The 57671-nt window shown below is 71.4% G+C and carries 45 protein-coding genes, 1 tRNA gene and 1 riboswitch; of the genes, 13 read left to right on the top strand and 33 right to left on the bottom strand.

Annotated features, from left to right (window positions below):
* Positions 1–16: 16 nt before the first annotated feature.
* The 9 genes from tpiA to uvrA form a co-directional block, all read right to left on the bottom strand.
* Entirely contained in the window at positions 17–826 is an 810-nt protein-coding gene (gene tpiA / locus ACI3EY_RS15565) for a triose-phosphate isomerase (protein WP_405041032.1), read from the bottom strand.
* Positions 823–2046: a phosphoglycerate kinase gene (locus ACI3EY_RS15560; protein WP_405041031.1), complete on the bottom strand. Its 1224-nt coding sequence runs from the start codon at positions 2044–2046 to the stop codon at positions 823–825. Before ACI3EY_RS15560 ends, tpiA begins: the two co-directional genes overlap by 4 nt.
* Positions 2046–3050 (bottom strand): type I glyceraldehyde-3-phosphate dehydrogenase, encoded by a 1005-nt coding sequence (gene gap / locus ACI3EY_RS15555; protein WP_405037345.1) that lies wholly within the window; start codon positions 3048–3050, stop codon positions 2046–2048. Before gap ends, ACI3EY_RS15560 begins: the two co-directional genes overlap by 1 nt.
* A 123-nt stretch (positions 3051–3173) precedes the next feature.
* Entirely contained in the window at positions 3174–4154 is a 981-nt protein-coding gene (gene whiA, locus ACI3EY_RS15550; RefSeq protein ID WP_405037346.1) for a DNA-binding protein WhiA, read from the bottom strand.
* Between the two features lie 92 nt (positions 4155–4246).
* Positions 4247–5215, bottom strand: coding sequence for a gluconeogenesis factor YvcK family protein (locus ACI3EY_RS15545; protein WP_405041030.1), 969 nt, complete (start codon positions 5213–5215; stop codon positions 4247–4249).
* On the bottom strand, positions 5212–6168 hold the full coding sequence (gene rapZ, locus ACI3EY_RS15540) for an RNase adapter RapZ (protein ID WP_405041029.1): 957 nt from the start codon (positions 6166–6168) through the stop codon (positions 5212–5214). The genes ACI3EY_RS15545 and rapZ overlap by 4 nt, the downstream gene beginning before the upstream one ends.
* Positions 6169–6216: 48 nt before the next feature.
* Positions 6217–8124 (bottom strand): excinuclease ABC subunit UvrC, encoded by a 1908-nt coding sequence (gene uvrC, locus ACI3EY_RS15535; protein WP_405037349.1) that lies wholly within the window; start codon positions 8122–8124, stop codon positions 6217–6219.
* Positions 8117–8557 (bottom strand): Rieske (2Fe-2S) protein, encoded by a 441-nt coding sequence (locus ACI3EY_RS15530; protein ID WP_405037350.1) that lies wholly within the window; start codon positions 8555–8557, stop codon positions 8117–8119. Before ACI3EY_RS15530 ends, uvrC begins: the two co-directional genes overlap by 8 nt.
* Positions 8554–11529 (bottom strand): excinuclease ABC subunit UvrA, encoded by a 2976-nt coding sequence (gene uvrA, locus ACI3EY_RS15525; protein ID WP_405041028.1) that lies wholly within the window; start codon positions 11527–11529, stop codon positions 8554–8556. The genes ACI3EY_RS15530 and uvrA overlap by 4 nt, the downstream gene beginning before the upstream one ends.
* A 168-nt stretch (positions 11530–11697) precedes the next feature.
* On the opposite strand from uvrA, the gene gltB reads away from it, so the two are divergent.
* Genes gltB through ACI3EY_RS15505 form a run of 4 tightly spaced genes read left to right on the top strand, consistent with a single transcriptional unit; the run spans position 11698 to position 19361 of the window.
* Positions 11698–16284, top strand: coding sequence for a glutamate synthase large subunit (gltB, locus tag ACI3EY_RS15520; protein WP_405037352.1), 4587 nt, complete (start codon positions 11698–11700; stop codon positions 16282–16284).
* A complete protein-coding gene (locus ACI3EY_RS15515) occupies positions 16277–17737 on the top strand; it encodes a glutamate synthase subunit beta (RefSeq protein ID WP_405037353.1) in 1461 nt (486 codons plus the stop codon). Before gltB ends, ACI3EY_RS15515 begins: the two co-directional genes overlap by 8 nt.
* A gap of 29 nt (positions 17738–17766) precedes the next feature.
* Entirely contained in the window at positions 17767–18456 is a 690-nt protein-coding gene (locus tag ACI3EY_RS15510) for an MBL fold metallo-hydrolase (RefSeq protein WP_405041027.1), read from the top strand.
* Positions 18450–19361 (top strand): EamA family transporter, encoded by a 912-nt coding sequence (locus tag ACI3EY_RS15505; RefSeq protein WP_405037386.1) that lies wholly within the window; start codon positions 18450–18452, stop codon positions 19359–19361. Before ACI3EY_RS15510 ends, ACI3EY_RS15505 begins: the two co-directional genes overlap by 7 nt.
* 37 nt (positions 19362–19398) lie before the next feature.
* Here ACI3EY_RS15505 and uvrB read toward each other — a convergent pair whose 3' ends face one another.
* The 3 genes from uvrB to rpsA form a co-directional block, all read right to left on the bottom strand.
* Positions 19399–21504, bottom strand: a complete 2106-nt coding sequence (gene uvrB / locus ACI3EY_RS15500; RefSeq protein ID WP_405041026.1) for an excinuclease ABC subunit UvrB — start codon at positions 21502–21504, stop codon at positions 19399–19401.
* A 102-nt stretch (positions 21505–21606) separates the two neighbouring features.
* On the bottom strand, positions 21607–23307 hold the full coding sequence (locus tag ACI3EY_RS15495; RefSeq protein ID WP_405037356.1) for a BCCT family transporter: 1701 nt from the start codon (positions 23305–23307) through the stop codon (positions 21607–21609).
* 158 nt (positions 23308–23465) lie between these two features.
* A complete protein-coding gene (gene rpsA / locus ACI3EY_RS15490; protein WP_405037357.1) occupies positions 23466–24938 on the bottom strand; it encodes a 30S ribosomal protein S1 in 1473 nt (490 codons plus the stop codon).
* A gap of 189 nt (positions 24939–25127) precedes the next feature.
* On the opposite strand from rpsA, the gene ACI3EY_RS15485 reads away from it, so the two are divergent.
* The 5 genes from ACI3EY_RS15485 to ACI3EY_RS15465 all read left to right on the top strand — a co-directional run bounded on the left by ACI3EY_RS15485 (position 25128) and on the right by ACI3EY_RS15465 (position 30155).
* A complete protein-coding gene (locus ACI3EY_RS15485) occupies positions 25128–25982 on the top strand; it encodes a class I SAM-dependent methyltransferase (protein WP_405041025.1) in 855 nt (284 codons plus the stop codon).
* Between the two features lie 162 nt (positions 25983–26144).
* Positions 26145–27464 (top strand): branched-chain amino acid ABC transporter permease, encoded by a 1320-nt coding sequence (locus ACI3EY_RS15480; protein ID WP_405041024.1) that lies wholly within the window; start codon positions 26145–26147, stop codon positions 27462–27464.
* Positions 27465–27482: 18 nt separating this feature from the next.
* Positions 27483–28460, top strand: a complete 978-nt coding sequence (locus ACI3EY_RS15475) for a branched-chain amino acid ABC transporter permease (RefSeq protein ID WP_405037360.1) — start codon at positions 27483–27485, stop codon at positions 28458–28460.
* Between the two features lie 31 nt (positions 28461–28491).
* Complete coding sequence (locus ACI3EY_RS15470; protein ID WP_405041023.1) at positions 28492–29364, top strand: ABC transporter ATP-binding protein; 873 nt, start codon at positions 28492–28494, stop codon at positions 29362–29364.
* Positions 29361–30155: an ABC transporter ATP-binding protein gene (locus ACI3EY_RS15465; RefSeq protein ID WP_405037362.1), complete on the top strand. Its 795-nt coding sequence runs from the start codon at positions 29361–29363 to the stop codon at positions 30153–30155. The genes ACI3EY_RS15470 and ACI3EY_RS15465 overlap by 4 nt, the downstream gene beginning before the upstream one ends.
* A 94-nt stretch (positions 30156–30249) precedes the next feature.
* On the opposite strand, the gene ACI3EY_RS15460 is transcribed toward ACI3EY_RS15465, so the two are convergent.
* Complete coding sequence (locus ACI3EY_RS15460; RefSeq protein WP_405037363.1) at positions 30250–31548, bottom strand: ABC transporter substrate-binding protein; 1299 nt, start codon at positions 31546–31548, stop codon at positions 30250–30252.
* Positions 31549–31700: 152 nt separating this feature from the next.
* A complete protein-coding gene (polA, locus tag ACI3EY_RS15455) occupies positions 31701–34418 on the bottom strand; it encodes a DNA polymerase I (protein WP_405041022.1) in 2718 nt (905 codons plus the stop codon).
* Between the two features lie 19 nt (positions 34419–34437).
* Here polA and ACI3EY_RS15450 point away from each other — a divergent pair, with 19 nt between their 5' ends.
* On the top strand, positions 34438–34860 hold the full coding sequence (locus ACI3EY_RS15450; protein WP_405041021.1) for a PaaI family thioesterase: 423 nt from the start codon (positions 34438–34440) through the stop codon (positions 34858–34860).
* A 12-nt stretch (positions 34861–34872) separates the two neighbouring features.
* Positions 34873–35643 carry a DUF554 domain-containing protein gene (locus tag ACI3EY_RS15445; protein WP_405041020.1) on the top strand — a complete coding sequence of 257 codons (771 nt, stop codon included), beginning with the start codon at positions 34873–34875 and terminating at the stop codon, positions 35641–35643.
* A 21-nt stretch (positions 35644–35664) separates the two neighbouring features.
* Here ACI3EY_RS15445 and ACI3EY_RS15440 read toward each other — a convergent pair whose 3' ends face one another.
* The 11 genes from ACI3EY_RS15440 to ACI3EY_RS15390 all read right to left on the bottom strand — a co-directional run bounded on the left by ACI3EY_RS15440 (position 35665) and on the right by ACI3EY_RS15390 (position 46289).
* Positions 35665–36198 (bottom strand): ANTAR domain-containing response regulator, encoded by a 534-nt coding sequence (locus ACI3EY_RS15440; protein ID WP_405037387.1) that lies wholly within the window; start codon positions 36196–36198, stop codon positions 35665–35667.
* Positions 36199–36430: 232 nt separating this feature from the next.
* A tRNA-Leu gene (locus ACI3EY_RS15435) sits at positions 36431–36513 on the bottom strand.
* A 79-nt stretch (positions 36514–36592) separates the two neighbouring features.
* On the bottom strand, positions 36593–38053 hold the full coding sequence (pyk, locus tag ACI3EY_RS15430; protein WP_405041019.1) for a pyruvate kinase: 1461 nt from the start codon (positions 38051–38053) through the stop codon (positions 36593–36595).
* A 62-nt stretch (positions 38054–38115) separates the two neighbouring features.
* The gene (locus ACI3EY_RS15425; protein ID WP_405041018.1) at positions 38116–38889 is read right to left on the bottom strand and encodes a DsbA family protein; all 774 of its coding nucleotides are present in this window, start codon (positions 38887–38889) and stop codon (positions 38116–38118) included.
* Entirely contained in the window at positions 38886–39674 is a 789-nt protein-coding gene (gene trpA, locus ACI3EY_RS15420) for a tryptophan synthase subunit alpha (protein WP_405041017.1), read from the bottom strand. Before trpA ends, ACI3EY_RS15425 begins: the two co-directional genes overlap by 4 nt.
* On the bottom strand, positions 39671–40909 hold the full coding sequence (gene trpB, locus ACI3EY_RS15415) for a tryptophan synthase subunit beta (RefSeq protein ID WP_405041016.1): 1239 nt from the start codon (positions 40907–40909) through the stop codon (positions 39671–39673). The genes trpA and trpB overlap by 4 nt, the downstream gene beginning before the upstream one ends.
* The gene (gene trpC, locus ACI3EY_RS15410; RefSeq protein ID WP_405041038.1) at positions 40906–41739 is read right to left on the bottom strand and encodes an indole-3-glycerol phosphate synthase TrpC; all 834 of its coding nucleotides are present in this window, start codon (positions 41737–41739) and stop codon (positions 40906–40908) included. Before trpC ends, trpB begins: the two co-directional genes overlap by 4 nt.
* A gap of 85 nt (positions 41740–41824) precedes the next feature.
* Positions 41825–42037: an HGxxPAAW family protein gene (locus ACI3EY_RS15405; protein ID WP_405037371.1), complete on the bottom strand. Its 213-nt coding sequence runs from the start codon at positions 42035–42037 to the stop codon at positions 41825–41827.
* Between the two features lie 19 nt (positions 42038–42056).
* Complete coding sequence (locus tag ACI3EY_RS15400; RefSeq protein ID WP_405037372.1) at positions 42057–42620, bottom strand: hypothetical protein; 564 nt, start codon at positions 42618–42620, stop codon at positions 42057–42059.
* Between the two features lie 34 nt (positions 42621–42654).
* The gene (locus ACI3EY_RS15395; protein WP_405037373.1) at positions 42655–44457 is read right to left on the bottom strand and encodes an ABC transporter ATP-binding protein; all 1803 of its coding nucleotides are present in this window, start codon (positions 44455–44457) and stop codon (positions 42655–42657) included.
* Positions 44454–46289, bottom strand: a complete 1836-nt coding sequence (locus ACI3EY_RS15390; protein ID WP_405041015.1) for an ABC transporter ATP-binding protein — start codon at positions 46287–46289, stop codon at positions 44454–44456. Before ACI3EY_RS15390 ends, ACI3EY_RS15395 begins: the two co-directional genes overlap by 4 nt.
* 99 nt (positions 46290–46388) lie before the next feature.
* Here ACI3EY_RS15390 and ACI3EY_RS15385 point away from each other — a divergent pair, with 99 nt between their 5' ends.
* Together ACI3EY_RS15385 and ACI3EY_RS15380 are read left to right on the top strand one after the other, a co-directional pair.
* Positions 46389–47027, top strand: a complete 639-nt coding sequence (locus tag ACI3EY_RS15385) for a TIGR03085 family metal-binding protein (protein ID WP_405041014.1) — start codon at positions 46389–46391, stop codon at positions 47025–47027.
* Positions 47028–47041: 14 nt separating this feature from the next.
* Positions 47042–48205 carry an FUSC family protein gene (locus ACI3EY_RS15380; RefSeq protein ID WP_405041013.1) on the top strand — a complete coding sequence of 388 codons (1164 nt, stop codon included), beginning with the start codon at positions 47042–47044 and terminating at the stop codon, positions 48203–48205.
* A gap of 25 nt (positions 48206–48230) precedes the next feature.
* Here the strand turns inward: ACI3EY_RS15380 and ACI3EY_RS15375 are convergent, their stop codons facing one another.
* The 8 genes from ACI3EY_RS15375 to ACI3EY_RS15340 all read right to left on the bottom strand — a co-directional run bounded on the left by ACI3EY_RS15375 (position 48231) and on the right by ACI3EY_RS15340 (position 57309).
* Positions 48231–48695: a PH domain-containing protein gene (locus ACI3EY_RS15375; protein ID WP_405041012.1), complete on the bottom strand. Its 465-nt coding sequence runs from the start codon at positions 48693–48695 to the stop codon at positions 48231–48233.
* Positions 48692–49417, bottom strand: coding sequence for a nicotinamide mononucleotide transporter family protein (locus ACI3EY_RS15370; RefSeq protein ID WP_405041037.1), 726 nt, complete (start codon positions 49415–49417; stop codon positions 48692–48694). Before ACI3EY_RS15370 ends, ACI3EY_RS15375 begins: the two co-directional genes overlap by 4 nt.
* Positions 49418–49554: 137 nt before the next feature.
* Positions 49555–49685, bottom strand: a riboswitch (FMN riboswitch).
* A gap of 55 nt (positions 49686–49740) precedes the next feature.
* Positions 49741–50415 carry a ribulose-phosphate 3-epimerase gene (gene rpe / locus ACI3EY_RS15365; RefSeq protein WP_405037379.1) on the bottom strand — a complete coding sequence of 225 codons (675 nt, stop codon included), beginning with the start codon at positions 50413–50415 and terminating at the stop codon, positions 49741–49743.
* 10 nt (positions 50416–50425) lie between these two features.
* Positions 50426–51901: an RsmB/NOP family class I SAM-dependent RNA methyltransferase gene (locus ACI3EY_RS15360; protein WP_405041011.1), complete on the bottom strand. Its 1476-nt coding sequence runs from the start codon at positions 51899–51901 to the stop codon at positions 50426–50428.
* A complete protein-coding gene (gene fmt, locus ACI3EY_RS15355) occupies positions 51894–52859 on the bottom strand; it encodes a methionyl-tRNA formyltransferase (protein WP_405041010.1) in 966 nt (321 codons plus the stop codon). The genes ACI3EY_RS15360 and fmt overlap by 8 nt, the downstream gene beginning before the upstream one ends.
* A gap of 10 nt (positions 52860–52869) precedes the next feature.
* Positions 52870–54726, bottom strand: coding sequence for an ABC transporter ATP-binding protein (locus ACI3EY_RS15350; RefSeq protein WP_405041009.1), 1857 nt, complete (start codon positions 54724–54726; stop codon positions 52870–52872).
* Positions 54726–55721 carry an ABC transporter permease gene (locus tag ACI3EY_RS15345; RefSeq protein WP_405037383.1) on the bottom strand — a complete coding sequence of 332 codons (996 nt, stop codon included), beginning with the start codon at positions 55719–55721 and terminating at the stop codon, positions 54726–54728. The genes ACI3EY_RS15350 and ACI3EY_RS15345 overlap by 1 nt, the downstream gene beginning before the upstream one ends.
* A gap of 55 nt (positions 55722–55776) precedes the next feature.
* Complete coding sequence (locus tag ACI3EY_RS15340) at positions 55777–57309, bottom strand: ABC transporter permease (protein ID WP_405041008.1); 1533 nt, start codon at positions 57307–57309, stop codon at positions 55777–55779.
* Between the last annotated feature and the right edge of the window lie 362 nt (positions 57310–57671).

Genomic DNA, 57671 nt, shown 5'->3' with positions numbered 1-57671 from the left:
TGAGCCGAACAGTGACTCACCCGGTGCCACCGGCGTGCTGCTGATAGCGGCAGATCGACGCGAAGTCCTCGACCGAGAGCGACGCCCCACCGACCAGGGCGCCGTCGACGTCCGGCCGGGCCATGATCTCGGCGACGTTCCCCGGCTTGACCGAGCCGCCGTAGAGCACCCGCACCGCGTCCGCGACATCCTGGCCGACGAGCTCGGCGACCGTGCCGCGCACGGCGGCGCATACCTCCTGCGCGTCGTCCGGGGTGGCGACCTCACCGGTGCCGATCGCCCAGACCGGCTCGTAGGCGATGACGACCCGGGACACCTGGTCGCCCTCGAGCCCGGCCAGCGCGGCTCGCAGCTGGGCGACCACGTGCTCGACCTGTGCACCGGCCTGGCGCACGTCCAGCGGCTCGCCCACGCACAGGATCGGGGCCAGCCCGTGCCGGAGCGCGGCGCGCACCTTGGCGGCGACCGTCTCGTCACCCTCCTGGTGGTGCTCCCGCCGTTCGCTGTGCCCCACCGCCACGTAGCTGCAGCCGAGCTTGGCCAGGAAGGCACCAGAGATTTCCCCGGTGTAGGCGCCCTCGTCGTGCTCGCTGAGGTCCTGCGCGCCGTAGCCCAGGGTGAGCGTGTCCCCCTGCACGAGCGTCTGGACCGAGCGCAGGTCCGTGAACGGGGGCAGCACCACCACCTCCACCGCGGCGTGGTCGTGCTTGGCGTCACGCAGCGTCCAGTCCAGCTTCTGCACCAGGTGGGTCGCCTGCAGGTGGTCCAGGTTCATCTTCCAGTTGCCCGCCATCAGCGGGGTCCGGGTCCGTGCTCGTGCGCTCATGCTCGCTCCTCCAGGACCTGCAACCCGGGGAGCTCCTTGCCCTCCAGGTACTCCAGGCTGGCCCCACCGCCGGTGGAGATGTGCCCGAAGTCGTCGTCCGCGTGCCCGAACTCCCGGACCGCGGCAGCGGAGTCGCCCCCGCCCACGACGGTCATCGCGCCGTCCCGAGTGCGCTCCACCAGGCACCGGGCGACCGCCCGGGTGCCGCTGGCATAGGGCGCCATCTCGAAGGCGCCCATCGGGCCGTTCCAGAAGATGGTACGTGCGTCGGCGAGGGCACGGGCGAAGACCTCCTCGGACTCGGGCCCGATGTCGAGCCCCATCCGGTCCGCCGGTATGGCGTCGGCCGCGACCACCTCGTGCGCCGCGTCGGCGCTGAAGGAGTCGGCGACCACGATGTCGGTGGGCAGCACGATCTCCACCCCCCGCTCGGCCGCCGTCTCGAGGTACCCACGGACGGTGTCCACCTGGTCCTCCTCGAGCAGGCTGGTCCCGACCTCGTGGCCCTGGGCCTTGAGGAAGGTGAAGACCATGCCGCCACCGACGAGCACGCGGTCGGCGACCGTGATGAGGGACTCGATGACGCCCAGCTTGTCGCTCACCTTGGCACCGCCGAGGATGACCGCGTACGGGCGCTGCGGGTCCTCCCGCAGCCGGCGCATCACCTCGACCTCGGATCGGACGAGCTCGCCCGCCGCGTGCGGCAGCAGGCGGGCCACGTCGTAGACGGAGGCCTGCGCCCGGTGCACGACGCCGAAGCCGTCGGAGACGAAGGCGTCGGCCAGGTCGGCCAGGGCATGGGCGAAGTCGGCCCGCTCCTCGTCCGCCTTCGCGGTCTCCCCCGGGTTGAAGCGGAGGTTCTCGAGCACCAGCACGTCGCCGTCGGCGAGCGCCGCGACGGCCGCCGCGGCACGCGCGCCCACCGTCTCCTCGACGAAGGTGACGCTGGTCCCGTCCCCCACCAGCTCGCCGAGGCGGCGGGCGACCGGAGCCAGGGAGTACTTCGCCTCGGGCGCGCCCTTGGGCCGTCCCAGGTGGGCGCAGACCACGACCCGGGCACCTGCCTCGGTGAGGTGGGTGATGGTCGGGACGGACGCCCGCACCCGACCGTCGTCGGTGATGGTGGAACCGTCCAGCGGGACGTTCAGGTCGCTGCGGACCAGGACGGTCCGACCGGCCAGCCCGCCCAGCTCCTGGCTCAGCTTGTCGATCGTGCGCATCAGAGCTTGCTGCCCACCAGGGCCACGAGGTCCACCAGACGGTTGGAGTAGCCCCACTCGTTGTCGTACCAGCCGACGACCTTGACCTGGTCGCCGATCACCTTGGTCAGACCGGAGTCGAAGATGCAGGAGGCGGGGTCGGTCTCGATGTCCTTGGACACGATCGGGTCCTCGGTGTAGCTGAGGATGCCCTTGAGCTCGCCCTCGGCGGCCTTCTTGACGGCGGCGTTCACCTCGTCCACGGTCACCTCGCGACCGGCCTGGAAGGTGAGGTCGGTGGCCGAGCCGGTGGGGACCGGGACGCGCAGCGCATACCCGTCGAAGCGGCCCTTGAGCTCGGGCAGCACCAGGGCCACGGCCTGCGCGGCCCCCGTCTTGGTGGGCACGATGTTGAGGGCGGCGGCGCGGGCGCGGCGCAGGTCGGAGTGCGGCCCGTCCTGCAGGTTCTGGTCCGCGGTGTACGCGTGGATCGTGGTCATCAGACCCTTGACGATGCCGAACTCCTCGTGCAGCACCTTGGCCATCGGGGCCAGGCAGTTCGTGGTGCAGCTGGCGTTGGAGATGATGGTGTGCGCGGCCGGGTCGTAGTCCTTCTCGTTGACGCCCATCACGACGGTGATGTCCTCGTTCTTCGCGGGCGCGGAGATGATGACCTTCTTGGCTCCGGCGTCCACGTGCGCCTTGGCCTTGGTGGCGTCGGTGAAGATGCCGGTGGACTCCACGACGACGTCGACGCCCAGGTCCCCCCAGGGCAGCGCGGAGGGGTCACGCTCGGCGAACGCCTTGAAGGACTTCCCGTCGATGCTGATCTCGTCCTCGGTGCTGGTGACCTCGCCGTCCAGGCGGCCCAGGATCGAGTCGTACTTCAGCAGGTGGGCCAGGGTCGCGTTGTCGGTGAGGTCGTTGACCCCGACCACCTCGATGTCGGCGCCGGAGGCCTGGACGGCCCGCATGAAGTTGCGGCCGATGCGGCCGAAGCCGTTGATACCTACGCGAACGGTCATGGGTGGAAACCTTCCTCGTTGAGTGGCTGCGGCGCACAGGTGCCGCACGTGCAGACGCCGTCGTCCTGCGACCAACCTAGCCGCATCCCGGGGGCGCTCACCACACCGGTGGTTGACGCTGCGTCAGTCATCCAGCATGTCGGGCGTGAGGTTCGCCTCGGTGCCCTCGATCCCCAGCTCCTCGGCCTTCTTGTCGGCCATCGCGAGCAGCCGTCGGATGCGACCGGCCACGGCGTCCTTGGTCATCGGGGGGTCGGCCAGCTGGCCGAGCTCCTCCAGGCTGGCCTGCTTGTGCTCCAGCCGCAGGGCGCCCGCCACCCGGAGGTGCTCGGGGACGTCCTCGGCGAGGATCTCCAGCGCCCGGTCGACGCGGGCGCCGGCGGCCACCGCGGCCCGCGCGGAGCGACGCAGGTTGGCGTCGTCGAAGTTCGCCAGCCGGTTGGCGGTGGCGCGCACCTCGCGCCGCATCCGGCGCTCCTCCCAGGTGAGGACCGCGTCGTGCGCACCGAGCCGGGTCAGCATGGCCCCGATCGCGTCCCCGTCACGGATCACCACCCGGTCCACACCGCGCACCTCGCGTGCCTTGGCCTGGATGCCCAGCCGGCGGGCGGCGCCGACCAGGGCGAGCGCGGCCTCGGGTCCGGGGCAGGTCACCTCCAGGGCCGAGGAGCGCCCGGGCTCGGTGATCGAGCCGTGAGCGAGGAAGGCCCCGCGCCAGGCCGCCTCGGCGTCGCACACCCCGGCCCCCACGACCCGGGGCGGCAGACCGCGCACCGGTCGGCCGCGGTGGTCGATGAGACCGGTCTGGCGGGCCAGGGACTCGCCGTCGGAGGTGGCCCGGACCACGTACCGGGTCTGCTTGCGCAGCCCGCCGGGGCTCATCACGACCATCTCGCTGCTGGAGCCGTAGACCTCGGCCATGAAGGTGCGCAGCCGGCGCGCGCTCTGCGCGGTGTCCAGCTCGGCCTCGATGACGATCCGTCCGCCGACGATGTGCAGGCCCCCCGCGAAGCGCAGCATCGTCGAGACCTCGGCCTTGCGGCAGCACATCCGGCTCAGCGGCAACCTGCTGAGCTCGTCCTTGACCTTGGCCGTCATCGCCACAGCGCTGATCCTCCTCGTCCGTTCGGCGGGCGCGGGCTGAGCCGACTGCCCGATCGCCCCCGGCAGGCTACCCCGCCGTGGGTCGCTCCCACTCACACGACGTCCCCGCTCATCAGGTCACGGTAGGCCGCCGCCAGCCGGAGCGTGTCATGCACACCGGGCCGGGACAGCTTGCCGACGGTGGTCAGCACCAGGCGCCCACCGACCTGCGCGACCGCCGCCTCAAGGGCTGCCCGCTCGTCCGGGGTGGTGACCACGTGCGGGTCCGCGATGACGTGGTCGAAGGTCAGACCGGGGGCGTGCGCGGAGATCGCGGCGACGTGCTCGGCCACCGTGTAGCCGGAGGTCTCGTCGTCGTTGAGGCTCACGTTGAGGGTGAGGATGCGCCGGGCCGGGGTGTCGCACAGGGCCTGGCGCAGCTCGGGCACCAGAAGGTGCGGCATCACCGAGGTGAACCAGGACCCGGGACCGAGCACGACGAAGTCGGCCAGCTTGATCGACTCGAGCGCCTCCGGGCAGGCGCGCGGCTCCTCGGGGATGAGCCGTGCCGTGCGCACCTTGCCGGGGTGCCCCGCCACCCGGGACTGGCCCCGCACGATCGCCAGCTCGGGGTCAGCCTCCCCGGTCTCGTCGACGGCTTCCAGCTGCGCCTCGATGTCGAGCGGCTCCAACGCCATCGGCAGCACCCTGCCCCGGGTGTTCAGCAACCGTCCGACCAGGTCCAGACCACGCACCTGCTCCTGGGGGCGCAGGTCCCACAGGGCCATGATGAGCAGGTTGCCCAGGGCGTGCCCGGACAGCTCGCCGGTGCCGCGGAAGCGGTGCTGCAGGACCGAGGACCACTGGTGGCCCCAGGCGGTGTCCTCGCACAGGGCGGCCAGCGCCATCCGCAGGTCGCCGGGCGGAAGGATGTCGAACTCCTGGCGCAGCCGCCCGCTGGACCCGCCGTCGTCGGCGACGGTGACGACCGCCGTGATCGCCTCGGTGACGTGCCGCAGCGCCTGCAGCGAGGCGGAGAGCCCATGCCCTCCGCCCAGCGCGACGACCCGGGGGCCCTTCACTCGCGCCCCAGGTCGCGGTGGAAGGCGGACAGCTGCACGCCCACCTCCGACAGGTCGGCCAGGCGCCGGACGAGGTCGTCGGTGCTGGCCACCGAGCGGTGCTTGCCGCCGGTGCAGCCGATCGCCACCGTCACGTACCGCCGGCCCTCGGCCAGGTAGCCGCGGACCGAGGTGCGCAGCAGCTGCTCGGCGTGCTCGATGTAGGCCTGGGCGAGCTCGTGGCCGAGGACGAAGTCCCGGACCGCCTCGTCCTTGCCGCTGAACGCGCGCAGCTCCGGCACCCAGTACGGGTTGGGCAGGAAGCGCAGGTCCAGCACCACGTCGGCGTCCAACGGGATGCCGTACTTGAACCCGAAGGCCATCACCGCCATCCGCAGCCGGACGCCGGTCCGCACGTCCAGCAGGTCGTCGACCTTCGCGGACAGCTCGTGCACGTTGTAGTTCGTGGTGTCGATCACCAGGTCGGAGCTCGAGCGCAGGTCGCCCAGCATCCTGCGCTCCCGACGGATGCCGTCCAGCAGCAGGCCCTCCCCCTGCAGCGGGTGCGGGCGTCGGACCGCTTCGAACCTGCGCACCAGCGCCTCGTCCGAGGAGTCCACGAAGACCACCCGGGGACGCCAGCCCCGCTCCTGCAACCCGGTCAGGGCGACGCCCAGCTCGGTGGTGAAGTCACGGCTGCGCACGTCCACCACGACCGCCAGCCGCTGACGCTGCGGGTCGTCCGCGGTGGCCTCCGCCAGGTGCACGATCATCGCGGGCGGGAGGTTGTCGACGACGTACCAGCCGCGGTCCTCCAGCACGTCGGCCGCGGTCGTCCTCCCGGCACCCGACATCCCGGTCAGGATGACCAGGTCAGGGCGTCGGGGGGTCTCGGCGGGTTCCACGGGTTCTGCGGGCGCCTCGGCGGGGACAGGTGACTGCTTCTCGCCCAGGTCGGATCGGGGTACCGTCACGGTCGGCCTCCTCGGTCGGTCGGGCGGGCGCCCCGGCGGTGCGCCGGGTCAGTCGAGCACCTCTCCCGTGCTCAGGTTAACGGCCGGGGCGGTGGTCTCGCCCCCCAGCCGCTCGGCGATGACGGCGGCCAGCGAGGGACCGACCCCCGACACCTGCTGCAGCGCCTCCGGATCGGCCGCCCGGATCGCCTTGACCGAGCCGAAGTGGCGCAGCAGCGCCTGCTGCCGGGCCGGCCCCAGACCGGGTATGCCGTCCAGCGCGCTCGAGGTCATGCTCCGGGAGCGGCGCTGGCGGTGGAAGGTGTTGGCGAAGCGGTGGGCCTCGTCCCGCACCCGCTGCAGCAGGTACAGGGCCTCACTCGTGCGGGGCAGCACCAGCGGGAAGTCCTGGCCGGTGACCCAGACCTCCTCCAGCCGTTTGGCGAGACCGACCACGGCCACGTCCCCGGAGCCGACCTCGGCGAGAGCCGCCTGGGCGGCACGAACCTGCGGCAGGCCACCGTCGACGACCACCAGGTTCGGCGGGTAAGCGAACTTGGCGGGGCGGCCCTCCTCGTCCCGGCCCGGTCCGTCGGCCAGGTGCCGGAAGCGTCGGGTGAGGACCTCCCGCATCGCTGCGGTGTCGTCCCCGGTGCCGTCCCGGACGATGAACCGGCGGTACTCGCTCTTGCGTGCCAGTCCGTCCTCGAAGACGATCATCGACCCGACCACGTCGCTGCCCTGGACGTGGCTGATGTCGAAGGACTCCACCCGTAGCGGCGCCTCCTCCAGCTCCAGCAGCTCCTGCAACTCCTGCAGGGCCTGGGAGCGCAGCGTGAGGTCGCCGGAGCGGGCAACCTTGTGCCGTGCCAGCGCCTGCTGGGCGTTCCGCGCGACGGTGTCCATCAGGGTCCGCTTGTCCCCGCGGGCGGGGACCCGCACCACCACCCGCGATCCCCGCAGCCCGCTCAGCCACTGCGCCACCTCCTCCTCGCCGGAGGGCAGCACCGGCACCAGCACCTCGCGCGGCACCTGCTCGCCGCGCTCACCCCCGTAGACCTGCTGGAGCAGGTGCTCGACGATCGACGGCAGGTCCTCGGCGCCCTTCTCGCTGACCCATCCGCGCTGGCCTCGGATCCGGCCGCCGCGCACGTGGAAGACCTGGACCGCGACCTCCAGCTCGTCGTCGGCGAGGGCGAAGACGTCGGCGTCGGTGGCGTCCGGCAGCACCACCGCGGACCGCTCCAGGGCGCGGGTGAGGGCCCCGATGTCGTCCCGCAGCCGGGCCGCGGCCTCGAAGTCCAGGTCGGTGGAGGCCTGCTGCATCTTCTGCTCCAGACGGCGCACGAAGCGCGCGGAATCCCCGGCCATGAACGCGCAGAAGTCCTCGGCGATCCGCCGGTGCTCCTCGTCGTCGACGCGTCCCACGCAGGGGGCGGAGCACTTGTCGATGTACCCCAGCAGACAGGGACGACCCACCTGCTCGGCCCGGCGGAAGACCCCCGCGGAGCAGGTCCGCAGCGGGAAGACCCGGAGCAGGGTGTCCAGCGTCTCCCGGATCGCCCACGCGTGGGTGTAGGGGCCGAAGTACCGGGTGCCGGGCTTCTTGGCGCCGCGCATCACCTGGGCGCGGGGGTAGTCCTCCCCCATGGTCACGGCGAGGTAGGGGTAGGACTTGTCGTCCCGGTACTTCACGTTGAACCGCGGGTCGAACTCCTTGATCCAGGAGAACTCCAGCTGCAGTGCCTCGACCTCGTTGCGGACGACGGTCCACTCGACGCTCGCCCCCGAGGTGACCATCTGCCGGGTCCGGGGGTGCAGGCCACCGATGTCCTGGAAGTACGAGTTCAGCCGCGACCGCAGGGACCGGGCCTTGCCCACGTAGATGACCCGGCCGTGCTGGTCCCGGAAGCGGTAGACGCCGGGTTCTGTCGGGATCTGCCCGGTGGCCGGCCGGTAGCTGGCCGGGTCAGCCACTGATGACGACGTCGGCGCCGTCGACCTCTGCGTCCACGGCCGCCAACGGCTGCGTCGCCGGACCGGAGACGACGTCCCCGCTGTCCGCCGCGAAGACGCTGTTGTGGCAGGGACAGACCAGGGTCCCCTCGTCCCCGGTGCCGGAGACCATGCAGCCGGCGTGCGTGCAGGTGGCGTCGAAGGCCAGCACCTGGTCCTCGGTCGGCCTGGTGACGATGATCTCCTCGGTCTCGTAGTAGGTGCTGCCCCCGACCGGGGTGTCGGCCAGCGGCGCCCGCAGCCGCTCACCACCGTCAGCACCCTCTGCGCCCCCGGTGGTCCCCTCGCCCTCCGCAGCCGGGTCCGCTCCTCCGCAGGCAGCCAGTGACCCGGTGGCGAGCAGCGCCCCGCCGGCCTGCAGGGCGGTGCGCCGGTTCGGACAGCTCCAGCTCATGCGGTCGACCTCCGGTCCAGTCCCAGCACGGGGGCGAGGAAGTGCCCGGTGTGGCAGTCGGGGTTGAGGCTGATCTGTTCCGGAGTGCCCTCGGCCACGACCGTGCCGCCACCGCGCCCACCCTCGGGACCGAGGTCCACGACCCAGTCCGCGCTCTTGATGACGTCGAGGTTGTGCTCGATGACCAGCACGGTGTTTCCCTTGTCGACGAGACCCTGCAGCACCCCGAGCAGCCGCCGGATGTCCTCGAAGTGCAGCCCGGTGGTCGGCTCGTCGAGCACGTAGACGGTGCGGCCGGTGGACCTCTTCTGCAGCTCGGCGGAGAGCTTCACCCGCTGGGCCTCGCCGCCGGAGAGGGTGGTCGCCGGCTGGCCGAGCCGGACGTAGCCGAGCCCCACCTCCACCAGCGTGGTCAGGTGGCGGGCGATGACCGGGACGGCGCTGAAGAACTCCGCGGCCTCCTCGATCGGCATGTCCAGCACCTCGGCGATGGACCGGCCCTTGAACTGGACCTCGAGGGTCTCCCGGTTGTAGCGCTTGCCGTGGCAGACCTCGCAGGGCACGTAGACGTCCGGCAGGAAGTTCATCTCGATCTTCAGCGTGCCGTCACCCGAGCAGGCCTCGCAGCGTCCGCCCTTCACGTTGAAGGAGAAGCGCCCGGGCTGGTAACCCCTGACCTTGGCCTCGGTGGTGGTCGCGAAGAGCTTGCGGATGTGGTCGAAGAGACCGGTGTAGGTCGCCGGGTTGCTCCGGGGGGTGCGACCGATCGGGCTCTGGTCGACGTGCACCACCTTGTCCAGCTGGTCGAGCCCCTCCACCTTGCGGTGCCGTCCCGGGACGTGCCGGGCGCCGTTCAGCTGGTTGGCCAGCACCCGGTAGAGGATGTCGTTGACCAGCGTCGACTTGCCCGACCCGCTGACACCGGTCACGGCGACCAGGTTGCCGAGCGGGAAGGAGACGTCGATCTCGCGCAGGTTGTGCTCGCGGGCACCCCGCACGGTGACCGCCCGGCCGTCCTGGGGTCGGCGTTCCTGTGGGACGGGGATGGACCGGCGCCCGGACAGGTACTGCCCGGTCAGCGAGGTGGGGTGGCTGAGCAGCTTCTTGACCGACCCGCTGTGCACGACGTGCCCGCCGTGCTCGCCGGCCCCCGGCCCGATGTCGACCACCCAGTCGGCGGTGGCGATGGTGTCCTCGTCGTGCTCCACGACGATCAGGGTGTTCCCCAGGTCGCGCAGCCGGGTCAGCGTCTCGATCAGCCGGCGGTTGTCACGCTGGTGCAGACCGATGCTCGGCTCGTCGAGCACGTAGAGCACGCCGACCAGCCCGGACCCGATCTGGGTCGCCAGCCGGATCCGCTGCGCCTCTCCCCCGCTCAGCGTCCCGGCCGGACGCTCCAGCGACAGGTAGTCCAGCCCGACGTCCAGCAGGAACCCCAGCCGGGCCGCGATCTCCCGGTTGACCTGCCCGGCGATCGCGGACTCGCGCTCGGTGAACTCCACCGACGCCAGGAACTCCGCGCACTGGTCGATGGGCAGGGCGCAGACCTCGGAGATGCTCATCCCGCCGACGTGCACGGCGAGGATCTCCGGCTTCAGCCGCTGCCCCTTGCAGGTGGGGCAGGGCACCTCCCGCATGTACCCCTCGTACCTTTCCCGGCTGCTGTCGGACTCGGTCTCCGCGTGCTTGCGCTTGACGTAGGGGATCACACCCTCGAAGCCGGTGGAGTAGCTGCGTTCCCGGCCGAAACGGTTCCGGTACTTCACGTGCACCTTGTGCTTGTACCCGTGCAGGACCGCGTCACGCGCGCGTCCGGGGAGCTGCTTCCACGGGACGTCCAGCCGGAAGTCGAGGTCGTCGGAGAGCCCGCCCAGCACCCGCAGGAAGTAGTCGCTCAACCCGTTGGCGGTGGACCACGGCACCAGCGCCCCGCCGAGGACGCTCAGGTCCTCACGGACCGCGAGCTCGGGGTCCACCTCCAGCTCCACGCCGATGCCGGTGCACGCCGGGCAGGCGCCGAAGGGGCTGTTGAACGAGAACGAGCGCGGCTCCACCTCGTCGATGGACAGCGGGTGCTCGTTCGGGCAGGCCATCCGCTCGGAGAAGCGCCGCTCCCGGGGCAGCGCGTCCCCCCGCTCGTCCACCGGCGCAGCACGACCCGGGTCGTCCTGACCGTCCTCGCTCACGTCCACGAACTGGGCGACCACGATGCCGTCCGCGAGCCGCAGCGCGGTCTCCACCGAGTCGGTGAGCCGGCGCGCGTAGGCGCGGTCCACGGTCGTGCCGTCGCCCTTGGTGACGAGCCGGTCGACGACCACCTCGATGCTGTGCTTGCGCTGCTTCTCCAGGGTCGGGGGCTCGGCCAGCGAGATCAGCTCACCGTCCACCCGTGCCCGGGCGAAGCCCTTGGACTGCAGCTCGGCGAAGAGGTCGACGAACTCACCCTTGCGGCCGCGCACCACCGGGGCCAGCAGCTGGTACCGGACGCCGGAGGGCAGCGCCAGCAGACGGTCGACGATCTGCTGCGGCGTCTGCCGCTCCACCGGCTCGCCGCAGACCGGGCAGTGCGGACGCCCGACCCGGGCGAAGAGCAGGCGCAGGTAGTCGTACACCTCGGTGATCGTGCCGACCGTCGAGCGCGGGTTGCGGTTGGTGGACTTCTGGTCGATCGAGACCGCCGGGGACAGTCCCTCGATGAAGTCGACGTCCGGCTTGTCCATCTGGCCGAGGAACATGCGGGCGTACGCGGACAGCGACTCGACGTACCGACGCTGGCCCTCCGCGAAGATGGTGTCGAACGCCAGCGAGGACTTGCCCGAGCCGGATAGACCGGTGAAGACGACGAGCGAGTCCCGCGGGATGTCGACCGAGACGTCCTTCAGGTTGTGCTCGCGCGCCCCCTGCACGACCAGACGATCGTGCCGGGCGCGGGTGACGGCTCGGGACACGGAGGGAGAGGCAGATGTGGGCACCCCACCACTGTAGGTCCCGCCACCGACACACCCCCGCTCCGGCTTTTCCACCCCGGCGGATGCATAGGTATGCTGATCCCCACATATATGCTCGACAAGGCCACGCTGGCCGCCCCGTGAACGTCCGGTTGCCCCCACGGCAGCCCCGTCCCGAAGACCGGTGAACCCATGACCGAGCCGCACCACCGCACCCCTGCCGCGCTGCGCCCCGTCCCCGGGGCCGCACCCGAGGGGCTCTACGACGGGGCGCACGAGCACGACAACTGCGGGGTGGCCTTCGTCGCCACCCTGGACGGCGTGCCCCGGCACGACATCGTCTCCTCGGCGCTGACCGCCCTGCACAACCTGGACCACCGCGGGGCCGTCGGCTCGGAGGAGAACTCCGGTGACGGGGCCGGCATCCTCACCCAGATCCCGGACGGCTTCCTGCGCGCGGTCCTCCCCTTCGAGCTCCCCGACCCGGGCCGGTATGCCGTCGGCATCCTGTTCCTGCCCGGCGACGGCGCGACCGAGGAGGTGGCCGCGCAGGTCGAGCAGATCGTCGCCGACGGCGGCCTGAGCCTGCTGGGCTGGCGCGACGTCCCGGTCGTCAGCGACATGATCGGACCGACGGCCCTGTCGGTGATGCCGGTGATGCGCCAGCTCGTCGTCGCCGCGGGACCGGAGGCCCCGGACGAGGAGGGCCTGGAGCTGGAACGCCGCGTCTGGCTGACCCGGAAGCGGATCGAGCGGCGCACCCCGGCATACCCGGTGTCGCTGTCGACGCGCACCCTCACCTACAAGGGGATGCTGACCACGAACCAGCTCCCGGCGTACTTCCCCGACCTGCTGGACGAGCGGTTCACCAGCGCGCTGGCGGTGGTGCACTCCCGTTTCTCGACCAACACCTTCCCGTCCTGGCCGCTGGCCCACCCGTACCGGATGATCGCGCACAACGGCGAGATCAACACCGTCAAGGGCAACCGCAACTGGATGCGGGCGCGCCAGTCCCAGCTGCGCAGCGACCTCTTCCCGGGTCCCCTCGACGACGCGTTGCCGATCTGCACCCCGGAGGCCAGCGACTCCGCGACCTTCGACGAGGTGCTGGAGCTGCTGGCCCTGGGTGGGCGCAGCCTGCCGCACGCGGTGCTGATGATGATCCCGGAGGCGTGGGAGAACAACGCCGCCATGGAGCCCGACCTGCGTGCCTTCTACGAGTACCACTCGATGCTCATGGAGCCCTGGGACGGGCCGGCCAACCTGGTCTTCACCGACGGCACCCAGGTGGGGGCCGTGCTGGACCGCAACGGCCTGCGTCCCTCCCGCTACTGGGTCACCGACGACGGGCTGGTCATCCTCGGGTCCGAGTCGGGCCTGCTGCCGGTCCCGGAGCAGAAGGTGGTGCGCAAGGGACGCGTCGCACCGGGACGGATGTTCCTCGTCGACCTGGAGCGGGGCGAGATCCTCGACGACGACGCCGTCAAGCGCGACCTGGCCGCCCGCCAGCCCTACCGGGAGTGGCTCGAGCAGCACCTGGTGCGGATGGAGTCGCTGCCCGACCAGGTGCACGTGCGGCACACGCACGCCTCGGTGGTCCGGCGGCAGCAGATCTTCGGCTACACCGAGGAGGAGCTGCGCATCATCATGGCGCCGATGGCCCAGGCCGGCGCCGAGCCGATCGGCGCGATGGGGACCGACACCCCCATCGCGGTCCTCTCCGACCGGCCCCGGCTGCTCTTCGACTACTTCATCGAGGCCTTCGCCCAGGTGACGAACCCGCCGCTGGACGCGATCCGCGAGGAGATCGTCACCTCGCTGGAGGGCTCCACCGGCCCGGAGCCGAACCTGCTCTCGGAGACCCCCGAGCACGCCCGGCAGGTCGTGCTGCCCTTCCCGGTGATCGACAACGACCAGCTGGCCAAGCTGCGGCGGATCAACCTGGAGGGCGAGCACCCGGAGTTCACCCCCGTCGTGGTCCGCGGCCTCTACCGGGTGGACCTCGGGGCGGAGGCGCTCGAGCACCGCCTCGAGGAGATCTGCGCGGAGGTCGACGCGGCCGTGGCCCGGGGCGCCTTCTTCGTGGTGCTCTCGGACCGGCACGCGGACCGGGAGCAGGCACCGATCCCGTCGCTGCTGCTCACCAGCGCGGTGCACCACCACCTGGTGCGCAACAACACCCGTACCCGGGTGGGGCTGCTGGTGGAGGCCGGAGACGTCCGCGAGGTGCACCACGTCGCCCTGCTGGTCGCCTACGGCGCCGCCGCCGTCAACCCGTACCTGGCCATGGAGTCGGTGGAGAACCTGTGCTCCTCCGGCCAGGTGCTGGACGGCCTGGACCCGGACGTGGCGATCAGGAACCTGATCAAGGCCCTCGGCAAGGGCGTCCTGAAGGTCATGTCCAAGATGGGCATCTCCACGGTGTCCTCCTACCGCGGCGCCCAGACCTTCGAGGCCGTCGGCCTGTCCCGGGACGTCGTCGAGCGGTGGTTCACCGGGACCACCAGCCAGATCGACGGGGTGGGCCTGGACGTCATCGCCGAGGAGGTGGCACGCCGGCACGCGGTGGCCTACCCGCTCTCCGGCATCCCGCCCTACCACCGGGCGCTGACCATCGGCGGTGAGTACCAGTGGCGCCGCGAGGGGCCGCCGCACCTCTTCGGCCCGGAGGCCATCTTCCGGCTGCAGCACGCCACCCGGCAGGGGCGCTACGACATCTTCCAGCAGTACACCGACCTGGTCGACGAGCAGGCCGGTGACCTGATGACCCTGCGCGGGCTGTTCCGGACCAACCCGGACCGGGAACCGATCGACGTCGACGAGGTCGAGCCGGTCAGCGACATCGTCCGACGCTTCGCCACCGGCGCGATGAGCTACGGCTCCATCTCGCAGGAGGCGCACGAGACGCTGGCGATCGCGATGAACAGGCTGGGCGGCAAGTCCAACACCGGCGAGGGCGGAGAGGACGTCGACCGGCTGCTGGACCCCGAGCGACGGTCCGCGATCAAGCAGGTCGCCTCCGGACGGTTCGGGGTGACCTCGCCGTACCTGGTGCACGCCGACGACATCCAGATCAAGATGGCCCAGGGCGCCAAGCCAGGCGAGGGGGGCCAGCTGCCGCCCGGCAAGGTCTACCCCTGGGTGGCCAGCACCCGGCACTCGACCCCCGGCGTCGGGCTCATCTCGCCGCCGCCGCACCACGACATCTACTCGATCGAGGACATCAAGCAGCTCATCCACGACCTGAAGAACGCCAACCCGAAGGCGCGCGTGCACGTCAAGCTGGTCAGCCAGATCGGGGTGGGCACGGTCGCGGCCGGGGTGGCCAAGGCCAAGTCGGACGTGGTGCTGATCTCCGGCCACGACGGGGGCACCGGCGCCAGCCCGCTGACCTCGCTGAAGCACGCCGGCACCCCGTGGGAGCTCGGTCTGGCCGAGACCCAGCAGACGCTGCTGAAGAACGGTCTCCGGGACCGGATCGTCGTGCAGTGCGACGGGCAGCTCAAGACCGGGCGGGACGTGCTGGTGGCCGCGCTGCTCGGCGCCGAGGAGTACGGCTTCGCCACCGCCCCGCTGGTCGTCTCCGGATGCATCATGATGCGGGTCTGCCACCTGGACACCTGCCCGGTGGGGATCGCCACCCAGAACCCCGAGCTGCGGGAGCGGTACACCGGCAAGGCCGAGCACGTGGTGAACTTCTTCACCTTCGTCGCCCAGCAGGTGCGTGAGCTGCTCGCGGGGCTCGGCTACCGCAGCCTGGACGAGGTCATCGGACGGGCGGACCTGCTCGACACCTCCGCCGCGGTCGAGCACTGGAAGGCCGACGGTCTCGACCTGGCGCCGATCCTGCACATGACCGCGATCCCGGAGGGGGCCTCGCGGCGGTGCACCACCACCCAGGAGCACGGGCTCGAGGCGGCGCTGGACAACCAGCTTGTCGAGCTCGCCGGCCCCGCGCTCCGCGACGGCACCCCGGTGACCGGGCACTTCCCTATCACCAACGTCAACCGGACGGTCGGCACCCTGCTGGGGCACCACATCACCGTGGCCGCCGGCCCGGACGGGCTGCCGGAGGGATGCATCGACCTGACCTTCACCGGTTCGGCGGGGCAGTCGTTCGGCGCCTTCCTGCCCTCCGGTGCCACCCTGCGCCTGGTCGGTGACGCCAACGACTTCGTCGGCAAGGGCCTGTCCGGCGGTCGGATCGTGGTCCGCCCCTCCGAGGACGCGCCCTTCGTCGCGATGGACCAGGTGATCGCCGGGAACGTCATCTGCTACGGCGCCACCGCCGGGCAGGTGAACCTGCGCGGCACCGTCGGCGAGCGATTCTGCGTGCGCAACTCCGGGGCCACCGCCGTCGTCGAGGGCGTGGGCGACCACGCGCTGGAGTACATGACCGGCGGCAGGGCCCTCATCCTGGGTCGCACCGGCCGCAACATCGGTGCCGGGATGTCCGGCGGCAGCGCCTTCGTCCTGGACCTGCAGCAGGACCGGTTGAACCCGCTGGCCACGGCCAACGGCGACCTGCTCCTCTTCCCGCTGGCCGAGACGGACCGGACCGAGGAGGTGCGGGCCCTGATCGAGGAGCACCGCGAGCTCACCGGCAGCAGCGTCGCCGAGCAGCTCCTCTCCGACCCCGACTGGGCACATCGGATCACCGTCATCACCCCACGCCAGTACGCCAGCGTCCTGCGCATCCGCCGCGAGGCGGAGGAGCGCGGCGACGACCCCAACGGCCCGCACGCCTGGCAGCTCATCCTGGAGGACTCTCATGGCTGACCCCAAAGGTTTCCTGAACCACCGCGACCGTGAGGACCGTCCCTCGCGTCCCGTCCCGGTCCGGATCATGGACTGGAACGAGGTGCACGGGGAGCAGGAGACCTCGGTGCTGCAGCGGCAGGCGAGCCGGTGCATGGACTGCGGCATCCCGTTCTGCCACACCGGGTGCCCGCTGGGCAACCTCATCCCGGAGTGGAACGACCTCACCCGTCGGGCGAACTTCGCCGAGGCGATCGAACGCCTGCACGCCACCAACAACTTCCCCGAGTTCACCGGTCGGCTGTGCCCCGCCCCGTGCGAGACGTCCTGCGTGCTGAGCATCAACCAGCCCGCGGTGACCATCAAGCAGATCGAGGTCTCGATCATCGACCGCGCCTTCTCCAACGGGCGGGTGAGCCCGCAGGAGCCGGAGTGGCTGAGCGGGCGCACCGTCGCGGTGGTCGGCTCCGGTCCGGCCGGCCTGGCCGCCGCCCAGCAGCTGGGTCGGGCGGGCCACACCGTGGTGGTCTACGAGCGCTCCGACGCCGTGGGCGGGCTGCTGCGCTACGGCATCCCCGAGTTCAAGATGGAGAAGTCCGTCCTGGACCGCCGGCTGGTCCAGCTGCGCGGCGAGGGCATCCGCTTCGTCACCGGGGTCACCATCGGGGGTGACGGACCGGACGACCTGTCCCTGGTGGAGCTGCGCAAGCGCTTCGACGCGGTGGTGATGGCCACCGGGTCCACCGTCCCCAGGGGCCTGCAGGTCCCCGGTGCGGACCTCGACGGTGTGCACCCGGCGATGGACTTCCTCGTCCCGGCGAACAGGGAGGCGCTCGGTGACCCGCGCGGCATCGACGCCGAGGACAAGGACGTGATCATCATCGGTGGCGGTGACACCGGGGCCGACTGCCTCGGGACCGCGCACCGGCACCGTGCCCGCTCGGTCATGCAGCTGGAGATCATGACCACCCCGCCGCACGAGCGTCCCGAGCACCAGCCGTGGCCGACCTACCCGATGCTCTACAAGGTCTCCGAGGCCCACCAGGAGGGCGGTGAACGGTCCTACGGCGTCTCCACGGTCGAGGTGCTGGGTGACGAGCACGGCGCCGTCCGCGGTGTGGTGATGGTCGACGGCCGGTTCGAGGACGGTCGTTTCCAGCCGATCGAGGGCAGCGAGCGGGAGATCCCGGCGCAGCTGGTGCTGCTCGCCATGGGCTTCGTCGGTCCCGACGAGAGCGCGGCGCCTTCGGGCACCCTGCCCCGCACCCCGGTCAACACCTACGAGCGGGACGACACCTTCGCCACCCCGATGGACGGCGTCTTCGCCGCCGGGGACTGCGGCCGTGGCCAGTCGCTCATCGTCTGGGCCATCGCCGAGGGCCGGGCCTGCGCCGCGGCGGTGGACGCCTACCTCACCGGGACGAGCACCCTGCCCGCCCCGATCCGGCCGACCGACCGGCCGCTCACCGTCTGAGCAGGTATGCCCGCACTAGACTCGGCGCCGTGAGCTCTGCAGACCTGACCGGACACGTCTCCCCCGGTGGCCCGAGCTGGGTGCTGGACCTCGGCCCTGCCGTGGTCCGCAAGTGCAGCGTCGGGCCGATGGACAACAACGCCTACCTGGTGACCTGCAGGGCCACCGGGAAGCGGCTGCTCGTGGACGCCGCGGACGACGCGCCGCGGCTGCACCGCCTGCTGGCCGAGGACGGGGCGGCCGACCGGCCGGAAGCCCTGGACACCCTGCTGACCACGCACCGGCACCAGGACCACCACCAGGCGCTGGCGGAGATGGTGCGGGCGACCGGCGCCACCACGGTCGCCGGGGCCGACGACGCCGACGCGCTGCCCGTCCCGGTGGACATCCGTGTCGAGCAGGGTGACCGGATCCGGGTCGGCGACCTGGAGCTGGACGTCGTCGCGCTGCGCGGGCACACCCCCGGCTCGGTGGCGCTGGCCCTCGGCACCCTCGGCGACACGGGGGCGCGGACCACCCTGTTCACCGGGGACAGCCTCTTCCCCGGCGGCCCCGGCAAGACCGGCTCGCCGGAGGACTTCGCCAGCCTCATGGACGACCTCGAGCAGCGAGTCTTCGGCGTCTACGACGACGCGCTGGTGCTCCCCGGTCACGGTGACAACACGACGCTGGGCGCCGAGCGCGACGACCTGCCGGGGTGGCGGGAACGCGGTTGGTGACGGCGCCTCCCGCGCCGGGGGCCCGGCCACGGGTCCCGCCCGTGGTGCTGGTGCTGGTCGCCGTCGTCTCCGTGCAGTTCGGCGGCGCCCTCGCCGCGACCCTGCTGCCGACGGTCGGTGTCCTGGGGTCGGTGACCCTGCGCCTGGCGTTGGCGGCGGTCATCCTCTGGGCCCTGGTCCGGCCGCGGCTCCGTGGTCGCAGCGCCGCGGACTGGGGCGTCGTCAGCCTCTTCGCCCTGGCCCTGACCTGCATGAACATCGCGTTCTACGGGAGCCTGACCCGGCTGCCCATCGGCGTCGCGGTCACCATCGAGTTCCTCGGGCCGCTGGCCCTCGCGGCGGCGCTGTCCCGACGACGCCGTGACCTGCTGGCGGTCGGCGCGGCCCTGGTCGGGGTCCTGCTCATCTCGGAGGCCCTCACCACCCCGTGGGCCGAGCTCGACATCACCGGCATCCTGCTCGCGGCCACCGCCGGGGCCTGCTGGGCTGCCTACATCGTGCTCAGCCGCCGGACCGGTGCCCGCTTCGAGGGGTTGGACGGCATCGCCATCTGCCTGGCGCTGGGTGCGGTGGTGATGCTGCCGCTGGGCTGGGCCACCGCCGGCAGCGCACTGGTCACGCCGGAGGCCTTGCTGCTCGGCCTCGGGATCGCGCTGCTGTCCTCGGCGATCCCGTACAGCCTCGAGCTGCTGGCGTTGCGCCACCTGCGCTCGGGCACCTTCGGCGTCCTGCTCAGCCTGGAGCCGGCCGCCGCCGCCCTCGCCGGGCTGATCGTGCTCGGGCAGGTGCTCGCCCTGCCGCAGCTGCTCGGGATGGCCCTGGTCGTCGTGGCCAGCGTGCTGGTCCTGGGCCGTCCGACCGGGCCCGGGCGGCGCCGGCGACGGAACCAGCCCGAGGTCGTCTGAGCGGGTCCGTCCCGGCCGACCCGCCCGTCCCGCCGGGTCAGCCGGTCGCCTCCCGCATCTGCCGGAGCTCCTTCTTGAGGTCGCCGATCTCGTCGCGCAACCGGGCCGCCAGCTCGAAGTGCAGGTCGGTGGCGGCCTGGTGCATCTGCTCGGTGAGCTCCTGGATCAGGGTCGCCAGCTCGGTGGCCGGCAGACCGTCCCCGGTCCTGCTCGCGATGGTGGCGCTGCCCGAGGCCACCGCGGCGCCCCGGCCACGGCCCTTGCCGCGCGACTGGCTGCGTCCGCTGCCCATCAGGGCCTCGGTGTCGGCGTCCTCCCGCTCGAGCATGTCGGTGATATCCGCGATGCGCTTGCGCAGCGGCGTCGGGTCGATCCCGTGCTCGACGTTGTAGGCGATCTGCTTCTCCCGACGACGGTTGGTCTCGTCGATCGCCTGCTCCATCGAGGGAGTGATCCGGTCGGCATACATGTGCACCTGCCCCGAGACGTTCCGGGCGGCGCGACCGATGGTCTGGATGAGCGACCGGGCCGAGCGCAGGAAGCCCTCCTTGTCGGCGTCCAGGATGCTGACCAGCGAGACCTCCGGGAGGTCGAGGCCCTCCCGGAGCAGGTTGATCCCGACCAGCACGTCGTACTCACCCATCCGCAGCTCACGCAGCAGCTCGACCCGGCGCAGCGTGTCCACCTCGGAGTGCAGGTACCGCACCCGGACACCCTTGTCGAGCAGGTAGTCGGTGAGGTCCTCCGCCATCTTCTTGGTCAGGGTGGTGACCAGCACCCGCTCGTCGCGCTTGGTCCGCTCCCCCACCTCGTACAGCAGGTCGTCGATCTGACCCTTCGTCGGCTTGAGCACGACCTCCGGGTCCACCAGGCCGGTCGGGCGGATGATCTGCTCGACGTACCCGTCCGACTTGGCCATCTCGTAGTCCCCCGGGGTGGCCGACAGGTAGACGGTCTGCCCCACCCGCTCCAGGAACTCCTCCCACTTCAGCGGGCGGTTGTCCATCGCGCTGGGCAGGCGGAAGCCGTGGTCCACCAGCGTCCGCTTGCGCGACATGTCGCCCTCGTACATGGCACCGATCTGCGGGACCGTCACGTGCGACTCGTCGATGACCAGCATGAAGTCCTCGGGGAAGTAGTCGAGCAGACAGTTGGGCGCACTGCCCGCCGGCCGCCCGTCCATGTGCCGCGAGTAGTTCTCGATGCCCGAGCAGGAGCCGACCTGGCGCATCATCTCGATGTCGTAGCTGGTGCGCATCCGCAGGCGCTGGGCCTCGAGCAGCTTCCCCTGCCGCTCGAAGGTCTCCAGCTGGGTGGCCAGCTCCGTCTCGATGCCGGCGATCGCGCGCTCCATCCGTTCCGGGCCGGCGACGTAGTGGGAGGCCGGGAAGACGTACATCTCCTGCTCCTCACGGACCACCTCGCCGGTGAGCGGGTTCAGCGTGTAGAGCCGGTCGATCTCGTCGCCGAAGAACTCGATCCGCACCGCCAGCTCCTCGTACTGCGGGATGATCTCCACGGTGTCGCCCCGGACCCGGAAGGTCCCCCGGGTGAAGGCCATGTCGTTGCGGGTGTACTGCATCCCGACGAAGGTGCGCAGCAGCTCGTCCCGGTCGAAGGTCTGCCCGACCCGGAGCCGGGCCATCCGGTCGACGTACTCCTGCGGGGTGCCGAGGCCGTAGATGCAGGACACCGAGGCGACCACGATGGCGTCCCGGCGGGTGAGCAGGGAGTTGGTCGTGGAGTGCCGCAGCCGCTCGACCTCGTCGTTGATCGAGGAGTCCTTCTCGATGTACGTGTCCGTCTGCGGGACGTAGGCCTCGGGCTGGTAGTAGTCGTAGTAGCTCACGAAGTACTCGACCGCGTTGTTCGGGAGCAGCTCCTTGAACTCGTTGGCGAGCTGGGCGGCGAGGGTCTTGTTGGGCGCCATCACCAGGGTCGGCCGCTGCACCTTCTCGATCAGCCAGGCCGTCGTCGCCGACTTGCCGGTACCCGTGGCGCCGAGCAGCACGATGTCCTGCTCGCCCCCACCGACCCGACGCGCCAGGTCGGCGATGGCCCGCGGCTGGTCCCCGCTCGGGCGGAAGTCGGAGACCACCTCGAAGGGGTTCACCGTGCGCTGCAGGTCCGTGGTGGGTCGCATGCCTCAACGGTATCCCCCGCCACCGACAAGGGTGGCCCGGCCGCTCGGCCGGGCCACCCTCGTCAGGCGTGGTTCAGGACCTGGACAGGCCCCGTCCGCAGGTCAGCCGCTGGAGCGGCCGGTGCCCTCTCCCGGGACCGCGGCCTGCATCTCCTCGGCCTCCAGCGCGAGCTCACGGGCCAGCACCTTGCGCTTCACCCGTTCCTGCTCCTTGTCCTCGGCGATGAACGCCTTCACCAGGGAGATGCAGATCCCGATCATCACCACCGAGAACGGCACCGCCGTGATGATGGCCATCGTCTGCAGCGAGGCCAGGCCACCACCCTCGACCCCGGAGGCCGCACCGGCGACGATGAGCACCGCGGCGATGGCGCCCTCGAGCACGGCCCACATGACGCGGCTCCAGACCGGCGGGTTCGGGTCACCGCCGTTGGCGATCATGTCGACCACGTAGGACCCGGAGTCCGAGCTGGTGACGAAGAAGATGACGATCATGATGATCGCCAGGCCGGGCAGGAACGCCCCGCCGGGCAGCCCGTCCAACATCTGGAAGAGGGCCTCGTTCTCGGAGACCGAGCCGTCCGCGCCGATGATGCCGCCGTCCCCGACGATCTCGCGGTGCAGCGCCGTGCCGCCCATGATGACGAACCAGAGCGAGGTGAGCAGGGTCGGGACCAGCAGGACACCGGTGATGAACTCCCGGACCGTCCGGCCCCGGGAGATGCGCGCGATGAAGATCCCGACGAAGGGCGACCAGCTGATCCACCAACCCCAGTAGTAGGTGGTCCAGCTGCCCAGCCAGGACGGACCCTCCTCCTGGTAGGCGAAGGTGGAGAAGCTCATCGAGAAGAAGTTCTGCAGGTAGTACCCGAGGGACTGCACCATGTCGTTGAGCAGGAACTGCGTCGGCCCCACCGTCAGGACGAAGAGCAGCAGGAGACCGGCCAGCACCAGGTTGATGTTGGACAGCCACTTGATCCCCTTGCCGATACCGGACATCACCGACAGGGTGGCTACACCGGTGATGGCCGCGATCAGGCCCACCTGGAGCCAGGCACCGCTGCCGTCCTCGGTGAGACCGAGGAAGCTGATGCCGGCGCCCACCTGCGCCACGCCGAAGCCCAGCGAGGTGGCCACACCGAAGAGCGTGCCGACGATGGCGACGACGTCGATGACGTCCCCGATCCACCCCTCCACCCGGTCACCCAGGATGGGCTTGAGCGCCCACCGGATGGACACCGGCAGCTTCTTGCGGTGCACGGCGTAGGCGACGCCGAGGCCGACGATGATGTAGATGGCCCAGGCGTGCAGGCCCCAGTGCAGGAAGGTCCGGCCCATCGCCGCGTTCGCCATGTCGGCGTCCGACCCGCCGCCGGTCCCCGGGGGTGGCCCGGCGAAGTGGTACAGCGGCTCAGCGACGCCCCAGAACATGAGGCCGATCCCCATACCGGCGCTGAACAGCATGGCGAACCAGGACATGTAGCCGAACTCGGGCTTCTCGCCGTCGTTGCCCAGCGTGATGTGACCGTAGTCGCTGATCGCCAGCCAGAGGCTGAAGCCGACGAAGCAGACCGTCAGCAGCACGTAGTACCAGCCGATGCTGTTGACGACGACCTCGTTGGCCTTCTCCAGCCCGGAGTTCATCGCCTCCGGGAAGACGGCGGCGGCGAGGACGAAGACGAACACGAGGACGGCGGAGGGGTAGAACACCCTGGGCGCCAGCCCGCGGCCGGACCTGCCCTCCGGAGGTGAGGCCTCGACCTCGACCTCGGACGTGGGCGGGCTGTCTGAGGGGGATGTCACAGGATGCCTTTCTGCTGGGGGCGGGATCGGGATCGTTCGCTCAGGTCGAAGGCCTACGAAATGCGCAGGAACATTATCACAGCGTATTTCCAGGAACGCGGACGAGCCCGGCCCCTGACGGGGCCGGGCTCGTGCGTGATGACGACCGAGGGGGTCGCTCAGTTACCGGTGAGCTTCTCCCGGAGGGCGGCCAGCGCCTCGTCGGAGGCGAGGGTTCCGCCACCGTCCTCCTGGGTGTCCTCGGGGACGTCGGAGGAGTAGGACGCGGTCGTGGCCGGGGCCACCTCGACACCCTCGTCGGAGTCCGCGGCCTCGGCTGCGGCCTCGACCTGCGCCTTGTGGGCCTCCCAACGCTCGTGCGCGTCGGCGTACTCCTTCTCCCACTTTTCGCGCTGGGACTCGAAGCCCTCCAGCCACTCGTTGGTCTCCGGGTCGAAGCCCTCGGGGTACTTGTAGTTCCCCTGGTCGTCGTACTCGGCGGCCATGCCGTAGAGGGTCGGGTCGAAGTCCGCGGCCACGGCCTCGTTCGCCTGCTTCAGCGACAGCGAGATCCGGCGACGCTCCAGGTCGATGTCGATGACCTTGACGAAGACCTCGGCGCCCACGGTGACGATCTGCTCCGGCAGCTCCACGTGACGCTCGGCCAGCTCGGAGATGTGCACCAGGCCCTCGATGCCGTCCTCGACACGCACGAACGCGCCGAAGGGCACCAGCTTGGTGACCTTGCCCGGCACGACCTGGCCGATGGCGTGGGTGCGGGCGAAGGTCTGCCACGGGTCCTCGAGGGTCGCCTTGAGCGACAGGGACACGCGCTCGCGGTCCATGTCCACGTCCAGCACCTCGACGGTGACCTCGTCACCGACCTCGACGACCTCGCCCGGGTGGTCGATGTGCTTCCAGGACAGCTCGGAGACGTGCACGAGGCCGTCGACGCCGCCACCGAGGTCCACGAAGGCACCGAAGTTCACGATGCTGCTGACCGTGCCGGTGCGGACCTGGCCCTTGGTCAGCTCCTTCAGGAAGGTGGTGCGGACCTCGGACTGCGTCTGCTCCAACCACGCGCGGCGCGAGAGCACCACGTTGTTGCGGTTCTTGTCGAGCTCGATGATCTTGGCCTCGATCTCCTTGCCGACGTACGGCTGGAGGTCGCGGACGCGACGCATCTCGACGAGGGAGGCGGGGAGGAAGCCGCGCAGGCCGATGTCGAGGATGAGTCCACCCTTGACGACCTCGATGACGGTGCCGGTGACGACGCCGTCCTCTTCCTTGATCTGCTCGATCGAACCCCAGGCACGCTCGTACTGGGCGCGCTTCTTGGAGAGGATCAGCCGACCTTCCTTGTCCTCCTTCTGGAGGACCAGGGCCTCGACCTCGTCACCGACGGTGACGACCTCGGACGGGTCGACGTCGTGCTTGATGGCGAGCTCGCGCGAGGGGATGACGCCCTCGGTCTTGTAGCCGATGTCGAGCAGGACCTCGTCCCGGTCGACCTTGACGATGATCCCCTCGACGATGTCGCCGTCGTTGAAGTTCTTGATCGTCGCGTCGATGGCCGCGAGCAGGTCCTCCTCAGAACCGATGTCGTTGACAGCGATCTGAGAGATGGCCTTGTCGGCCGTGGTGGCAGTCATGTAGTAGGGGCTCCGATTGTGGACACGATGTATGGATGGACGTATGCGCTGTGGTCCCGCGCCGTTCCGGGCACGCCGGATCACACGAGACGAACCCTGACACCCTAGCGGGGCGCGGTGTCCCGGGTCAAAGACGGGCCGCCCGCCGCGCCTGCGCCGGCTGTGTCCGCTGCTGCCAGACTGGCCGCCGTGACCGACCCGTCCCAGGATCCCGCGCCGCTGCCCTCACCCGACCTGGTGTCCCGCCGCCACGCCACCCACGAGGAATCGGTGCGCGCCGCCCGCAGCTGGTGGGACACCGAGGCCGAGGACTACCACGCCGAGCACGGGTCGGCCCTGGGTGATGCGCAGCTGTGCTGGGGACCCGAGGGGTGGACCGAGGAGGACCTAGGGCTGCTGGGGACGGTCACCGACCGGGACGTCCTGGAGGTCGGCGGCGGCGCCGGCCAGGGCTCCCGGTGGTGCGCATCCCAGGGGGCCAGAGCGCTCTGCACCGACCTGTCCGCCGGGATGCTCCGGGTGGCACGGCGCCTGGACCGGTCGGCCGGGGCCGGGCCGGTCGCCGCGGCATACCTCCAGTGCGACGGCACCCGGTTGCCCTTCGCGGACGCCTCCTTCGACACGGTCTTCACCGCGCACGGCGTCCTCGCCTTCGTCCCGGACGCCGGGAGCGCGCTGCGCGAGTGGCGCCGCGTCCTGCGCCCCGGTGGCCGGTGCGTGGTGTCGCTGCCGCACCCGTTCCGCTGGGTCTTCCTCGACCTGCCCGGGGAGGAGGGGCTGGTGGCCCGGCACAGCTACTTCGACACCGCCGCCTACGTCGAGGAGACCGGCAGCGGGGTGGCGACCTACACCGAGCACCACCGCACCCTGGGCGAGCTGGTCCGGGCTGTCGCCGGGGCCGGCCTGGTCCTGACCGACCTGCGGGAGCTGCCGTGGCCGACCGGCCCCGACGGGGACCACGAGTGGGGGTCCTGGAGCCGGCTGCGGGGCGAGATCTTCCCCGGCACGGCCGTCCTGGTGTGCGAGCGACCCGACGACGGCTGAGCCACCGCCGGACGATCGCCGGCGCCACGGCATACCCGCTGGTCACGATCCGGACACGGTCCTCGACGGTCGCTACCCGAGGGGTGGGCGGTCGCCTATAGTCCGACTGTCGTGCGTGACCTGGCGCACACCCGTGACTCACAGGACCCGGCTGGAGGACCAGTGCACCTGACGACCCCTCGGCGGCGAACCCGCCGACGCCCGCCCTGGCCGCTGTTCGTCCTGTTCCTCCTCGGCCTGGTCCTGCTGGCGCCCGGGGCCGCGGTCGCGCAGGAGACCGACGACCCCTCGCAGGTGGCCCTGGAGGAGCACGACCAGAACATCGCCGTCAACGTGCGCTTCGACAACGCGCCGGTGGGTGAGGTGCGCGTGGTGGTCACCGGCGGTGACTACGAGGCCGAGGCGGTCACCGACGACCGCGGCCAGGCCCGCATCGGGGTGCCCACCACGGACCCCTACGAGGTGCTGATCGACGAAGAGAGCCTGCCCGAGGGCATCACCGTCAGCGGGGAGAACCCGCTGACCGTCACCTACGCCTCGCAGTTCTTCCAGCCAGCGAACTTCTTCCTCGGCGAGGGGGAGCGCGAGACGGTGAGCTTCACCGCCCAGCTCGTCGAGCGCCTGGTGAACGGGATCAACTTCGGGCTCATGCTGGCCCTGGCCTCGATCGGCCTGTCCCTGATCTTCGGCACCACCGGGCTGACCAACTTCGCGCACGCCGAGATGGTCACCTTCGGGGCGGTGATGGCGTTGGCCTTCTCGGTCTTCACCGGGTGGCCGATCTACGTGGCCATCCCGCTCGCGGTCGTCGCCAGCGCCGCCTTCGGCTTCAGCATCGACGCCGGCATCTGGCGACCGCTGCGCCGACGAGGGATCGGCCTGGTGCAGATGATGATCCTGACGATCGGCCTCTCGCTGGCCCTGCGCTACGTCTTCCAGTACTTCATCGGCGGCAGCACCTACCAGCTGCCCGGGGCCGGCGGCACCCGGCACCAGATCATCGGCCCGATCCGGCTCTCGACCATCGACATGGTGAGCATGGGCATCAGCGTCGTGGTGCTGGTGACGGTGGCCCTCTGGTTGCAGCGCACCCGGACCGGCAAGGCCACCAGGGCGGTGGCCGACAACCGGGCCCTCGCCTCGGCCAGCGGCATCGACGTCGAGGCCGTCACCCGGATCGTCTGGATGGCCGGTGCCGCGCTCGCCGGTCTCTCCGGTGTCCTGTGGGCCTACTTCCGGCCCGGGATCAAGTGGGACATGGGCGTGCAGATCCTGCTGCTCATCTTCGCCGCCGTCTGCCTCGGCGGGCTCGGCACCGCCTTCGGCGCCCTCATCGGTGCCCTCGTCATCGGGATCCTCGTGGAGGTCTCCACCCTCTGGCTCCCCTCGGACATCAAGTACGTGGGCGCCCTCGGTGTCCTCATCCTCATCCTTCTCGTCCGGCCCCAGGGGATCCTGGGCCGACGAGAGCGGATCGGTTAGCGGCAAGGGAGACCTGACATGGACTGGGGTTCCATCCTCAACAACACGGCCAGCTTCATCCTGTCCCCGGAGACCATCGGGTTCATGCTGGCGGCCCTCGGCCTGGCCGTGCACTTCGGGTATGCCGGGCTGCTCAACTTCGGGATGGCCGGCTTCATGGCGATCGGCGCGTATGCCTACGCCATCTCGATCCTGTCGTTCGGCCTCCCCTGGTGGCTGGCGATCGGGATCAGCATCGTGGGTGCCGTCATCTTCGCGGTGATCCTCGGCATACCCACCCTGCGGCTGCGCGCGGACTACCTCGCGATCGTGACCATCGCGGCCGCGGAGATCGTCCGGCTGCTCTTCCAGACGCGGCTCTTCGAGGCGTACACCAACTCCGCGGACGGGCTCGGCGGCTACCACGCCGGCTTCCGTGAGGCCAACCCCCTGCCCGACGGCACCTACGGGGTCGGCGCATGGACCTTCACCGCCGACCAGTGGTGGGTCAGGCTGTTCGGCCTCGGCCTGGTCGTGGTGGGCGTGCTGGCGGTCTGGTTGGTGATGCGCAGTCCCTGGGGGCGGGTGCTCAAGGGCATCCGGGAGGACGAGGACGCGGTCCGGTCGCTGGGCAAGAACGTCTACCTCTACAAGATGCAGGCGCTGATCTTCGGTGGGGTGCTGGGGGCGCTCGGCGGTGTCGTCATCGCCCTCCCCGCCGCGGTCATCCCCCAGTACTACCTGCCGAGCCTGACCTTCTTCGTCTGGACCGCGCTGCTGCTCGGCGGTGCGGCGACCCTCTTCGGGCCCATCCTCGGGGCCGTCCTCTACTGGGGGCTGATGGCCTTCCTGGCCGGTGTGCTGCCGGCGATGGCCAGCGAGGGCTGGCTGCCGATGACGGCCACCCAGGCCGGGTACGTCCGGTTCATCATCGTCGGTGTCGCCCTCATGCTGCTGGTCGCGTTCCGACCACAGGGCATCCTGGGCAAGAAGAAGGAGATGACCTTTGTCAAGTGAGCAGCCTCCGACCCCACCGACGGAGACGCCGGTGCACCCGGACCACGACCTGGCCACCGGCCCTGCCGTCCCCGGCGTGCCCAAGCGGGACCCGATCCTGGTGGCCGACGACATCTCCCGCTCCTTCGGCGGCATCACCGCCGTCGACGTGCAGCACGTGGAGATCCCGCGGCACGCGATCACCGCCCTGATCGGACCCAACGGGGCGGGCAAGACCACCCTGTTCAACCTGCTCTCCGGCTTCGACCGGCCGAACTCCGGGTCGTGGCAGTTCAACGGACGCGCGCTGGCCGGGGTCCCCGCCTTCAAGTCGGCGCGGATGGGCCAGGTCCGGACCTTCCAGCTCACCAAGGTGCTGCAGCGGCTCACCGTGCTGGAGAGCATGAAGCTCGGTGCCACCGGGCAGAAGGGCGAGAGCCTGCTGTTCAGCGTGCTGCCCTTCCTGTGGCGCCGCCAGGAGCGTGAGATCGAGCAGCGGGCGCTGGAGCTGTTGGAGCGCTTCAGGCTGCTGGACAAGAAGGACGACTTCTCCGCCTCCCTCTCGGGCGGTCAGCGCAAGCTGCTGGAGATGGCGCGCGCCCTGATGACCGAGCCGGAGTTCGTGCTGCTCGACGAGCCGATGGCCGGGGTGAACCCGGCCCTGGTGCAGTCCCTGCTGGAGCACGTCCTCAACCTCAAGCAGCAGGGGATGACCGTGCTCTTCGTCGAGCACGACATGCACATGGTCCGGCACATCGCGGACTGGGTGGTGGTGATGGCCGAGGGTCGCGTCGTGGCCGAGGGTCCACTGGACGAGGTCATGCGGAACGAGGCCGTCATCGACGCCTACCTCGGCAGCCACCTGGACCAGGACATCGGTGTCATCACCGGCCGCTACGACGAAGAGGGGAACCGGGTCGGATGAGCCAGAGCCTCGAGGAGACCACCAGCCCGGCCCCCGGCGCGCCCGAGGGGCGTACCCCGGTGGTCGACGTCCAGCAGGTCACCGCCGGTTACCTGCCCGGCATCGACATCCTCACGGACACCAACCTGCAGGCCTACGACGGTGAGCTGATCGGCATCATCGGCCCCAACGGCGCCGGCAAGTCGACGCTGCTCAAGGCCATCTTCGGCCTGGTCAAGGTGCGCAAGGGAGCGATCCGGCTGCGCGGCGAGGAGATCACCAACCTCAAGGCCAACCAGCTGGTGGCCAAGGGGGTCGGCCTGGTGCCGCAGACGGAGAACGTCTTCCCCACCCTCACCATCCAGGAGAACCTGGAGATGGGGGCATACCAGCGGCCGGCCGCGGTCCGGGAGAGCCTGGAGTTCGTGCTGGACATCTTCCCCGCCCTCAAGGACCGCCTCGGCCAGGTCGCCGGGTCGCTCAGCGGTGGCGAGCGGCAGATGGTCGCGATGTCCCGCGCCCTGATGATGCGGCCCGACGTGATGCTCCTGGACGAGCCCTCGGCAGGGCTGTCCCCGGTGCGCCAGGACGACGCCTTCATCCGGGTGTCCTCGATCAACCAGGCCGGGGTGACCACCATCATGGTCGAGCAGAACGCCCGCCGCTGCCTGCAGATCTGCGACCGGGCCTACGTCCTCGACCAGGGCCGGGACGCGCACACCGGGCCGGGCCGGGAGCTGCTGCACGACAAGAAGGTCATCGGTCTGTACCTGGGCACCCTCGGTCAGGACACCGGCACCGACACGCACTGACGGCCGTTCGCGAGCCGCCCCTGCCAGGGCCGGCCACCGTGCACGGCGAAAGGCCCCCGGGACCGTGGTCCCGGGGGCCTTCGTCACGCCGTGCTCAGTTCTGGCGGACCAGCTGGTTGTTGGCGTCGTACTCGAAGATCCCGATGGTCGCCTCGGTCGGGTCACCGTTCTCGTCGAAGGAGATCGGACCGGACGGACCGTCGTAGTCGACCACGCCACCGTCGACGATGATCTGCGCGGCCTCGGCGAAGTCGCTCACCGTCTCACCCTCACCGGCACCACCGGAGACCTCCTGCATCTTGGACGCCATCTCGGGGCCCTCGACGGAGTTGGCCGCCAGCGCCGCGAGCGCGGCCAGGACCACGGCGTCGTAGGACTCGGCCGCGTAGTTCCAGTCGCTCAGCTCGTCGTTGCCGGCCTCGGTCCAGACCTCGTTGAGCTGGTCGCGGAAGTCGTCACCCAGGTCCGGCCCGGGCTGGGTCCCCTTGGAGCCCTCGAGCAGGCCCTCGTCGAAGTCCTCGCTGTAGTCCGCGATGTTGCCGTCCACGAAGTACAGGCTGCCGGTGTCGAACCCGGCGGCGTCGATCGCCGGGATGATCGTCTTCGCCTCGTCGAAGGTGATCAGCGCGATCGCGTCCGGGTTCTCCGCCATGATCGAGGAGATCTGGGCGTCGAAGGTGGTGTCCCCGGCGTTGTACGACTCGGAGGCGACGATCGCACCGTTGGCGGCCTCGAAGGTCTCCGTCAGCTGTGCCTCCAGCCCCGTGCCGTAGGCGTCGTTGAGGTAGAGGATGCCCAGGTTCTGGACCCCGTCGGAGGCGATCATGTTGCCGAGCACCTCCCCCTGCAGCAGGTCCGAGGGCGCGGTGCGCCAGTAGAGGTTGTCGTCGTCCCAGTCGGTGAACTCGGGCGAGGTGTTCGCCGGCGAGATCATCAGGACCTCGGCCGCCACGACCTCGTCGATGAACAGCTTGGACACCCCCGAGGAGGCGGCCCCGACGATCACCTGGACACCGTCGTTGAGGAGCTGGGGGACGGTGGTCGCGTAGGCGCGGTTGTCGGGGTCACCGGAGTCACCGAGGGTGACGTTGACGGTGATCCCGAGGTCTGCCTCGTTGATGTGCTTCTCGGCCAGCAGGACACCGGCCTCCTCGGGCGGACCGAGGAAGGCCAGCGCGCCGGTCTGCGGCAGCACGGTGCCGACCTCGAGCGTGAGGTCGCGCTCGCCGGCCTCGCCGGAGGCCTGCTCGCTCTCACCCTCGTCGGTGCTGCCTCCGGCCTCGGCGTCGGCGTCGCCGCCCCCACACGCCGCCAGCAGCAGCGTGGTCGCCGCCAGTGCTGCGATGCCTCGTGCCGTCACGGCGGCGCGGGGACGTGATCTCGTTGGGCTCATGGTGCTCCTTCGTCACAGGTGCGTGGCTGCGCGCCACGCGTAGGCTGAACCTAGGTCGGTCACCCACACTGCACAAGCACCCGGAGCACATCGCGCCCGAATTGTGCCCACATCGTTATCAGCGCCGCTGACCAGCGACGACGCGGGTCGGCTCAGTGGGCGGCCTCGTGCCACGTCCGGCCCACCCCGACGCTGACCTCCAGGGGCACGGTGAGGTCGGCGGCGGCCCCCATCTCGGCGCGGACCAGGGCCTCGACCTGCTCCTGCTCGCCGGGCGCGACCTCCAGCACCAGCTCGTCGTGCACCTGCAGCAGCATCCGGGTCGCCAGCCCGGCCTCCCGCAGCGCGGTCTCGGTGCGCAGCATCGCCACCTTGATGATGTCGGCGGCCGACCCCTGGATGGGCGCGTTCAGGGCCATCCGCTCGGCCATCTCCCGACGCTGCCGGTTGTCGCTGGTCAGGTCGAGCAGGTGCCGGCGGCGGCCGAGGATGGTCTCGGTGAAGCCGGTACGACGCGCCTCGTCGACGATGTCGCGCAAGTAGTCCCGGACGCCGCCGAAGCGCTGGAAGTACTCCTCCATCAGGTCCTTGGCCTCGGCCGTGGAGATGCCCAGCTGCTTGGACAGCCCGAAGGCGGACAACCCGTAGGCCAGGCCGTAGCTCATCGCCTTGACCTTGGAACGCATCTCCGGGGTGACCTCGTCCTGCTCGACCCCGAAGACCCGGGACCCGACGAAGCGGTGCAGGTCCTCCCCCGCCGCGAACGCCTCGATCAGCCCGGCGTCGCCCGACAGGTGCGCCATGATCCGCATCTCGATCTGGCTGTAGTCCGCGGACATCAGGGTGTCGTAGGTGAGCCCTCGGGAGGCGTCCGCGCCCACCACGAAGATCTCCCGGATGCGCCTCCCGGCGGCGGTCCGGATCGGGATGTTCTGCAGGTTGGGCTCGGTGGAGCTCAGCCGGCCGGTCGCGGCGATCGTCTGCTGGAAGGTGGTGTGGATCCGGCCGTCGTCGGCCATGGACTTGATCAGACCCTCGGCGGTGACCCGGAGCCGTGTGCTGTCCCGGTGCCGCAGCAGGGCCTCCAGGAAGGGGTGCTCGGTCTGGGCGTAGAGACCGGCCAGGGCGTCGGCGTCGGTGGTGTAGCCGGTCTTCGTGCGCCGGGTCTTGGGCAGCCCCAGCGTCTCGAAGAGCACCACCTGCAGCTGCTTGGGCGACCCCAGGTTGACGGTGTCGTCGCCGATGGCCTCCCAGGCGTCCTGGCGGGCCTGCTGCATACCGTCGGCGAACTCCTGCTCGAGCCGTTCCAGGGCCGGCAGGTCGATGGCGATCCCGGCCTGCTCCATCCGCCGCAGCACCCCCACCAGCGGCAGCTCCACCTGCTGCAGCAGGTGCCGCTCCTCCTCGTCCGCCAGCTCGTCGTCGAGCACGACCGACAGGTCGTGCACCGCACGCGCGTGCACCATCGCCGAGCGCGCGGCGGCCTCGTCGCCGTCGCCCTCGCCGAGGTCGAGGTCGAGCTCGCCCTGCGACTGTGCGGTCTGCTCGTCACCGGCGCCGAGACGCAGCTCCCGCCGCAGGTGCCGCAGCGACAGGTCGGCCAGGTCGTAGGACCGCTGGTCGGGACGGTCCAGGTAGGCGGCGAGCGCGGTGTCGCTGACGATGCCCTCGACCGGCAGCCCGACCGCCTCCAGCGAGGCCACCTGGGCCTTGGCGTCGTGCAGCACCTTGGGCCGCTCGGCGTCCGCCAGGTATGCCGCCAGCGCCTGCTCGTCCTGCGGGTCGCTCGCGGGCAGCGCCAGGTAGGCCGCGTCCGCCTCCCCGGCCAGCGCCAGCCCGGTCGCCTCACCCGGCCCGGCCGGGGTGCGCGGACCTGCCTCGACGACCACCGCCAGCCGGAGACCGGGGGCCCCGTGCTGCTGCACCCAGGCGTCGAGGGTCCCCGGCTCCAGCAGGGTCCCACTGACCTCGATCCCGTCCTCGGCCTCCTCCTCCGCCGACTCCAGGGTGGCGAACAGCCGGTCCCGCAGCACCCGGAACTCCAGCCCGTCGAAGACCCGGTGGACCTCCTCGCGGTCCCACCCCCGGGTCTCCAGGTCCGCGATCCCCACCGGCAGGTCGACGTCGGCCACCAGCTGGTTCAGCCGGCGGTTGCGCAGCACCTGGTCCAGGTGGTCGCGGGTCGACTGGCCGGCCTTGCCGGTCAGCCGGTCCGCGTGGTCGACGATCCCGGACAGGTCACCGAACTGGCCGATCCACTTGGCCGCGGTCTTCGGGCCCACCCCCGGGACCCCGGGCAGGTTGTCGCTGGACTCCCCCACCAGGGCCGCCAGGTCGCTGTACCGCTCGGGCGGCACCCCGTACTTCTCCTGCACCGCCTCCGGCGTCATCCGGGCGAGGTCGGAGACACCTTTGCGCGGGTAGAGCACGGTGGTCCGGGCGTCGACCAGCTGCAGGGCGTCCCGGTCCCCGGAGCAGATCAGCACCTCCATGCCCTCCTCCCGGGCCCGTGAGGTGAGGGTGGCGAGCACGTCGTCCGCCTCGAAGCCGTCCACCTCGACATGGGTGATCCGCAGGGCGTCCAGCACCTCCTTGACCAGGTCCACCTGGCCGCGGAACTCGTCGGGGGTCGTCGCCCGTCCGGCCTTGTACTCGGCGTACTCCTGGGTGCGGAACGTCTGCCGGGAGACGTCGAAGGCGACCGCCAGGTGGGTCGGTGCCTCGTCCCGCAGCAGGTTGATCAACATCGAGGTGAAGCCGTACACGGCGTTGGTGCTCTGCCCGGTGGTCGTGGAGAAGTTCTCCACCGGGAGCGCGAAGAACGCGCGGTAGGCGAGGGAATGTCCGTCCAGCAGCAGCAAGCGACTCACGCATGGCAGCCTATGTCCCATGACCGACACCCCACACCCCGCGTCCCCGCAGCCCGACGTCGCCCGGGGGGACCTGGCCGAACGGATGGGTATGCAGCTGATGGAGGTCTCCGCGCAGCGCACCGTCGCGACGATGCCGGTCCGGGGCAACACCCAGCCCTACGGGCTGCTGCACGGCGGGGCCTCCGCGGCGCTCGCCGAGACAGTCGCCTCGGTGGCCGCCGCCACCCACGCCGGACCGGGCCGGATCGCCGTCGGGATCGACCTGAACGCGACCCACCACCGGGCGGTCCGCACCGGCACCGTGACCGCGGTGGCGACCCCGTTGTCGCTGGGGCGCTCGGTGGCCAGCTACGAGGTCGTCGTCACCGACGACGACGGGGAGCGGGTCTGCACCGCGCGGCTGACGTGCGCCGTGCGCGACCAGCCGCCGGCGCGCTGAGCCACGCCGTCGGTGGACACCCTCTTCCCCGGCGCGGGGACCGCGCTGAACGTCGTCGCGGTGCTCCTCGGCGGGACCCTCGGGATGGCGGCCGGGCACCGGCTGCCGGCCAGGGTCCGCACGGTCGTCACCGACTCGCTCGGGCTGGTCACCCTGGTGGTGGCCTTCGTCTCGGCGCTGGAGATGACCTCCCCGGTGCTGGAGGCCGATGTCGGCCGCGGGGTGCCCGTGCTGATCGTGCTGGGCAGCCTGGTGCTGGGCGGCATCATCGGGTCCCTGCTGCGGATCGAGGAGCGGCTGGCCGGCCTGGCCGACCGGGTCCAGCGCCTCGTCGCCCGTGGCGGCGAGGCCGCCGGGGAGCGACCCGGTGCCCGTGAGCGGTTCATCGAGGGGTGGCTGACCGCCTCGCTGCTGTTCTGCGTCGGCCCGCTGACCATCCTCGGGTCCCTCTCGGACGGGCTCGGGCAGGGCATCGACCAGCTGGTGCTGAAGTCGGCCCTGGACTTCTTCGCCGCGCTCGCCTTCGCCTCCACCTTCGGCGTCGGCGTGCTGCTCTCGGCGGTCTCGGTGGCCGTCGTGCAGGGCTCTCTGACCCTGCTCGGGTTCGGGCTGGGGGCGGTCGTGCCGGAAGCGCACATCGCCGCGCTGACGGCCGTCGGGGGCGTACTGCTGATCGGGATCGCGCTGCGGCTGCTGGCCGTCCGGCAGCTGCCCGTCGCGGACCTGCTCCCGGCGCTGCTGGTGGCCCCGGTGCTGGTCTCGTTCGCCATGGCCCTGGGCTGACCGGGGCCGGGCGGACGAGGGCTACTTGCTGCCGGGCATCCCCGCGATGACGGCGTCCGCGACCTCACGCATGGAGAGCCGGCGGTCCATCGCGGCCTTCTGGATCCACCGGAAGGCGTCGGCCTCGCTGAGCTTGAGCTGGTTCATCAGCAGGCCCTTGGCCCGGTCGACCCGCTTGCGGGTCTCGAAGCGCTCGCCCAGGTCGGCCACCTCGGCCTCGAGCGCCTTGCGCTCGGCCCAGCGGGCCCGGCCGATGTCGATCGCCGGCAGCACGTCCGCGGCGCTGAACGGCTTGACCACGTAGGACATGACACCGGCGTCGCGGGCGCGCTCCACCAGGTTCTTGTCGCTGAACGCGGTGAGCATCACCACCGGAGCGAGGCCGTCGCGGCCGATCTGCTCGGCCGCGGAGATGCCGTCCATCCCGGGCATCTTGATGTCCATGACCACCAGGTCCGGGGTGGTCTCCTGCGCCAGGGCGATGGCCTGCTCCCCGTCGGAGGCCTGACCCACGATGACGTGACCGGCCTCGGTCAACATCTCGGCCAGGTCCATCCGGATGAGGGCCTCGTCCTCGGCGAGCACGATCCGCAGGCCGGTCTCCGCCCCACCCGTTCCCCCGCCGTCGGCTGCGGTCCCGTCGCCGGCCGCGGTGCTGGTGACCTGGTCGGCACCGCCCTGCTCCGGCTCGTCCGGCGGGGTGGTCTGCGTCTGCGCGTCACTCACGGCGAGAACCCTATCGTGTCTGCGGTGGGGCCGAACCGGCAGCGGCCGGTCGGTACGTGGGTGCCGGGAGCGGGACTCGAACCCGCACGCCCTGTCGGGCAGAGCATTTTGAGTGCTCCGTGTCTGCCATTCCACCACCCCGGCCGGGGGGACGTCGCCCCGGGAGGGACGCGTCACGCGACCGGCACAGCATACCGGTCGGCAGGGCCTCAGCCCTCGACCCTCAGGTCTCCGGGTCCAGCCGGTATGCCGGTGCGTTGCCGAGCACGGCGTCCCCGACGCGGTGCATCCGCAGCGCGTTGGTGGTGCCGGAGACCCCGGGCGGGGAGCCGGCGACGATCACCACGATGTCCCCCTCCTTGCAGCGTCCCTCGCGCAGCAGCGTCTGCTCGACCTGCATGACCATCTGGTCGGTGTGCCAGACGAAGGGCACCAGGAAGGTCTCCACGCCCCAGGTCAGGGCCAGCCGCGACCGGGTGTGCTGCTCGGTGGTGAACGCCAGCATCGGGGTCCCGGGTCGGACCCGCGCCATCCGGGTCGTGGTGTCACCGCTCTGGGTGAAGGTCACCAGGAACTTGACCTGGTCCCCGAGCGCGTCCGCCAGCGAGATGGCCGCGCGGGTCACCGCGCCACCCGGGGTCCGGGGCTTGCGCGCGATCGGCGCGATGCGGTGCAGCCCGTGCTCCTCGGTGCTGGCGATGATGCTGGACATGGTCTCGACGGCGCGTACCGGCCAGGCCCCCACCGAGGTCTCCCCGGAGAGCATGATGGCGTCCGCCCCGTCCAGCACGGCGTTGGCGCAGTCGCTGGCCTCGGCCCGGGTGGGACGCGGGTTGTCGATCATCGACTCGAGCACCTGGGTGGCCACGATGACCGGCTTCGCCTTCTCCCGGCACAGCTGGATGGCGTCCTTCTGGACCAGTGGCACCTGCTCCAGCGGCAGCTCTACACCCAGGTCGCCGCGGGCGACCATGATCCCGTCGAAGGCGTCCACGATCTCGCCGAGGTTCTCGACCGCCTGCGGCTTCTCGATCTTGGCGATGATCGGCAGCTGGCGGCCCTCCTCGTCCATGATGGCCCGCACCGCGTCGGCGTCGGCGGCCGAGCGGACGAAGGACAGCGCGATGAAGTCCGCCCCGTGCTGGATCGCCCAGCGCAGGTCCTCCTCGTCCTTGTCCGACATGGCGGGCACGCTGACCGCGGCGCCGGGCAGGTTGATGCCCTTGTTGTTGGACACCACCCCGCCGATGACGACCTCGCAGACGACGTCGGTGTCGGTCACCGAGGTGGCGCGCAGCATGACCTTGCCGTCGTCGATGAGGAGCTCGTCACCGGCTGAGACGTCGCCGGGCAGCCCAGGGTAGGTGGTGCCGACCTCGTCGCGGTCGCCGCCCACGTCCCGGGTGGTGATGGTGAAGGTGTCGCCGTGGGCCAGCGTCACCGGCCCCTGGGCGAAGGTCCCGGTACGGATCTTCGGTCCCTGCAGGTCGGCCAGCACGGCCACCGCGTGCCCGGTCACGTCGCTGGCCTGACGCACCCGCAGGTAGCGGTCGTAGTGCTCCTCGTAGGAGCCGTGGGAGAGGTTCAACCGGGCGACGTCCATACCGGCCTGGACGAGCGCCTCGATCTGCTCGTAGGAGTCGGTGGCAGGGCCCAGGGTGCAGACGATCTTGGCGCGACGCATGAGTTCCACCCTAGTCCTCCTCCCCCGCCCACCGGACATCGGGCGGGGCTCCCGGGGGTGGGTCAGGAGTGGGCCTCGAGCACCTCGTCCAACGTCCCCGGCTCGGACCACAGGGACTGCAGCTCGTCGGCCTCGAGCGCGTGCTCACCGACCACCAGGTGCGGGGTGCCGGTGACCTCGTCGAGGTCGGCGCGCGCCTGCATGTCCTCCACGTAGGCGCCGTAGGTGTCGTCCTCGACGCAGCTGGTGAACTGCTCCGTCTCCGCTCCGTCGAGCCCGGCCCCGTCGGCGAACCCGAGGAGCTGCTCCTGGGTCCAGCCGGCGCCCTCCTCGTCGGGCTGACCGGCGAACACCGCCGCGTGGTATGCCGTGAAGGCCCCCGCGTCGTCGGCGCACAGCGCCGCGTTGGCCGCCTGGTGCGAGGACTCACCGTCCGGACCGCCCTCCAGGAAGGACATCAGGGTGTAGGTCACGGTGATCTCGCCTGCTTCCGCACGGCTCGCGAGCTGCTCCCCCACGGCCTCCTCGAGCACCCCGCACCAGGGGCACTGGAAGTCCTCGTAGAGCCGGACCTGCGGGACGTCGGCCTCCGGCCCGGGACCGATCCTGACCCCACCGCCCTGCGGCAGCGCGTTGGCGCTGCCGGTGGCCTCCAGCTCGGAGGCGCCGGCACCGGGATCGGGGTCGCCGCGGAACGCCCAGAGCACCAGCCCACCGACCAGCGCGACCACCAGCACCACCACCACGGCGATGAGGCCCTTCGGCGGTCCGGCGGTGGAGACCTTCGTCACCTCGCGTCCGGCAGGACGGGGTGCCTGCGTGGCCTTCCTGCTCATCGGCGACGCACCCCCTCCGCCAGCTCCCCGGTGAGCCCGGCCAGCTGCTCCAGGGTCGGGTCCTGGCCCACGGCACGCACCAGGGCCGAGCCCACGATGACCCCGTCGGCGAACTGCGCGACCTCGGCGGCCTGGTCCCCGGTGCTCACGCCCAGCCCGACGCACAGCGGGAGCCCGGTCACCGACCGTGTCCGTCCGACCAGGGCGAGCGCCTCACCGCCGAGGCTGGTCCGGGCCCCGGTCACGCCCATCGTGGACGCGACGTAGACGAACCCGCCACAGGCCTGCACGGTCATCTCGAGCCGGGCGTCCGTGGAGCTCGGTGCCACCAGGAAGATCGGGGCCAGCCCGTGCTCGCGGGCGGCGTCGCGCCAGACGTCCGCCTCATCAGGGATGAGGTCCGGGGTGATCAGGCCGGCACCGCCGGCACGGACCAGCTCGGTGGCGAACCGGTCCACCCCGAAGCGCAGCACCGGGTTCCAGTAGCTCATCACCACCGGGACCGCACCGGCATCGGCGGCCGCGGACACCACCTCGAAGATGTGCTCCAGCCGGAACCCCGACGCCAGCGCCCGGGTGGCGGCGTCCTGGATGACCGGTCCGTCCATCAGCGGGTCGGTGTAGGGGACGCCGACCTCGATGATGTCGGCCCCGGAGCCCGCCAGCGTTCGCACCGCGCGCACGGAGGTCTCCAGGTCGGGGTAGCCGGCCGGCAGGTAGGCGACCAGCGCCGCCCGGTCCTGCTCCCGGCACCGCGTGAAGACCTGGTCCAGCGCCCCGCTCATCCCTCGACCTCGTCGGTGGGACGTCCGCTGCCGTCCGGGTCGACCAGGCCGAACCAGCGGGCGGCGGTGTCGACGTCCTTGTCCCCCCGACCGGACAGGTTCACCAGGATGATGGCGTCCGCGCCGAGCTCCGGTCCCAGGCGCAGGGCCCCGGCCAGTCCGTGCGCGCTCTCGATCGCCGGGATGATGCCCTCGGTGCGACACAGCAGCGCGAAGGCGTCCATCGCCTCCTGGTCGGTCACCGGGGCGTAGTGGGCGCGGCCCGAGTCGTGCAGGAAGGCGTGCTCGGGGCCGACGGAGGGGTAGTCCAGCCCCGCGGAGACGGAGTGCGTCTCCAGGGTCTGCCCGTCCTCGTCCTGCAGCACGTAGCTCGCTGCGCCGTGCAGCACCCCGGGCTGACCACCGGAGAAGCGCGCGGCGTGCCGACCGGTGTCGATGCCCTCCCCGCCGGCCTCGAAGCCCCAGAGCGCCACCGTGGGCTCGTCCCGGAAGGCGTGGAAGATGCCGATCGCGTTGGAGCCCCCGCCGACGCAGGCGCAGACCGCGTCCGGCAGCCGGCCGGTCGCGGCGAGCAGCTGCTCGCGCGCCTCCTCGCCGATGACCGCGTGGAAGTCCCGGACCATGGTCGGGAACGGGTGCGGCCCGGTGACGGTGCCCAGCAGGTAGTGGGTGTGGCCCACGTTGGTGACCCAGTCCCGCATCGCCTCGTTGATCGCGTCCTTGAGGGTGGCGCTGCCCGTGGGGACCGCGACCACCTCGGCGCCCAGGAGCCGCATCCGCGCGACGTTGAGCGCCTGCCGCTCGGTGTCGACCTTGCCCATGTAGACGGTGCACTCCAGGCCCATCAGCGCCGCCGCCGTCGCGGCGGCCACCCCGTGCTGGCCGGCGCCGGTCTCCGCGATCACCCGGCGCTTGCCCATCCGGACCGCCAGCAGCGCCTGTCCCAGGACGTTGTTGATCTTGTGCGAGCCGGTGTGGTTGAGGTCCTCGCGCTTGAGGAAGATCCGCGGACCGCCGGCGTGCGCCGCGAACCGGGGCACCTCGGTGAGCAGGCTGGGCCGACCGGTGTAGTCCCGCTGCAGCCGGGCGAGCTCGGCGAGGAAGTCCGGGTCGGTCATCGCCGCGGTGCGCGCGGCGTCCAGCTCGTCCAGGGCTGCGACCAGCGCCTCCGGTACGTACCGTCCGCCGAAGTCCCCGAACCGGTCCGGGGTGGGGATCCGCACGTCGGCGCTCATGCCCGGGCCCCCCGGTGCCCGTGCAGCGAGGCGCGCAGGGCCGGGTGGGCACCGGCGGCCACCAGCTCGGCCACCGCGTCCCGGGGAGAGGCGGTGGTCACGACGGCCTCTCCCACCAGCACCGCCTGGGCGCCGGCCTCGGCGAGGCTCATCACGTCCAACGGACCGCGGACCCCGGACTCGGCGACCGCGACCACGTGGTCCGGAACCAGGGGCGCCAGCCGCGCGAAGGTGTCGCGGTCCACCTCGAGGGTCTTCAGGTTGCGGTTGTTGACGCCCAGGATCCGGGCCCCGGCGGCCACGGCCCGGCCCAGCTCCTCCTCGTCGTGCACCTCGACCAGTGCGTGCATACCGAGCGACTCGGTGCGCTCGACCAGTCCGACCAGGGCGTCCTGGGAGAGGGCGGCGACGATCAGCAGCACCAGGTCCGCGCCGTGCACCCGCGCCTCCCAGACCTGGTAGGGGTCGACGACGAAGTCCTTGCGCAGCACCGGCACGTCCACCCGGGCCCGCACGGCGTCCAGGTCGGCCAGCGACCCTCCGAACCGGCGCCCCTCGGTGAGGACGCTGATCACGCTCGCGCCGCCGTCGGCGTAGTCGGCGGCGAGGGCTGCGGGCTCGGCGATGGCGGCCAGGGCCCCCTTGGAGGGGCTGCTGCGCTTCACCTCGGCGATGACGTGCACCCCGTGCGGGGCGCTGAGGGCGGCCAGCGCGTCCCGGGCCGGGGCCACGGTGCGCACCCGCTCCTTCAGCGTCTCCAGGGGCGTCTGCGCACGGCGTACCTCGAGGTCCTCACGGACCCCGACGATGATCTCTTCCAGGACGGTCAGCACCCACCCAGCCTAGCCCCGGGTCGGTACCGCCCGAGCCAGGGGGCGGAAGGCGCCGACGTATGCAGCGCTCGGCGTCCGCAGGTCAGTCGTGCGCGCGCTCGGAGACCTTCTCGCCCATCCCCATCCGGTCCAGCAGGTACCAGGCGAGGGCCCCCACGACCCCCATCGCCACCCCGACCCACAGCAGGAAGTCCGGGCTGAAGAGCACACCCCAGGAACCCACGACCGAGCCCACGAGCATGATCGTCACACCGATCCAGGCGGCGGTGCTGTGACCGTGGCTGTCCTCGTGCATGTCTCCGGGTCTCCTCGACTCAGGGGGTGCTGGCGCTGTCGGACGACATTCTGCCAGCCGCACCGTCGCCGCGTGGTGAGGGGCTCGCCGTCGGGTCCTGCCCGTGGCTCAGGGCGGCCCAGGTCGCCGCCTCGGACCGGCGGCGGTGCTCGTGCGGGGGCAGCGTGCCGGTATGCCGCTCCGGTACCGTCACCGGAACCGTCCCCCTGGTCGCAGCCCTCGCGTCGGTCAGCACCAGCAGGGCCAGCGCCAGGGCCGCGACCAGGGTGGATGCCCCGGCGAGCCACCACCAGGGCGTCGCCCCCGAGGGTGCCGCGAGCAGGGTCGAGGCGGCCGCCCCCGCCGCGGCCAGCGTGGCGAGACCGGTGAGCAGCAGCCGTCCACGCCCACGGATCGCCTGCGCCACCAGCACCGCGCACACGGCCACCGGCAGCAGCGCGCCGGCCAGCGGCGCGAGGGAGGCGCCGGCGACCTCCGCCTCCCAGACCAGCCCGGCCGGGTCGACCCGGCGGGCGTCGCTCCACGGCTGGGTCGTGCACAGCATCGCCAGGGCGAGGCCGAGGAGGGCGACGGTCAGCAGCAAACTCCTGCCCGGTCGCCTCGCGCCGGCCGCCACCTCAGTCGCCGGTCTGCTGGGAGGCCCAGGAGCGGTGCATGCGCGAGTAGACCCCGCCCTGGCCCACCAGCTCGCGGTGGTGCCCGAGCTCGACGATGCGCCCGTCGTCCACCACCACGACCAGGTCGGCGGCCTCGGCGGTGGAGAGTCGGTGCGCGATCGCCACCGAGGTCCGGCCCCGGGTCAGGCCCTCCAGTGCCCGCTGCACCCGCACCTCGGTGGAGGGGTCGACGGCGCTGGTCGCCTCGTCCAGGACGAGCAGGTCGGGGTCGGCCAGGTAGGCGCGCACGATCGCCACCAGCTGCCGCTCACCGGCGGACATCGACTCACCGCGCTGGCCCACCGGGGTGGCCAGCCCGTGCGCGAGGCCATCGACCCAGGCGTCCAGCCCCAGCTCGGTCACCGCCAGGTGCAGGTCCTCGTCGGTGGCCTCGGGCTTGCCGAAGCGCATGTTCGAGGCCAGGTCGCCGTCGAAGAGGAAGCCCTCCTGGGGCACCAGGACGACGCGCTGCCGCAGGCTGGAGAAGCGCACCGTGCGCAGGTCGACCCCGTCCAGGCGGACCGCCCCCTCCGCCGGGTCCATCAGCCGGGTCAGCAGCTTGGCCAGGGTGGTCTTGCCCGAGCCGGTCTGGCCGACCACGGCCACCCGGGTGTGCGGCTCGATCCGCAGGTCGATGTCGCGCAGCACCGGCGGTCCGTCCGGGTAGGAGAACCAGACCCCGTCGAAGTCGACGGTGATCGGGCCGCGGTGCAGGACCGTGCCCTCCTCGCCGGGGTCGGTGACGTCGGCGGGGGTGTCGATGACACCGATGACCCGACGCCACCCGGCGACGGCGTTCTGCATCTCGTTGAGGATCTCGGTGGCCATCAGGACCGGTTGGGTGAAGAGGTTGACGAGGAAGAGGAAGGCCAGCAGCTCGCCCAGGGTGATCCGCCCCTGGGTGGCCAGCACCGTCCCCACCACCAGCACCACGGCCGTGGTGATCCCGGCGAAGGCCTGCCCGGAGACGAAGGCCATGACCGAGCGGATCTGCGCGGTGATCGCCGAGGCCCGGTGCGCCTCGATGGCCCGGTCGATCCGCTCGGAGGTCCGCTCCTCGACGCCGTAGGCGCGGATCGTGGTCGCACCGACGATCGACTCGCTGATGGAGCCGAGCAGGTCGCCGACCCGTTCCCGGACCGCGCCGTAGGCCCGCCCGAGGATGGGCTGGAACCGGCGCACCAGCAGCACCAGCGGGATGAAGCACAGGTAGACGACCAGCGCCAGCGGTGGGCTGTAGAAGAACATGAGGCCGGTCGCCAGCACGATCTGCGCGGTGCTGATGAGCAGCATCAGTCCGCCGAACTGGACGAACATGGAGATGGTGTCGACGTCGCTGGTGACCCGGGAGACCAGCGAGCCGCGCCGTTCGGTGCTCTGGGTGAGCATGGACAGGTCGTGGATGTGCCGGAAGGCCTTCATCCGCAGCGTGGCCAGCCCCGACTCGGCGGCGGTGAAGAGACGCACGTTGACCGCGTACTGGGCGATCGAGGTCACCACGATGACCAGGGCCGAGATGCCGATCGCGCGGAAGACGAAGGCGACGTCCGGGCCGCCGTCGGCGAGGATGCCGTTGTCGGTGGTCTGCTGGACGACGAACGGGATGATGACGCGACCCAGGGTGGCGACCAGGGCCAGCCCCACGGTCACCCAGAGGCCCACCCGCAGCTCGGGCGAGAGCTGCAGACCCCGCTTGAGGGTGTCCATGGTGTTCAGGTCGGACTGGGCGCCGATCCGGCTCGAGTCGTGCTGCTCGGTGCTCACTGGTCGTTCTCCTCCTGACGCGTCACCGCGTCCCGTTCGGCGGCCTCCCTCGCATAGGCGTTCACCAGGTCGGCGTACCCGCTGCAGCGGGCCACCAGCTCCCGGTGCGGCCCCCGGTCGACGACCTGCCCGTGCTCCACGTAGACGATCGAGTCGGCCAGCAGGATGGTCGCCATCCGGTAGGCCACGACCAGCACCGTCATCCCGCCCCGGGCCTCACGCAGGCCTGTCAGGATGGCCTGCTCCACCGAGGGGTCGACCGCGCTGGTGGCGTCGTCCAGCACCAGCAGCCTCGGCCGGCGCCAGATCGCGCGGGCCAGCGCGATCCGCTGCCGCTGACCGCCGGAGAGGGTGCCGCCGCGCTCACCGATGAAGGTGTCGATCCCGTCGGGCAGGGAGCGGACGAAGTCCTCGGCCTGGGCGATCCGCAGCGACTCCCACACCGAGGCGTCGTCGGCGTCCTCGCCGAGGGTGATGTTGCCGCGGACGCTGTCGTCGAACATGAACGTCTGCTGCGCGACCAGCGTCGCCGCGGCCGGGATCTGCCCCTGGGCCAGGTCGCGCGCCTCGATCCCGTCGAGCCGCACCTGTCCGGCGTCGGTGTCGACCAGCCGCAGCGCCAGGTTGGTGATCGTCGTCTTGCCCGAGCCGGTGGGCCCCACCAGCGCGACAGTGCTGCCGCTGGGCATGTCCAGGTCGACCCCGCGGACCGTCGGCGTCTCCTCCCCCGGGTGCGAGTAGACGGCCCTCTCCAGCTCGGCCTCGGCGGGGCCGCTGCGGCGCGGGAAGGTGGTGCTGCCGTAGGGCATACCTCCCTCGGCGGTGAGCACGTGCTGCACCCGGTCGTGCCCGACGACCGACCGCGGCAGCTCGGCGAGGACCCAGCCCAGGGCCCGCACCGGGAAGGCGAGGATCGAGAACAGGTAGGCCATCTGCACCACCTGCGCGGCGTCCAGCTCGCCCCTGGAGACCTGCCAGGTGCCGACGCCCAGCACCGCCAGCGTGCCCAGCGTGGGGATCGCCTCGATCACCGGCTCGAAGACGCCCCGGGTGCGCCCGACCCGGATGAGCGCGTCCCGCAGCTCGAAGGTCTTGTGCCGGAAACGGTCCGCCTCCTGGTCCTCGCGGCCCATGGCCTTGACGATCAGGCCGGCCTCGAAGGACTCGTGCGCGACCTCGGCCACCTCGGCCCGCAGCTGCTGGGCGAGCGTGATCCGCGGGGACATGACCCGCTGGAAGATCAGGTTGGCACCGAACAGGCCGGGGAAGACGAGCAGCCCGATGAAGGCCAGGAAGGGATCGACCAGCACCATCATGGTGCCCGCGATGATCAGCATGAAGATGACCCCGATGGCCATCGGCAGCGGGTTGAAGACCTGCCAGGTCGCCTCCACGTCCGCGTGCGCCCGGGACAGCAGCTGCCCCGACGGGTGGGCGTGGTGCCAGGACAGCGGCAGCCGCAGGTACTGCCGGGTGACCCGACGCCGGTACGAGGCCTGCAGGTTGAACCCGGCGATGGTCGCGTAGACCCGGCGCAGGATCACCCCGAGCACGTTGACCAGCAGCACCGCCAGCAGCACCCCGAAGATGGCCCACAGCCCGGCCGCCTCCACCTCGCGCACCCGGACCGCCGGCTCGACGACGGTGTCGGTCAGCCAGCCGATCGCCCAGGCCGTCCCGACGGTCGCGGAGGCCCACAGCACAGCACCGACCACGGCGACCGAGAAGGGCCGACGCTCCTGCACCATGCCGCCCCAGACCACCTTGAGACCACGGCGCAGGACGGCGCGGCTGGCGACGGGACGGGGCACGGGGGCGCTGGTCGTGGACATGGAGAAGGGGACCTCCAGGAGGCGGTGGTGTAGGGGGATGGATCGAGCACCTATCCAACCACGCGCCGCTGACAGTCCTGCGGCGTGGTGAGATGAGGTATGCCCTACCAGCTCAGAGACCTCATCGCCGGCACCGCCACCGAGCTCGGCCCGCAGGCTCCGACGCTGTGCTCGCCGTGGACGGTGGCCGACCTGCTCGCGCACCTGGTCGTGCGCGAGTCCCGGCCGGACGCCCTGCCGGGGATCGGGCTCGACGTGGAGGTGCTGCAGCGCCGGACCCGGACGCTGCAGGACCGGGTGGCCGCCCGCCCCTTCCCCGAGCTGGTCGCGCAGGTGCGCTCCGGGCCCGCCCCGTGGTGGCCGACCCGGATCGGGGTGCTGGACCGTGCGGTGAACGTGGCCGAGCTGAGCATCCACCACGAGGACATGGTCCGGGCCCAGCCGGACTGGGCGCCGACGGACCTGCCCGGCCCGGTGCAGGAGGGGCTGTGGCGCACGGTCACCTCGATGGGCCGGATGCTGACCCGGGGCTCGCCGACCGGCGTCGTCGTGGTGGCGCAGGGTCACGGGCGCGCGGCGCTGCGCCGTCCCCCGGCCGCGGCCGGGACCGTCGTGCTGTACGGGACCCCGTTGGAGCTGGTGCTGCACCTCTTCGGCCGCACCGAGGTCGCCCGGGTCGAGGTGCAGGGCTCCGCGGAGGACCTGCAGGCCTTCGCCACCCACCGCACCCGCCTCTGAGCCACACTGGGCTCATGAACGGTGACCGCGAGCGGGCCCGGGCCACGGGACGGGTCGTGCACGCCCTGGACCCGCTGCGCGACGGGATCCGGCCGGTCGCCCTGCGGGCCCGCGCGCTGCGCCTGCGGGCCCGCGCCTGGCTCATCCTGCAGGCGGCCACCGGCGCCACCATCGCCTGGTTCCTCGCGCACGACGTGCTGGGTCACCCGTTGCCCTTCTTCGCCCCGATCACCGCGATGGTCTGTCTGGGGCTGACCTACGAGGACCGGCTCCGGCGGATCGTCGAGCTCACCATCGGGGTGGCCATCGGGGTCGCCATCGGGGACCTGTTCGTGAACTCGTTCGGCACCGGGCTGTGGCAGATCCTGGCGGTCTGCGTCGTGGCCATGTCGCTGGCGGTGCTGGCCGGCGCCGGCCAGCTGCTGATGATGCAGGCCGGGATCCAGGGCGTCATCATCACCACCCTGGTGGCCGGGGACGGCGAGGCGCTGAGCCGGTGGCTGGACGCCGCCGTCGGCGGTGGGGTGGCCATGGTCATCGCCATGCTGGCCCCCCTGCGCTCCACCACCCGGCGGCCGAGGGAGCGGGTCGTGGAGCTGGTCGGCCACCTGGCAGAGATGCTCACCGACACCGCGCAGAGCCTGCGCAACCGGGACGCCGGCCGCGCGGTCCGGGCCCTGGAGACGGCACGCGGGCTGTCGACCGAGCTCGACGTGCTGCGCGCCTCGACCGCCGAGGCGGTCGCCGCCGCCCGGGTGGCCCCGCTGCTCTCCGGGGCGTCCCGGGCCGAGGTCCGGGAGATCCAGACACTGCTGCCACCGCTGGACCTGGCCATCCGCAACGTCCGGGTGCTGGCCCGCCGCGCCGAGGCCGCCGTCAGCGCGGACGAGTTCGTCCCGGACACCTACATCGACATGGTCGAGGCCCTCGCCGAGGCCAGCGCCACCATCCAGGAGCACCTGGCGGACCGGACCCCGCTCGGACCGGCCCAGGAGGACCTGGTGCACCTGGCCCGGCAGTCGACCTGGAGCCACTCCCGGGCCGAGCTGTCCGCGGAGGTGATGCGGGCCCAGGTCCGGTCCACCGTCGTCGACCTGCTGGTGCTCTCCGGGATGACGCTGACCGAGGCCCGGCAGCGGGTGCCCTCCACCCGGGAGGAGATGGACCCCGAGGGCTGAGCCGCCCGGTCGGTCCGGTCCAGCGCTACCCCTGCTGGTGGTGCGCCACCAGCGCCGCCAGCCGGGACGCCTCGACGCGGGCGCGCTGCCCGTCGGCGCTCTGGATCGCCATCACCGCGACCTCCTCGGTGTCGGTCAGCTCGAGCACCGCCCAGGCCGATCCGCCGGCGTAGCCGACCCGCAGGATCTGGGCCCACTCCAGCTGGTGCCGCCGCAGCAGGTTCACCACCAGCAGCCCCTCGGTGCTGGGGACCGCCCGGAGCTGGCCGTAGCGCCACAGGCCGAGGGCCATCAGCACCCCGAAGCCCAGGATGAGCCCGCGGTCGAGCACCGCCATGGTGGTGGAGACCCGTGCGCTGCTGGGGCCGAAGAGCGCGATGGCGCCGAAGACGAGGACCGAGGCGAGGGCACCGAGGCGGCCCACCCAGGCGCCGATCCGGGGACGGAAGGTGGCGTAGGGGTCGGTGGTGCCGGCGCTGCTGGTGCTCACGGCACCAGCGTACGGTCCCCGCCGACCGGTCCTCCCCCGGTGACCGCCGGTCGGGGCGCCTCGTCGCGGGCGGCCCGGGACCACACCACGAAGCCCCAGGCGACGACGGCCCCGTAGACGGCATACATCACGGCGGAAGGGTAGTAGCCGGAGTGCCACAGCAGCGGCACCCCGATCAGGTCGACGGCGATCCAGACCAGCCAGAAGTCGACCCAGCCACGCGCCATCGCGTACGTCGCCAGCATCGACCCGACGAAGATCCAGGCGTCGGTCCAGTAGTACCAGCGGGGCGCCTCCCACCCGGCGCCCACCTGCGCGAAGACCCACTGCAGCAGGACGACCAGCAGCGCCGCGGCGACCAGGTATGCCGTCCGCTCGCGAGCGGTGGCCCAGCGCGGGGTGATCGCCGGGGCGCCCTTGGCGCGGCCCTTGCGGGACTGCTGCCAGCGCCACCAGCCGTAGACGCTGGTGAGGACGAAGAAGACCTGCCGGGCGGCCTGCCCGAAGAGGCTGTGCTCCTGGGGGTTGGCGAACCAGACGCCCATGAAGACCGTGAACAGGATGACGTTGCCGACGATCCCGACCGGCCACGCCCACACGGTGCGGCGCATGCCCAGCAGGGCGGAGGCGAGCCCGAAACCGTTGCCGACCACCTCCCGCCAGGCCACGGGGTGGCCCAGCACGTCGAGCTCGGCGTAGAAGAGGTCGTTCCAGACGTCCACCGCGGGTCCTCCGGTCGTCACGCGAGGGGACCTGCCCCTCGCCGGGTGTCGGCGCCGGGGGTGCAGCTGCGTGGAGGAGGCGCGCCGCCGACCGACCGGCGCCGGTCACCGAGGACCGCACACCGCCGACGAACGGCCCGCGTGCTGCCTCCCATCCAGACTGTGACTGTCGGTCCTGGAGTTCCACCAGGTCAACCGACCGCTGGTGGCGGACGGGTCGCGGACTATGACCGCCGGCTCGGATTTTCACCGACCCCGGAGCACGTGTGCACGGACCATGCTACGCCCCACCGGGTGTGCGGGCCGCCCTGTCGATGGCCCTGTCAGCCGCAGCGGTGCGCGGCGGCGGTGGCCCGCAGGCCGGCGACCGCCGCGGCCACGTCCTCGGCGCCGTAGACCGCCGACCCGGCGACGAAGACGTCGGCTCCCGCCTCGACGCAGGCCCCGATCGTGTCCTGCGCCACTCCCCCGTCGACCTGCACCCAGATCTCGCCGCCGCGGCGGGAGACGGCCTCCCGGACCTGCCGGACCTTGGCGAGCTGGTCCGTCATGAAGGACTGCCCGCCGAAGCCCGGCTCCACGGTCATCACCAGCACCATGTCCACCTCGTCCAGCAGGTCGCGGTAGGGGGCGAAGGGAGTCCCGGGCTTCAGCGCCACGGCGGCCCTGGCCCCCTCGGACCGGATGGCGCGCGCGGTGGCGACCGGGTCGGTGGCCGCCTCCACGTGGAAGGTCACCGACCCCGCTCCGGCCTCGGCATACCCGGGCGCCCACCGGTCCGGGTCCTCGATCATCAGGTGGCAGTCCAGCGGCACCGGGCTCACCCGGGCGAGGGCCTCCACCACCGGTCGGCCCAGGGTGAGGTTGGGCACGAAGTGGTTGTCCATCACGTCGACGTGCGCCCAGTCCGCGGTGGCGATCGCCTCGAGGCCGGCGCGCAGGTCGGCGAAGTCGGCGGCCAGGATCGACGGGCTGATCTGCAGCGGCGAGTCGCTCATGGCGGCCACCCTAGCCGCGGCGCAGCAGCGCGACGAACATGCCGTCCGTGCCGTGCAGGTGGGGCCAGAGCTGGGCGTACGGCTCGTCCCCGGTGTCCCCGAGACGCTCACCGGCACGGTCCCGCAGCCAGGGCCGCACGTCCTCCAGGGTCAGGTCCTCGCGGGCCTTGAGCACGTCCCGGACCACCAGCTGCGTCTCGGCCAGGTGCGGCGAGCAGGTGGCGTAGGCGATGAGACCACCGGGGCGGGTGGCCTCCACCGCGGAGGTCAGCAGCTGACGCTGCAACGGGCCGAGCGTGGCCAGGTCCTGCGGGGACCGGCGCCAGCGCGCCTCGGACCGACGGCGCAGCGCACCCAGCCCGGTGCACGGCGCGTCCACCAGCACCCGGTCGTAGCTCCCCGGCTCCTCGGCACCCAGCTCGCGCCCGTCGCCGACGCTCACCTCGACTCGGGCCCCGGCGGCCACGGCCCCGGACAGGGTATGCCGGACCAGCTCGGCCCGGTGCTCGCTCACCTCGTGCGCCCGCAGGGAGGCGCCCCGCCGGAGTGCCTCGGCGGCCAGCAGACCGGCCTTTCCCCCTGGCCCGGCGCACAGGTCCAGCCAGCGCTCGTCCCGGCCCTCCAGGGGTGCCGCGGTGAGGGCCAGGGTCAGCAGCTGGGAGCCGGCGTCCTGCACGGCCACCCGGCCGTCGCGGACGGCAGCCAGGGCACCGGGGTCACCCCCCGGCAGCAGCCAGGCGGTGGACGCGACGTCCATCGGCACGGCGCCGGCCAGGGTCAGCTCGTCGTCCTCGACCAGCCCGGGGCGGGCCGCCAGGGTCAACGGGCCGGGCTCGTTGTGCGCGGCCAGCAGGGCCGGCAGCTCCGCCTCGGCGGCCTCCGCCCCGCGCCAGGTGATCAGCGCCGCGCGCAGCGCCCGGACCACCCAGACCGGGTGCGAGTGCTCCAACGACAGCCGGTCCACCGGGTCGGCGACCTCCTCGGTCACCCTGGCCACCCAGGTCTGACGGTCCCGTTCGCTGACCCGGCGCAGGACGGCGTTGACGAAGCCGCCGGCCCCCTGGCTCACGTGCTGTCGGGCCAGCGCGACGGTGGCGCTGACGGCGGCGTGGTCGGGGACGCGCATCCCCAGCAGCTGGTGCGCGCCCAGGCGCAGCACGTCTCGCACGGGGGCGTCGACCCCGGCGGTGGGGCGGTCCGCGGCGACGGCGATGACCGCGTCGTAGAACCCCTGCATCCGCAGGGTGCCGTAGGTCAGCTCGGTGGCGAAGGCCGCGTCCCGGGTGTCGAGCCGTGCCTCCCGGATCGCGGAGGGCAGCACCAGGTTGGCGAAGGCCTCCTCGGTGTCGACGGCGCGCACCACCCGGTAGGCGACGTCCCGGGCCGGGTCGGCCTGCCGTGCCCGCTGGGCCGGAGTCTGCCCGGACCGCTTCCGGGGCCCTGACCGGGCACCCTGCCGCCGCTCGCTCTCGAACCGGTCAGCCATCGAACCGCTCCCCCTGCTCCGGACGCACACCTCGGGCCCAGTCGGCCGCAGCCATCGGCCGCTTGCCGGGCGGCTGCACGGTGCCGAGACGCACCGGCCCAGCGGCGGTGCCGACGGCGACCTCGTCGCGGTCCACCCGGAGCTCCCCGGGGGCGAGCACGTGGGCACCGTCGGACGTGCCGGGGGCGTCGGACATGTCGCGGGTGCCGAGCGGCTCGACGGGGCCGAGCTTGCAGCGCTCGCCACGCCACGTGGTCCAGGCGCCCGGGGCGGGCGTGCAGGCCCGGACCCTGCGGTCCACCGCGAAGGCCGGCGCGGTCCAGTCGACCCGGGCATCGGCCACCTCGATCTTGGGGGCCAGGCTGACCCCGTCCCCCGGTTGTGGCTCGGCCACCACGGCACCGGTCTCGAGGCCGTCGAGGGTGGCGACCAGCAGCTGCGCCCCGGCGGTCGAGAGCCGCTCGAGAAGGTCGCCGCTGGTGTCCCTCGGGCGCACCCGTTCGGTGAGCCGGCCCAGCACGGGGCCGGTGTCCAGCCCTTCCTCGAGGGTGAAGGTGACGGCACCGGTGACGTCGTCCCCGGCCAGCAGCGCGTGCTGCACCGGTGCCGCGCCCCGCCAGGCAGGGAGCAGCGAGAAGTGCAGGTTCACCCAGCCGTGCGGTGGCACGGTGAGCAGCTCCGGCGGGACGAGCAGGCCGTAGGCGACGACCGGGCACACGTCCGGAGCCCACCGCCGCAGCTGCTCACCCGCGTCCGGTTCGCGCAGGCTCCGCGGGGTGCAGACCTCGACCCCGGCCTGCTCGGCCAGCTCACGGACGGGCGAGGGCCGGAGCGCGCGGCCCCGGCCGGCCCGTGCGTCGGGACGGGTCAGCACCCCGACCACCTCGTGCGCGGAGTCCAGCAGCGCACGCAGCCCGGGGACGGCGGCCTCGGGCGTCCCGGCGTAGACGACTCTCACGCGGCGCGGCTCAGCGCCGACCCTGCGGGTCGTCGTCGACGCTGCCGGTGCCCTCGGCCTCGACGTCGACGACGTCGGCGCCCCCGGAGATGGACTGGCGGAACGTCTCGGCGTCAGCGTGCAAGGTGACGATCTCCTCACCCTGCTCACGCAGCAGCTCATGCCGCTGACGGCGGCGTCGTTCCTGCTCGATCGGGTCCGGGACCGGGGCGGCGGCGATCAGCCGCTGGGTGTAGTCCTCCCGCGGGTTCTCCATGATCTGGGCCCGGGGGCCGGCCTCCACCACCTTGCCGTTCTGCAGCACCACCACCTGGTGGGCGAGCAGGTCGACCACGGCCAGGTCGTGGCTGATGAAGAGGCAGGCGAAGCCGAACTGCTCCTGCAGGTCGGCGAAGATCTTCAGCACCTTGGCCTGGACGGAGACGTCCAGGGCCGAGGTCGGCTCGTCGGCGACCAGCAGCTCCGGGTCCAGGGTGAGGGCACGCGCCACGCTGATGCGCTGGCGCTGGCCACCGGAGACCTCGTGCGGGTAGCGGTTGAAGACCTCACGCGGCAGCTGCACCGCGTCCAGCAGCTCGTAGACCTTCTGCTGGCGGGCCTTCTTGTCGCCGACCTTGTGCACGACCAACGGCTCGGCGATGCACTCGCCGATCGGCAGCCGCGGGTTGAGCGAGGCGGCCGGGTCCTGGAAGATCACGCCGATCCGACGGCGCAGCGCCTTCTTCTCCTTCCGGTTCATCCGGGTGATGTCCTGGCCGAGCAGCCGGAACTCGCCGCTGGCGGCCGGGATCAGGCCCAGGGCGCACCGGCCGATGGTGCTCTTGCCGGACCCGGACTCCCCCACCAGCCCGACGATCTCGCCCTGGCGCACCGAGAACGAGACGTCGTCGACCGCGCGGAAGGGCGACTTGCCCAGGCGCTGGTACTCGATGACCAGCTTGTCGAGCTCGATCGCCATCGGAGCGTCCTCGGCGATCTCCTCGCGGACGCTGATGCCCATCTGACCGCGGCCGGCCCCCATCCGGGGGACCGAGCCCAGCAGCACCTTGGTGTAGTCGTGCTTCGCGTGCAGCAGCACCTCCTCGACGGTGCCGCGCTCGACGATCTCGCCCTTGAACATCACCGCCACCCGGTCGGCCATGTCCGCCACCACCCCCATGTTGTGGGTGATGAGCAGGATGCCGGTGTTCAGCTTGTCCTTGAGCGAGCGGAGCAGGTCGAGGATGTCGGCCTGCACCGTCACGTCAAGGGCGGTGGTGGGTTCGTCCGCGATGATCACCTTGGGGTCGCAGCTGATCGCGATGGCGATGACCACGCGCTGGCGCTGACCGCCGGACAGCTCGTGCGGGTACTTCTTCATCTGCCGGTCCGGCTCGGGTATGCCGACCATCTCCAGCAGCTCGATGGCGCGCTTCCAGGCCGCCGCGCCGCGGACGACACCGTGCAGCTCCATCGACTCGACCATCTGGGTGCCGACGGTGAGGACCGGGTTGAGCGCGGTCATCGGCTCCTGGAAGACCATCGCCACGTCGTTGCCGCGCAGCCGGCGCATGTTGGCCTCGGAGAGCCGGCCGACCTCCTTGCCGGCGACGGTGACCCGGCCACCGATGGTGGCGTTGCTCGGGAGCAGCCGCAGGGCGGTCATCGACGTCACGGACTTGCCGGACCCGGACTCGCCGACCAGCGCGACGACCTCACCCGGGCGGACCCGGAGGTCGACGCCCTTGACGGCGTGCACGCTGCCGAACTCGGTGCCGAAGCGGACGTCGACGTCGTCGAACGAGAGGACGACCTCCTCCCCCTCGCCGGGGGTGCCGGAGCCGGTGTAGACGGGCTGGCCGGAGTTGCTCTGGGTGGTGGTCGTCATCAGTCGGCGGTCCTGTTCTGACGGGGGTCGAAGGCGTCACGGAGGCCGTCGCCCAGGAAGTTCACGGACAGGGCGATCGTCAGGATCATCATGCCGGGCCACCAGAACAGCCAGGGCCGGGTCTGGAAGGCGCTCTGGTACTGCGAGATGAGCAGGCCCAGCGAGGTGTCCGGTGGCTGGACGCCGTAGCCCAGGAAGGATAGGGCAGACTCCAGCAGGATGGTGGTCGCGATGGCCAGGGTGGCGCTGACGATGATGGTGCCGACGGTGTTGGGCAGCACGTGCTTGAAGATGATCCGGCCGGAGCTGGTGCCGATCGCCTCGGCGGCGGTGACGAACTCGCGCTCCCGCAGGGAGAGCACCTCACCGCGCACCAGCCGGGCCAGACCCGTCCAGGTGAGCACGCTGAGCAGGATCGCCAGCGGCCAGATGCCGCCGTCCGCCATCTTGCCGAAGACGGCCGCCAGCACCAGCAGCGGGATCACGATGAAGAGGTCGGTGATCCGCATCAGGACCGCCTCGATCCAGCCGCGGTAGTAGCCCGAGATGGCCCCGATGAGGGTACCGATGATGGTGGAGACCAGGCCCACCGTGAAGGCCACGATGAGGGAGCGCTGGGTGCCGCGCATCGTCAGCGCGAAGTAGTCCTTGCCGATGGTGTCCTGGCCGAAGGGGTGCTCGCCGATCTGCAACGGCCACAGCTGCAGGGTCGGCCGGCCCCCGTCGACGGTGGCCCCCGCGTCGTAGAAGTTCTTGTCCCACCAGTTGGGGATCAGGCCGTAGCCGATCGAGGTGAACGCCATGAAGGTGACGAAGACCAGCACGAAGAGGGACACCAGGGCTCCCCGGTGGCGGAAGAAGCGCCGCCGCACCAGCTGGCCTTGCGAGTAGGACTTCTGGTTCAGGTCGATCTGCTTCTCGACGGAGTAGATCTCCTCCACCGAGCTGGCGACTGGGGTGTGGTCCCGCTCGTCGGGACGGTTCGGGTCGGTCATCGGGTGGTCCTCACAGAGATCTCACGGACGGGCAACGGGGTCTGCATGGCGCGCGTCACCTCCGGATCCGCGGGTCGAGCACGGCGTAGGCCAGGTCGGCGATCATGTTCATCAGCACCGCCGCACCCCCGGCCACCAGGTAGTAGGCCATCACCGGGTTCGGATCGACGGTATCGAGCCCGGCCCGGAACATCGCCCCCAGACCGCGCCAGCCGAAGATGGTCTCGGTGATCACCGCACCGCCCAGCAGCGAGGCGAAGTCGAAGGCCACGATCGTGGTGATCGGGATGAGCGCGTTGCGCAGCGCGTGCTTGGTGAAGACGACCCGGTCGGACAGGCCCTTGGACCGGGCGGTCCGGATGTAGTCCTGGTTGATCGTCTCCAGCATCGAGGCACGGGTGTACCGGCTGTAGGCCGCAATCGAGATGAGGGTCAGCACGATGGTCGGCAGGATGAGCTGGACACCCCAGTTGAAGATGCCCTCCCAGAAGGTCCCGTCGAACCGGTCCGGGATCAGCCGGTTCTCGCCGATGGTGCTGATCGGCCGGGTGCCGGTGAGCTCCAGGAAGCCGCTCCACGCCCGCAGCAGGTTGTCCATGAAGACGAGGAAGGCCATGCCCAGCGCGGTGCCGGTCGTCACGGCCATGGAGGTGCGCCGGTCGTAGCCGCCCATCAGCCAGCCGATCGCCAGCCCGACGCCCACGGTGACCACCGCCAGGCCCAGGATGACCAGCCAGCCGGAGGGGTCGTCCAGGATCGGCAGGGTGGCGAAGTAGGACACGACGCCGACACCGATGGTGACGAGGCCGGCATACATGATCTTGCGGTTCGCCAGTCCGACCGTCATCACCAGCATGAAGGCCAGTGCTGCCAGGCCGCCGACGACGATCAACGGGATGCCGAGGGCCGGCGCGGTGAACCAGCCGATCCGGTCGAACCAGAAGACCGCCACGAAGATCACCGTGGCGGACACCAGGAAGGTGATCGCCTGGCGCTTCAGCGTGCCGCCCATCACCGAGGCCAGCACCAGCGCGAAGAGCAGCGCCACGATGAGGATGGTGGTGGTGGCGATCGCCGGGTCGGCGATCCAGGAGTTGAAGCGGATCGCGCCGAAGTCCTTGAGCAGCACCGCCGCCCAGAAGACCGGCAGCGAGAAGAAGAGGAAGGCGCTGAAGGTGATGGTGTAGTCGAAGCCGGAGTACTGCCGGATCGCGGAGAGGACACCCAGCGTGATGCCGATGACGATGGCGAGGAAGGTGGCCACGATGACCAGACGCAGGCTGGCTCCCGCGGAGGCGAGCAGCAGGGAACCCACGTCGGCGCCGTCCCGGGTCGCCCCCAGGTCGCAGTTCAGCACCAGGCACTTGCTGACCCCGGTGAACCAGCCGAGGTAACGCTCCCACCAGGGGAGGTTGAGACCCATCGCCTCGGTCCGCGCGTCCATCAGCTGCTGGCGGTTCTCGGCGCGGGACTCACGCAGGTCTTCGAGCGGGTCGCCGGCGTTGATGGTGGCGAAATACATCAACATCGATCCCAGGAACAGGATCAGGATCGAGACCGAGATCCTGCGGAGGATGAACTGGAGCACAGGGCTGACCTTCCTGGATGTCACGTGTCACGGCGGTGTGTCTGACGGGAGACTCTAACCCGTCGCCGGGTCCTTGACCACGGCCCACCATGCATGTCGCGGCCGGCTGAGAACGGCCTGGGAGTTCGGGGGGAGGAGGGCACAGAACGGGGCGGGAAGGCGTGAGACCTTCCCGCCCCGTTCGACGTGACCCCTAGGGCACGGAGATCAGCTCACCGTGCCCGGGTGGGGGACGTCAGTTGGCGCGCATCCACTGCTCGGCGTTCCAGGAGACACCGGTCTGGACCGAGGTCGGCCGGACGTTCTCCAGGGTGGAGTCGAAGCCGGTCACGCCCGGGTGGGCGAACAGCGGGATGCCGTAC

It is taken from the genome of Serinicoccus shuyuelongi, assembly GCF_045032955.1.
Taxonomy (GTDB): Bacteria; Actinomycetota; Actinomycetes; order Actinomycetales; family Dermatophilaceae; genus Ornithinicoccus.
This window is presented reverse-complemented; position numbering and strand designations above follow the sequence as displayed.

Excerpts from the sequence above, each read along its gene's own strand:
- tpiA (WP_405041032.1), bottom strand. The coding sequence starts at position 826 with ATGAGCGCACGAGCACGGACCCGGACCCCGCTGATGGCGGGCAACTGG.
- ACI3EY_RS15560 (WP_405041031.1), bottom strand. The coding sequence starts at position 2,046 with ATGCGCACGATCGACAAGCTGAGCCAGGAGCTGGGCGGGCTGGCCGGT.
- gap (WP_405037345.1), bottom strand. The coding sequence starts at position 3,050 with ATGACCGTTCGCGTAGGTATCAACGGCTTCGGCCGCATCGGCCGCAAC.
- ACI3EY_RS15530 (WP_405037350.1), bottom strand. The coding sequence starts at position 8,557 with ATGAGCTGGAGCTGTCCGAACCGGCGCACCGCCCTGCAGGCCGGCGGG.
- gltB (WP_405037352.1), top strand. The coding sequence starts at position 11,698 with ATGACCGAGCCGCACCACCGCACCCCTGCCGCGCTGCGCCCCGTCCCC.
- ACI3EY_RS15515 (WP_405037353.1), top strand. The coding sequence starts at position 16,277 with ATGGCTGACCCCAAAGGTTTCCTGAACCACCGCGACCGTGAGGACCGT.
- uvrB (WP_405041026.1), bottom strand. The coding sequence starts at position 21,504 with ATGCGACCCACCACGGACCTGCAGCGCACGGTGAACCCCTTCGAGGTG.
- rpsA (WP_405037357.1), bottom strand. The coding sequence starts at position 24,938 with ATGACTGCCACCACGGCCGACAAGGCCATCTCTCAGATCGCTGTCAAC.
- ACI3EY_RS15475 (WP_405037360.1), top strand. The coding sequence starts at position 27,483 with ATGGACTGGGGTTCCATCCTCAACAACACGGCCAGCTTCATCCTGTCC.
- ACI3EY_RS15465 (WP_405037362.1), top strand. The coding sequence starts at position 29,361 with ATGAGCCAGAGCCTCGAGGAGACCACCAGCCCGGCCCCCGGCGCGCCC.
- ACI3EY_RS15460 (WP_405037363.1), bottom strand. The coding sequence starts at position 31,548 with ATGAGCCCAACGAGATCACGTCCCCGCGCCGCCGTGACGGCACGAGGC.
- ACI3EY_RS15450 (WP_405041021.1), top strand. The coding sequence starts at position 34,438 with ATGACCGACACCCCACACCCCGCGTCCCCGCAGCCCGACGTCGCCCGG.
- ACI3EY_RS15440 (WP_405037387.1), bottom strand. The coding sequence starts at position 36,198 with ATGGACCTGGCCGAGATGTTGACCGAGGCCGGTCACGTCATCGTGGGT.
- pyk (WP_405041019.1), bottom strand. The coding sequence starts at position 38,053 with ATGCGTCGCGCCAAGATCGTCTGCACCCTGGGCCCTGCCACCGACTCC.
- ACI3EY_RS15425 (WP_405041018.1), bottom strand. The coding sequence starts at position 38,889 with ATGAGCAGGAAGGCCACGCAGGCACCCCGTCCTGCCGGACGCGAGGTG.
- trpA (WP_405041017.1), bottom strand. The coding sequence starts at position 39,674 with ATGAGCGGGGCGCTGGACCAGGTCTTCACGCGGTGCCGGGAGCAGGAC.
- trpB (WP_405041016.1), bottom strand. The coding sequence starts at position 40,909 with ATGAGCGCCGACGTGCGGATCCCCACCCCGGACCGGTTCGGGGACTTC.
- ACI3EY_RS15405 (WP_405037371.1), bottom strand. The coding sequence starts at position 42,037 with ATGCACGAGGACAGCCACGGTCACAGCACCGCCGCCTGGATCGGTGTG.
- ACI3EY_RS15390 (WP_405041015.1), bottom strand. The coding sequence starts at position 46,289 with ATGTCCACGACCAGCGCCCCCGTGCCCCGTCCCGTCGCCAGCCGCGCC.
- ACI3EY_RS15385 (WP_405041014.1), top strand. The coding sequence starts at position 46,389 with ATGCCCTACCAGCTCAGAGACCTCATCGCCGGCACCGCCACCGAGCTC.
- ACI3EY_RS15380 (WP_405041013.1), top strand. The coding sequence starts at position 47,042 with ATGAACGGTGACCGCGAGCGGGCCCGGGCCACGGGACGGGTCGTGCAC.
- rpe (WP_405037379.1), bottom strand. The coding sequence starts at position 50,415 with ATGAGCGACTCGCCGCTGCAGATCAGCCCGTCGATCCTGGCCGCCGAC.
- ACI3EY_RS15360 (WP_405041011.1), bottom strand. The coding sequence starts at position 51,901 with ATGGCTGACCGGTTCGAGAGCGAGCGGCGGCAGGGTGCCCGGTCAGGG.
- ACI3EY_RS15350 (WP_405041009.1), bottom strand. The coding sequence starts at position 54,726 with ATGACGACCACCACCCAGAGCAACTCCGGCCAGCCCGTCTACACCGGC.
- ACI3EY_RS15345 (WP_405037383.1), bottom strand. The coding sequence starts at position 55,721 with ATGACCGACCCGAACCGTCCCGACGAGCGGGACCACACCCCAGTCGCC.